Below are 56301 nucleotides of genomic sequence, written 5' to 3' on the forward strand. Positions count from 1 at the left end.
GCGCTCGCGGCCGTGCTCGCCCCGGCCGTGCTCGCCCCGGCCGTGCTCGCCCCGGCCGTGCTCGCTCCGGCCGTGTCCGGCCCGGCGAGAGCGAGGGCGCCCAGGAGCACCGTCGAGGCGGTGGCGGCGCAGAGACGGCGAGTCCTCATGGGGGTCCAATCGACGCACGTTGCTCGAAGTCGCCTCATGCTGGGTTCGCCCGGTCCGCCTGTAAAGGACCGCCCCCGGGGTGCGGGGGTCCCGTACCGCATGACGCCGGTAGAGGCGCGGGAGCCCGCACCGCGGCCGTGAAAGTTTCAGCGGCGCGCCGAGGTGGCGGACACGCCCCCGGCCGCCGCGTTGACGCCCCCGCCGCAGCTCCCTAGCGTGCGGGCCACCCGGAGCCTGAGGAGGCCGCGCGGCGATGAGGACGACGACGAAGGTCATGGCGGTGCTCATCACCCTCGCGGTGGCGGTCTGCGGCTGGCTCGCCTCCGCGCTCCCCACGTCGGCGGCGGCGCTGACCGAGGTGACCGGCTTCGGGGCGAACCCGACGAACCTCCGCATGTACGAGTACGTCCCGGCGAGCGTCACCGCGCGCCCGGCCGTCCTCGTGGCCGCCCACTACTGCGGCGGCTCCGGCCCGGCGATGCACTCCGGCACCGAGTTCGCGTCGCTGGCCGACCGGTACGGCTTCATCGTCGTGTACCCGTCGGTGACGCGCAGCAGCCTGTGCTTCGACGTCTCGACACCGGGCGCCCTGACCCACAACGGCAACAGCGACCCGGCGGGCATCGTGTCCATGGTCCAGTGGGAGATCCAGCACCGGAACGCCGACGCGGGCCGCGTGTACGCCACGGGCCTGTCGTCGGGCGCGATGATGACGAACGTCCTGCTCGGCGACTACCCGGACGTGTTCAAGGCCGGAGCGGCGTTCGCCGGCGTGCCGTTCGGCTGCTTCGCCACCACCGACGGCTCGATGTGGAACAGCACCTGTTCGAGCGGCAACCTCATCAAGACCCCGCAGCAGTGGGGCGACCTGGTCCGCGCCGCCTACCCCGGCTACACCGGGCCGCGCCCGCGCATGCAGGTCTGGTACGGCACGAACGACACCACACTGAACTACGCCAACTTCGGCGAGCAGCTCAAGCAGTGGACGAACGTGCTCGGCGTCAGCCAGACCCCGGCGCTCACCGACCACCCGCAGCCCGCGTGGACCCGCACCCGCTACGGCGGCACCGGCGTCACGGCCTCGGTCGAGGGGATCAGCGTCGAGGGCGGCACCCACAACATCCTGGTCTCCGGGATGGCCGCGATGGCCCTCGACTTCATGGGCCTCACCACGGGCGGGCCGACCCCCACGCCGACCCCCACGCCCACGCCGACGGTCACCCCCGCCCCGGGCGCGTGCCGCGTGGCCGTCACCACCAACGCCTGGAACACCGGCCTGACCGCGACGCTCACCGTCACCAACACCGGCACCGCGCCCGTCAACGGCTGGTCCCTGACCTTCACCCTCCCCGCCGGCCAGGCCATCACCAGCGGCTGGAACGCCACCTACAACCCCGCCACCGGCAAGGTGACCGCCGCCAACCTGTCCTACAACGCGACCCTGGCGCCCGGCGCCTCGACCAGCATCGGCTTCCAGGCCACCCACACGGGCGACAGCGCCAAGCCCACGGCGTTCACCCTCAACGCCTCTCCTTGCACGGTCGCCTGACGGGCGCGCATGTCAGGCGACCGTCAGCTCGCAAGCCACCTGAAAGCGGTATGACGGACATTGCGGTCAGCTACGAGAGAGAGGAACTCTCCATGAAGATCGCACGCCCCCTGGTGGCCCTGTCCGGTCTCGCCGCAGCACTCATCGCGTTCACCCCCGCCGCCCAGGCCGCCGCGACCACCCCCTGGGGCCCCTCCTACGCGCCGGGCCACGCGGCCAAGGCCCTCGGCACTCTGACCGCCTCCGGAGAGGACCACGCCGACATCCCGGCGGCCGACACCGTCAAGATCACCGGGAAGCTCACGGACTCCACCCGCGCCACCTCCACCTGCGGCTGGGCCGTCTTCCGCATCACGTACCGGGACTCCTCGAACAACCTGCCGTTCAAGCACCACAGCGTCCGCGACTGCTCGTACGGCACCCCGAAGCGGTTCTCCTTCAGCCACCACGACGTCTACCAGGTCGAGCTGAAGGTCTGCGCGCAGCCCAGCGGCGCCACCCGCCCCTCGGACACCTGCCTGTACGCGGGCACCTGGAAGGTCCTGTACCTGTCGAAGTAGGACCGGGTCAGGCCGTCAGGGAGTGGACGGCGCGGACCTCCGTCACGGTGAACTCGTCCACGATGTGCCGGTTCTGCACCAGGAACCCGACCAGGCCCGCCACCGCCTCCACGCCCCGCTCCGCGCGGGCCTGGCCCGTCAGCAGGAAGATCAGCGGAGTGGACGGCTGGTCGATCGCGAAGTGGCGGTTGTGGCGGTGCACATCGTGCAGGGCCCTGATCGGGATCGGTCGGGGGGAGGTGAACCACACCGCCACCTCCCACACCGGCAGCGCCGGATCCGCCTCGGCCTCCACGGCCTCCTGGTAACACGCGACACAGCCCTGCCCCGCGTGCCGGCCGTGGAGGCAGGTCCAGTGCTCGACGTCCGCCGGAAGCTGAGGGCGGGTGCCGAGGATGGCCGTCTCGGTCACGCGGCGCCGTGGCCGGGGTGTTGGGGATGAGGTGAAGTATTCGCTGATGATGCATCCTCGCGCGTCGTTGGCCGTACGGCCACCATACGCCCGGACGGGAGATTCGAGCGGATCTCGGCAGGATGATGACAGGTGTCCGGCCGGAGCCGTCACCCGCCGTGGGGTCGTTCTCCGTCCCCGCCGGCGCGGCGGGCCGTCAGGCGGCCGGGATCCGGCCAGTGCACGCCGTACGCCCAGCCCGCGGCCTCGAACCAGCGAATCAGCCGCGCGCTCGGGTCGAGCTGCCCCTTGAGTACCCCGTGACGCGCGCAGGTGGGCTCCACGTGGTGCCAGTTGTGCCAGCCCTCGCCGAGGGTCAGCATCGCCACCCACCACACGTTCGAGGAGCGGTCCCGGGTACGGAACGGCCGGTCGCCGAAGGTGTGCGCGACCGAGTTCACCGACCACGTGACGTGGTGCACCACGGCGTAGCGGACCAGCCCGCCCCAGAAGAACGCGGTCCACGCGCCCGCCCACGACATCGACCACAGCCCGCCCGCCACGGCCGGCAGCGCGAACGACAACGCCACGACCGCCGGATAGGCGGCGTCGAAGCGCCGCACGTCCGGATCGGCCAGCAGGTCGGGCACCCAGTGCCGGGGGCTGGAGCGCCGGCGCGCGGTCCAGAACCAGCCCACGTGGGCGTGCGCCATGCCACGCAGCAGGGCCAGGCCGTCGTCGCCGTAGCGCCACGGCGAGTGCGGGTCGCCCTCGCGGTCGGCGTACTTGTGGTGACGCCGGTGCTCGGCCGTCCACAGGGTGACCGGGCCCTCGACCGCCATGCCGCCGGCCAGCATGAGCGCGACGCGCAGCGGCCTGCGGCACCTGAACGCCCGGTGGGTGAACAGCCGGTGGTAGCCGATGGCGATCCCGAAGATGCTGACCAGGTACATCACGACCGCGATGACCACGTCCCGCGGCCCGATGCCCCATCCCCAGACGGCGGGCACGGCGAGGCCCAGCAGCAGCACGGGGAGCACCACGAGGACGACCAGGTAGACGGTCCGGCGGCCGGTGGTGACCGTCACCGTCTCCGCCGTGCCCGAGCCCGTGCCCGAGCCCGGCTGCGGGATGGCCGACGAGGTCACGCTACCTCCCATGATCGCTAAGACGGATGCGGCTCCTCATTGAACGGCCGCCTCCCCGGATCCCGGCAATGGCTCCGGAGTGACGTTCCCGTCACTTAGTGGAGTCATAACACTGCACACCGTAGCCATGAGCCGGTGGGCCGTCCCTGTCTAGATTGTGGCTACACAACGTGATGATCTCTGTTCGCTCCGGCTTCAGACGGAAGGGTCCACGCATGGGTGCTGTCGGTCAGACGACCACGGGCGGCTATCTGGAGAGGTACGACGAGGCGCTGGCCCGCGACCCGACGTCCGCGTTCGGCCTGGTCCGCGAGTGGATGCGCACGGACTGGCGCGCCCTGTTCGCCGAGCTCCGCGAGCGGCGGCCGATCTTCGTCACGCCCGCCTTCACGGTCGTGACCCGCTTCGCCGATGTCACCGAGGTGCTCTCCCGCGAGTCGGTCTTCTCGGTGCGCGCCTTCGCCCCGCGCCTCGACGCCGCGCTGGGCGGCCCGTTCATGCTGGGCCGGGACGCCACGGCGATGAACTGGCGCGACAAGGGCCTGATGCGGGTCATGCTCGACCCGGGCGACGTGGACGGCGTGCGTGAGGTGGCCGGGCGCCTGGCCGACGAGGCGCTGGACGCCGCCTGGCCGGACGGCCGCGTCGAGGCGGTCCACTCGCTGTTCCGCCACGTCGCGCTGGGCGTCTGCGCGGAGTACTTCGGCTTCCCCGGCCCCGACGCGCAGACGCTGTCCCGGTGGACCCGGGCCATCGTCACCGACGGCTTCGCCAACTTCCTCGGCGACCCGGACATCCAGTCCGCGTCGGTCCAGGCGGGCGCGGAGATGACGGCGTACCTGCGCGGCCGGCTCGCCGAGCTCAGGGCCGCGCGGCTGGCGGGACACGACCTGCCCGACACCGTCTTCGGCCGGCTCGCCGGCACCACCCTGCCCGCCGGGATCGGCGTGGACGACGAGCGCGTCGTCGTCAACATGGCCGGCCTGCCGCTGGGCTTCGTGGAGAGCGCGCCCGGGGCCATGGCCGAGGCGGTCGAGCAGCTCCTGCTGCGCCCGCCGGTGCTGGCGCGGGCCGTCGAGGCGGCCCGCGATCCCGACCGCTTCGACGGGTACGTCTGGGAGGCGCTGCGGTTCAACCCGTTCTTCAAGCTGCTTCCCCGGCTGTGCGAGCACGACCACGTCCTGGCCGCGGGCACCCCGCGCGCGACGCCGATCCCCGCGGGCACGTTCGTGCTGGCCGCGCCGGCCTCGGCCATGTTCGACGCGGACGTGGTGGCGGAGCCCGACGAGTTCCGCCTCGACCGGCCCGGCCACCAGCAGCTGTTCTTCGGCCACGGCCACCACGCCTGCCTCGGCGTCCATCCCGCCAGGGTCGTCGTCTGCGAGGTCCTGCGCCGCCTGCTGCTGCGCCCCGGTGTGCGCCTGCTGCCACCGCCGGAGGGCCGGGTCACCCGCTCCCACGGGATCTTCCCCGACCGCTTCGTCCTGGGGCTCGGCCCCGAAGGGCAGGAATGATGACGACGGCACGGACCATCGCCACCGACGGGGCCGTCAACCGGCTCAGGTTCCTGGCGCTGACCAACGGCCGGCCGTTCTGGGACCTCGTCCAGGCCGTCCAGCCCCTGCGGCGGCGCCTCAACGCCTCGCTGATCGACCACGCGATCCGCGAGATGCCCCCACGGCCCGAGCCGCTGAGCACCATGGCCGGCTACACGTCCTGGGCCTCGCTGACCGACCGCACCTACAGCGGCAGGCACCTGCCCCCGGCCGCCGCGTCCGAGGACGGCCGGCCCAGCCCCGAGCGGGCCGCCGAGCTGTTCGCCCGCGGCGAGACCATGATCCCCTGCCCGCGCTCCACGGTGCTGTTCGCCTACTTCGCCCAGTGGTTCACCGACGGCTTCCTGCGCGGTGACGTCAACATCCCGCGCGACCCCCGCAAGAACAGCTCCAACCACCACATCGACCTGAACCAGGTGTACGGCCTCCACGAGGACGCGACGGCGGCGCTGCGCGCGTTCGACGGCGGGCTGCTCAAGAGCCGGATCGTCGGCGGCGGGGAGTTCCCGCCCCAGCTGTGCGAGAACGGCAAGATCAAGCCGGAGTTCGCCCCGCTGAGCGTCATCCGCTTCGACGAGCTGACCGACGCCCAGCGCGACACCCTGTTCGCGACGGGCAGCGACCGCGGCAACATCCAGCTCGGCTTCACCATGCTCACGGTGCTGTTCCTGCGCGAGCACAACAGGGTGGCGCGCCTGCTCGCCGAGAGCCACCCGCGCTGGGACGACGAGCGGCTGTTCCAGACGGCCCGCAACGTCCTCATCGTGCTGCTGATCAAGCTGGTGGTCGAGGAGTACATCAACCACATCACGCCCTACCACTTCCGCTTCACCCTCGACCCGCGGCTGTCGTCCGTGCTGGCCCGCGCGCCCTGGCACCGCGAGAACTGGGCCTCGGTGGAGTTCAACCTCGTCTACCGCTGGCACAGCCTGATCCCGTCCCGGCTCTCCGTGGGCGGCCACGAGCTGCCGATGGAGCAGACCCTGCTCGGCGGCGCGCTGATCCCCGAGCACGGCCTCGGCCGGCTCTTCGAGGACGCCTCCCGCCAGCGCGCCGGCCGCCTCGGACTGTTCAACACCGATCCCTTGCTGAGGGAGGTCGACGCGGCCAGCATCGCCGACTCGCGGACCCTCGCGCTGGCCTCCTACAACCGCTACCGCGAGCACTGCCGCTTCCCCCCGGTGCGCCGTTTCGAGCAGGTCTCCGGCGACGAGCGGGTCAGCGGCGCGCTGCGGGAGCTGTATCGGAGCGTGGACGACCTCGACCTGTACGTCGGCCTGTTCGCCGAGGAGCCCGGCGCTCCCGGCGCCATCCTGCCGCCGCTCCTCACCAAGATCATCGCCATCGACGCCTTCTCCCAGGCGCTGACGAACCCCCTGCTGGCCCCGCGGGTGTTCAACGCCGCGACCTTCTCGCCGACCGGCCTGCGGGTCATCGCCACCACGAGATCGCTGTCGGACGTGCTGCACCGCAACGTCCCGGAGGATTCCCGGCCCCGCTTCGTCAGCATGTCGTGGGGCGCGGATCGGTGAGCGGCGAGACCGGCCCGGCGCCGGAGCCGCTGCGAGCCGCGGCCCGCGAGCTGGCCGACATCGGCGTCGTGATCCGGGATGCGGCGGTCCACGCCACGGCCGCGCTCACCGACGGCGCCGCCCTCCGCGCCCTGCCGAGCGCGCCCTCGGCCGGCTGCCGGGCCCATGGCGCGCTGCTGCGCGCGATCACCAACGGCCGTGGTCTCGGCTACGCGCCCGCCGGCGGCAGGCTGGGCGCCCTGGCCGCCTCGCTCGGCACCCTGGCGGGCGCGGAGAGCCTGGCCGTGCGCGTGCTGGCCACCTCGCTGCGGCTGCGGATCGCCGCCGTCGCCGCCGACCACCCCGAGCTGACCGGCGACCCCATGCTCGACCGGCTGATCGAGGCTGCCGCCGCCGACCGGGACCTGGAGGCCGTTCGCGCGCTGCGCGCGCTGCTCAGGGACCGCGGCGCGGTGCGCGTGCTGAGTCAGCTCGCCCCGGTCTTCGGTGAGGTCCTCGCCCTGCGGGCGCTGCTGGACGAGAACCCGCTCAACGACGCGACCGCCTGGCTGATCGCCACCGGAACGGGCTTCGCCACGGCCGACCCGATCACGGGCATGAGCAACCGGGCCGTCGCCGCCCTCGACACGGGGGAGGGGGCCGCGCGCCGGATCGAGCTGGCCGAGGCCGAGTCCGCGCGACTGGCCACGAAGGGATCCCTCCTCGGCTTCCTGCGCAACATCAGCGCGGTCGGCACCACGGGCCGGATGCTGATCCAGAGCGTCGAGGGCCCCGACGGGGTGGTGCGCCACGTCGTCCAGGCGCCCGGCATGCGGGCGGGCCGGCCCGACCACGACTCGCCCCAGGACCTGCTCGGCGCCTTCAGCAGCGCCGTGCTGGCCCGCAGCCCCTACAGCCGTGCCGTGGCGCTGGCCGTCGCCGACTACGGCCTGCCCCAGGGCGCCGAGCTGGCCCTCATCGGGCACAGCGCGGGCGGCGCCGCCGTCATGAACCTCGCGCAGGACGCGGGATTCTGCGCCCGCTACACCGTCACCCACGCCGTCGCGGTCGGCTCTCCCGTCGACTTCAAGCGGCCCGCCGACCCGCGCACCTGGGTCGCCAGCGTCACCAACCAGCACGACATCGTCCCCACCCTCGACGGGCAGGGCGCGGGTGGCTGCTTCGACCTGCACCCCGACTGGTACGTGGTGGACTACGCCGACCCCACGCACCTGTTCCCGCTCTGCCACAGCGTCGAGCGCTACATCGCCAACCTCGCCGACGACCTCCCCGAGGCCCGTGACCGGATCGACGGGCACCTCGCGCCCTACCGGGGGGCGGTGGTGCGCACACAGGCGTACCAGCTGTTCGACCGGGCTCCCCGGCCCGAGGGGTTCCCGTTCCTCGCCGTGCCCACCCACACGGTGCCGGGTCCCGAGGGGCCCGTGGAGCTGCCGATCAGGTGCCAGGACGGCAGCGCCCTCACGGCGTACTTCACCGCGGACGCGGGCGTGGCGGCGGCGCTGCTGAAGGGCACCGGGCTGGGCCCGGCCGTGCGGGTGGCCGGGCGCGCCGTCGTCGCCCTGCACGCCGCCTGGAACCGTCGTACGAGCGTGGGCGCCTACCGTGAGCTGCACCTCGGCGTCGTCGTGCCCGGCCCGTGGCGGTCCCGGCCGGTGCTCGTCTGGCCGGATCTGCCGCGTGGCGCCGACCGGAGGCGCTCGGGTGGCTTCCTGACCGGCTCCGTGGTGGACACCGCCGCCCTCTCCGCGCTGGCGCCGCGGTTGTGGGGTGGGGAGCCGTACCTGGCGCCGCTGGAGTTCGACCTGACCGCGAGGTCGGTGCGCGTCGCCGTCGGCGCTCCCGGGGACCGGCTGCTCACCCTGCGCGGGCGCCTCGGCCCCGGACTGCCCGTGGGCGATCGCGACCTGGTCGGCTACGCGCGGGCGGCGGACACGACGCTGCGCTCGTGCGTGCGCACCCGCGGCGCGGCCCGTCTGCATCCCGTTCCACGGCTGCGGCTGGCCGTCGAGCCGCGCTCGGCCGATCCGCTGGCCCGCCGGTTGCGCGAGCTGGGCCTCGACGGCGCGCGCCCGCTGCTGTGCCTGTCGGCCACCACCCGCCAGACGCTCCGGGACGCCGCCGTCCCGGTGCCGGCCCCCTGACCGGAGGACCGATGCCCGCCGATCCCACGACGCCCGCGGAGAGTCCGGTGCCCGGGAGATCTCCTGTGATCGCCGCCCATGCCGTGGTCCTGGAGTCCGACGCCCGCGCGCTCGCCGAATGCGCCGAGCGCCTGCGCGCGATCGAGGCCGGGCTGAAGGCCGCCGGCGTCGCGCCGCCCTGGCTGTGCCAGGCCGTCGAGGCCCACGTGGCCGCCTGCGCGACGGCCGCGGCCGACCTCGCCACGGCGGCGGCCCGCCTGCGCCGCTACGCCGGGACGGCGCGCCCCTGACGCAGGGGGCGTGCCACGGCCCAGACAAGGGCGCCCACCACGAACCCGTAGACCGCCACCAGCCCGTGCCCGTTGTCCTGCGCGAACCACAGCGCCAGCCCGAGCGCCGGCGCCGCGAGCGCGAGCAGCCTCTCCTTGGGGGCGCGGGCGCACAGCAGCAGGGCGCCGGCCAGGGTCGCGGCGAGGAAGTACGTCGCCCCGGAGCTGCCGGCGAAGTTGCGGGGATCCGGCGACTGCACGGCCCCCTACATGATCATGAGAAACCCGGCACCGGGAGGAGTCGTCCCGATGCCGGGTCACTTGTGCGCTCTGGGGGCGGTCAGAGCAGAGGCGCGTCAGCGGACGCGGGCGCATGTGGCGGGGACGTACCCCTTGTTGACCTCGAAGCCGAATTCGTCGCGCGTGGGCTTGATATTGACCTGGAACCAGTTGCGACCACTTGCTCCGCACTTGGGGGTGTACGAATTGCTGCCGTTGCCGCGGACGAACTGGCAGGAAGTGAGAACGCTTTTAGTCTTGCGCGTCTGCAACACCTGCGCGTTGTTGTGGGCGAACTCTCGGACACCGACGTTGGATCCCGTGATGACGATCTGGCGGCAGGCAGAGGCGGCGGGTGCCTGGCTCTGCGCCTGGGCGCTGGCGGGAACGGTTATGAGAACGAATGCGGCGGCGAGGACCGGCGCGGCGATGGTGGTACGGGTGGTTAACATGGCGCTCCTTGTCTCGGAAAGGAATTGCCTGTGTGGGGATGTACGGGGGGGAGCGTGAGCTGGGTTCAAGGGTTTGTGAGAAATATGAGGAAAGTTCGATTTCGAGAAACCGCTGTTTCCGGAAAGGGCAGTACAGAAAGGGGAGGTTTCCGGAAACGAGAGTTTTCACAGTGACGCGCTGCGTGATGTCGGATTTCCGAAAAGCGCGGTGTCCAGATGGGGAGTCCCCGGCACGGTGGGCCGACTGTCATAGGTCATGGACGGCTTGGGCCGCTGCCGGGCGGGACCGGCCTCCAGGCCGCATGCCCGCCCGGCAGGGCGGCGGCTGTGCCGCCGCCCCCGACCGGGCTCACCGGTCGGTACGCGTCCGTGGACGAGTCCCTGTCGGGCGTGGAGAACCTGGTGCTGCCGAGCCGCCTGGGCCGACGGCCCGATGCTGGTGTCCGCGCTGGTCAGAAGGCTGGACGGGACCGGTGTCACCGCCGACGAGCTGGGCCTGCGCCAGCCGGTCCAGCGCCTCCCGCCTCGGCATCTCCGCGCCCTGGCGGTAGGCCGCCCGGTACGCGTCCTCGCCCAGCCGTCCGGCGAGGCCGGCGACCACCACGCGCAGCTCCGGGTCGCCCTCGTCGAACCAGCCGCGGATGACCGCGCTCATCCCCAGCGCCGTCGCCGCCCCGGCCGGGTCGTCCTCCAGCGCCAGCAGCCATCCCAGCAGCTCGGCGGCCCAGGCCAGGGCGCTCGCCTGGCCATGGGCGAACACCATGCGGACGACACCGGGCAGCAGCTCACGCGCCGGCCCCGCCGCTCCCTCGGCCAGCCGGTTGGCCATCCTGAACCCGGCGACCGCGTCGCCGGGCAGCCCCTCGGACGGCAGCCGCCGGGCCAGCTCCTCCATCCGGTCCAGGGTTCGGTGGGCCCGCTCCACGTCCTTCGCCAGGCGGTACGCGGTGGCCAGGGAGGACAGCATGTTGGCCTCGATGCGCCGGTGACCGCGCTCCTTGGCCTGGAGCAGGGCGGCATGGATGTCCCGCAGGGCGCCGTCCAGGTCGCCGCTGTTCATACGCGCCCGCGCGAGCCTGGACCTGGTCCAGTAGAGGTGCATCTCCGTGCCGAGCTCGGAGCCGATCGCGACGGCTCGCTGCGCGGTGGCGACGGCCTGGTCGTGCTCGGCCCGCAGCGAGTGGTCGCGGCTGACACGGAGCAGGCTCATCACCAGTCCCCACCGGTCGCCGACCTCCTCGAAGCCGCGCAGCGCCTCCTGCCTGCTCCGGGCGCCGGTCGTCAGGTCGCCCCGCTCCACCCGGATGTGGTCCTGCGTCCACAGCACGCTCGCCCGCACCCAGGGGTCCGGAGAGCGCAGCGCCTCCTGGAGCTGGCGTTCCACCAGCTCGGAGCCGTCGGGGACGGACGCCAGCTGCGCCATCCGCAGCATCGGCAGCGCGGGATGGAACGCCGCCACCGCCGCCGGGTCCGCGTCCGGCACCTGCTCGCCGCCGAAGAGGGGGCCGGCGGCGCCCCGCATCACGCCGAAGGCGTCGCGGACGTGGGCGGGCAGCGCGTCGCCGAGCTTGAGCACCTCCTCCACGGACGTCGCGCACTGGCTGGTCATCCCCCTGAGCCCCCAGTACCAGAACAACGACCTGACGAAGCCGGACGCCATGAGCGTGTCCCGGGCGTCCAGGGCCGTCCGCAGCCCGAAGGCCAGGTTGTCGTACTCGGCGTCGAAGACAGCGATCGCGCGGAGCTGGTCCCCGGTGCGCAGCAGCGGCTCGTGCTCCTCGGCCAGCGCCAGGAAGTGGCCGGCGAACCGGGCGGACACGTCATCACCGGACGCGGCCAGCCGGGACGCGGCGTACGCCCTGATCGTCTCCAGCATGCGGTAACGGTCGCCGGCCTGCTGGACGATGGACTTCTCGACCAGGGAGCCGACCACGTACAGCACGTCCTCCGCCGGCAGCGATTCGTCCGGGCAGACCGCCTCCAGCGTGGCCAGGCTCGCACCGCCGGGGAACGCCGACAGCCTGCGCGCCAGCACCCGCTCGGGCTCGTCCAGCAGGTCCCAGCTCCACTCGACCAGGGCCAGCAGCGTGCGCTGGCGTGGCAGCGCGGCCCTGCTGCCCGACGTCAGCAACCGGAACCGGTCGTCCAGCCGGCGGGCGATCTGCTCCACGCCCATCGAACGCAGCTTCGCCGCCGCCAGCTCCAGGGCCAGCGGCATCCCGTCGAGCCGGCGGCAGATCTCCACCACGGCGTCCACCGTGGACGCGTCGAGCGCGAACCCCGGCCGCACACTCGCGGCCCGGTCGACGAACAGGCGCACCGCCGCCGCCCCGGCCGCCTCCTCAGGCTCCGGCTCTCCCGAGGGCACGTCCAGCGGGCCCAGGTGGCACAGCGACTCCCCGGTGATCGCCAGCGGCTCCCTGCTGGTGGCCAGGATCCTCAGCTGCGGCAACCGCTCCAGCAGCCGATCGGCCAGCGCCGCCACCTCCTCGACCAGGTGCTCGCAGTTGTCCAGCAGCAGTACGGCGTCGCCGACGTCGAGCCGCTCGACCATCCGGTCCGCCGGATCGGCCTGCCGCGGCTGCCCGCTGCCGTACAGGCCGCCGAGCGCGCCGAGCACCGCGTCGGCCAGCTGGTCCGGCTGCCCCACACCGGCCAGGGGCACGAACCACACCCGGCCGCTCCCGCAGGCCCGGTCACGGGACACCGCCTCCAGCGACAGCCTCGTCTTGCCGGCCCCTCCGGGCCCGACGATCGTCACCAGCCGGGAGGCGGCCATCAGCTCAGCGAGCCGGTCGAGCTCGTCCTCCCTGCCGACGAAGCTGGTGAGCTGCGCCGGCAGCCGGCTCGCCGCCGCCTCGGGCCGCACCACCGGCCGGTCCAGCTCGCCGCGCAGCAACGCCAGATGGACCTCCTGCAGCTCGGGCGACGGATCGACGCCTAGCTCCTCGCCCAGCCTGCCGCGGATCTCCTCGTACACCGCCAGGGCGTCCGACTGACGTCCCGCCGCTGACAGGGCCCGCATCCGCAGCTCCGCCGTACGCTCGCGCAGAGGGTGGGCGGCGGCCACCGCGCCGAGGTCCGCCGCCACCTCGGCGTGCCGGCCCAGCCGCACCTCCGCGTCGCAGCGGTCCTCCAGGGCCGCGACCCGCAGCTCGTCCAGCCGCGTGGCGGCGTTGCGGGCGAACGGGGCCTCCAGCACATCCGCCAGCGCCGCGCCCCGCCACAGGTCCAGGGCGGCGCCGGACAGGGCGGCGGCCTCCTGGAACCGGCCCGCGGCCAGCTCCCTCCGGCCCTGCCCGGCCAGCTCCTCGAACCGGTGCGCGTCCACGTCCTCGGCCCGTACGGGCAGCCGGTAGCCTCCCGCCACCAGCGCCACCGTCCCCACCCCCACCAGGGCCCTGCGCAGCCGGGACACCAGCCCCTGCAACGCCGCCGGCGCCCCGGCGGGCGCCTCGGCGCCCCACAGATCGTCGATGAGCGAGTCGGCGGACACGGGCCGGCCCGCCTCCAGAGCCAGCCGGGCCAGCAACATGCGCAACCGGGCACCGGCGATCTCGACCGGCTTCGCGTCGTCGCCGTGGACCTGCACCGGGCCGAGCAAGACAATTCGCACGCGGACAGCCTGCCACGCCGGCCGGAGTTGCATCCCGTACCCAGGTACAGGGTTACCGTCGAGCACAGACACGTTCACGGCCACTGGAGGCATCCATGGAATGGGCGCCGGCGGAATGCACCCTGCCGACCGAGGAACGCCCGCTGCGCGTGGCGGAGTTCGACGAGCTGTTCGCGACGGCCCTGCGCGGGCTGGAGCGGATCGGACCTACGCACCTGCGGCTCGCACTGGACGGCGGACCCCAGGTGGAGGAGACCACGCGCGGCCTGACCGCCAGGGAGACGAGCTGCTGCTCCTTCTTCACCTTCTCTCTCACCACCGGCTCTCTCACCACCGGCTGCCTCACCGCTGACGGCGCGCGGCTGATCCTGGACGTGAAGGTGCCCTCCGCCCATGCCGGCGTGCTCGACGGCCTCCAGGCTCGCGCGCTCCGTAGTGCCCCGCGGGTCTCGCCGTGAACGGCGGGTGGCTGCGCACCGGTGAGGTCGCCAGGGCCGTAGGGGTCAACGCGCAGACGTTGCGCTACTACCATCGGCGTGGCCTGCTACGAGAGCCGGGCCGGACCTACGGCGGCCATCGGCTGTATCCGCCGGAGACCGTGGTCGCGCTGCGTGCGATCAAGGCGGCCCAGAAGCTCGGCTTCACCCTGGACGAGATCGCCGACCTCGGCATTTCCGGGCACGGTCTGCTGGTGCGGGCGCCGGCGAAGCTCGCGGAGGTCGAGCGGCGGATCGAGGAACTCCGAGCAGTCCGGGAGACGCTGATCCAGGCGGTGAACACCGGATGCGACGACCTGGTGGCGTGCGCCACGAGCCCGCACTGCCCGCTGCCGTTCGCCGAGCGGGATCGGCTCCCCGGCGGCGATCCCCTACAGTCGGATTCGTGACGGTCGCGCGCTCTCTCCTGCTGTTCGTGCTCGCGGCGCTCGCCGAGATCGGCGGGGCCTGGCTGATCTGGCAGGGAGTCAGAGAGCAGCGCGGGCTGCTGTGGATCGGCGCCGGGGTGATCACTCTCGGCCTGTACGGGTTCGTCGCCACGTTGCAGCCGGACGCCCACTTCGGCCGCATCCTCGCCGCCTACGGAGGCGTGTTCGTGGCGGGCTCCCTGCTGTGGGGCGTGGTGGTGGACAAGTTCCACCCGGACCGCTGGGACCTCATCGGCTCGGCCATCTGTCTCGTCGGCGTCCTGGTGATCATGTACGCCCCCCGCGGCTGAGCCTTTCGAACAGGCACCTGAAGGTCGGCGAAGCCGGCGATCCGCACCAGAAGAGTCGTGCACCTGGCCATGCTGGATCGGCACCTCGAAGAGCGGGCGACCACTCCCTCACCCCGCATCGGCGCTCCCGTCGCCGCCCGAGGCGGACACCAGCTCGGCGATGTAGTCGGAGACCGCGGCGACGGTCGGCTGCCGCCACAGCAGGGTCGTCGGCAGCGAGCATCGGAACCGTTTCTCCAGCCGCCGCCGGACGACCACCGTCAGCACCGAGTCCAGCCCCTGCTCGATCAGCGGTCGATGCGGCGACAGGTCCGTGGGGGCCAGCCGCATCTCCTCGGCGATCTGCGCGCCGACCTCCTCCAGCAGGAACGCGCGCAGCTCCTCAGGCCCCAGGCCGGCGATGGATTCGGCGGGCCGCACGCCGTCGGCGCCGTTCTCGGCGGGGGCCGGCGCGTCGATCACCGGGTACCGCAGTCCCGACAGCCAGCCGACGACGGCGCCGGCGCGGTCGGTCACCCGTACCTGCACCGTGTCGGTGCGCTCGGGGTCGAGCCACACCTCGATGTCCACCATGTCCGGTGGCTCCCCGACCGTGACCAGCCGATCCACGTGCGTCACCATGCGAAGCAGCGGGTCGCCGGGGAACGCGCTCGGCGCCACCGACATCGCCGCGTCCAGGACGGGCGCCCACGTGGCGGCCGGCCCGCACCGTACCCGGGCGCGCAGCGCGCCGTGGCCGCGCAGCAGCTCCTCGACCGTCCAGTCGAACCCGGTTCCGGGTACGCCCACGGCGGCGAGCCGCTGCATGACCAGGTCCGGATCCGCCGGCGGGATCAGCTGCGCCGGCTGAGCCGGCGCCTCTCCCGGCGAGGCGGGCACCGTGGCGGTGGCGATCATCTGCCAGGCGGCGTCCGGTTCGCCCGCGGCACGGGCGGCCAGCCGCAGCCCGGTTCCCTGCCGTACGACCTGGACCTCGCGGCGCTCGGCGGTCAGCAGCGGCGCCGACATCGTCACCTCACCGAGCACCTGACCACCGGCGGCGGCGAAGAAGGTCGCCGCGAGCACCGCGGCCGGCACGATCTCCACGCCCTCGATGGCATGGCTGCCGGGATAGGGCCGGGTCTGGTCGTCCACGCCGGTCCGCCAGAGCCGTATGTCGGTGCCCGCGAGATCGACGCCGTCGCCGAGCAGCGTGTGCGTGTCCGGATCGTGGCCGCGACCGGCCATGTCGGGGGCCGACGGCGTCCGCCAGTGCCTGCGGTGCTGCCAGGGGTAGGACGGGAGCACGACCGGCCCGCCGGACGGTTGCAGCCGATGCCAGTCCACATCGAGGCCGGCGCAGTGTGCTTCGGCCACGCCGGCCAGCAGGGTGGCCCGGGTGGGACGGTTCCGCCGCAACGACGCGCCGACGAAGACGTCGTGCCCGGCCGTGCTCAGCGTGTCCAGCACCGAGTGGGTGACCACCGGGTGGGGGGAGAGCTCGACGAACGAGCGGTATCCGTCGGCGGCGGCCGCCGCGACCGCGTCCGTCAGGCGCACCGGCCGGCGCAGGTTCGCGGCCCAGTACGCGCCGTCGAAGCCAGGGGCCTCCCGTGGATCGTCCAGCGCCGTCGAGTAGACGCGGATGTCGGGGGCGCCGACGGCGAGGTCGGCCGCGGCGGCGGTCAGGTCGGCCAGGAGCGGATCCATCTGCGGCCCGTGGAACGCCACGTCCGAGGTGACCCGGCGGGCCGGGATCCCCTCCTCGATCCAGCCGGCCAGCACCTCGGCCACGGCGTCCGGATCGCCGGAGACGACCGTCGAGCCGGGCGACGACGCGATCGCGGCGACCACGTCGGTACGGTCTCCCAGCAGCCGCGTCGCCTCGGCGAACGGCAGCTGCACCATGGCCATCGCACCACGGCCGGCGACCTGTCGCAGCAGCCGGGACCGGCGGCAGATCAACCGGGCGCCGTCCAGGCGGCTCAGCGCCCCGGCCGTCACGGCGGCGGCGATCTCACCGACCGAATGACCGATGACCGCGTGCGGACGCACCCCGTACTGACGCCACAGCTCGACGAGGCCGAGCTGCATCGCGAAAATCATGGTCTGGACGCGGTCCACCTCGGTCAGCTCGTCCTCGGTGAGGGTCTCCCGTGGCGAGAAGCCGATCTCGGCGGCGAACACCGGCTCCAGCTCGTCGATCACCGCGGCGAACGCCGGCTCGGTGGCCAGCAGCTCGCGGCCCATGCCGGCCCACTGTGAGCCGTGTCCGGAGAACACGAACACCGGGCCGGGACCGGGATCGACGAGCACCTGCCCGGTGGTCACCGCCTTGTGCGCGGCGCCGGTCGACAGGGCGCGCAGCCGGTCGGCCAGCGCGGCCGGGCTCTCCGCCGCCACCACCGCCCGGTGGGACAGGTGGGCTCGGCGCAGCGCGAGCGTGTGCCCGACGTCGGCAGCCGGCAGGTCGCCGACGACGCCGGCGAGGTTGCCGGCGGCCTGCAGCAACGCCGCCCGCGACGCGGCCGACACCGGATACAACCGGCCCGCGGGCCCCCCGGCCGGCGGCCCGGCCGGCGGGGCCTGTTCGAGGACGACGTGGGCGATGGTGCCGCCGTAGCCGAAGGCGGAGACCGCGGCCCGGCGCGGATGCGCGGAGCCCGGCCACGGCGTCGGCTTGTCGACCACGCGCAGCCCGGCGCCCGCCCAGTCGACGGCCGGAGTGGGCGTGTCGTGCCGGCTCGGCGGGAGCTCGCCGCGTTCGAGCGCCAGGACGGCCTTGACCAGGCCGGCGATGCCGGCGGCACCCTCAAGGTGACCGATGTTGGACTTGGCCGAACCGATCAGGCACGGCTGCTCCGCCGGCCTGCCCTTCCCGTACACGGCGCCCAGCGCGCCGGCTTCCAGGGGGTCGCCTATCGCGGTGCCGGTGCCGTGCGCCTCGACGTAACCGACCGTCTCCGGCTCGACGCCCGCCTGCCGCAGCGCGCGGCGCATGACGTGCTCCTGCGCCTGGCCGCACGGCGCCATGATGCCCGCGGTGCGACCGTCCTGGCTGACCGCGCTGCCACGGATGGTGGCGAGGACCCGGTCCCCGTCCCGTACGGCGTCGGCGAGCCGCTTGAGCACCACGACCGCCGCGCCCTCGCCCCGCCCGTACCCGTCGGCGGCCGCGTCGAACGACTTGCTCCGCCCGTCCGGTGCCAGCGTGCCCGCGGCGTCCAGGGTCAGCGTCTCGCCGGGGGACAGGATGAGGTTGACCCCGCCGGCCAGCGCCACGTCGGTCTCGCCGGCTCGCAGGGCCTGCGCGGCCAGATGGACGGCGACCAGCGACGCCGAGCAGGCCGTGTCCACCGCCAGGCTCGGGCCGCGCAGGTCGAGCGCGTACGACACACGGTTGGCCACCGCGCAGGTGGCGGCGCCGATCCCGGTCCACGCCTCGATGTCGGGCAGGTCCTCCAGCAGCCGATGCCCGTAGTCGCCGGTGCAGACGCCCACGTACACGCCCGCGTCCGTGCCGGCCAGTCTGTCCGGCGACACCCCGGCGTGCTCCAGCGCCTCCCACGCGGTCTCCATCACGAGGCGCTGCTGCGGGTCCATCAGCTCCGCCTCGCGCGGCGAGAGCCCGAAGAACTCCGCGTCGAAGTCGGCGGCCCCGTCCAGGAAGCTGCCGTGTGCGAGGGTCCGCCGTACCGCCGCCGCGTACGAGGGGCCGCGATCGGCGTAGTCGCGCCAGCGGTCGACGGGCGCCGGTCCGCCGGCGTCCCTGCCCTCGCACAGCAGGCTCCAGTAGTCGTCCGCCGAACGGACGCCGCCAGGCAGGCGGCAGCCGATCCCGATCAGCGCGATCATTTCGGCCGGTCGATCCATCACACATCGCCTCCCTGGATCCGCGCCCACACGGGCGACTCGAGAAGCGCCACGACGGCGCCCGAGACGGTCACGCACGTGCCGCCGTCGAGGGCGTCTCCCACGCACGCGAGCGGGGAGTTCCACGGATCCCCGCCGACGACCGAGGCCTGTGCATGCGAATACGCCATCAACACCTCTGCTGGGGAAGGAACGAGCCTGCTGGGAGAGCTCTCGCATCGCCGATCTAGAGATCGGCGAGATACTTACGGCGGTCTCGCGACCCGGGTGCTGACAGATGTGTCCGTGCGGTCAGCGCCGATGCTAACCGCATGATCCATTCACGGCTAGAGGTGTCATTCTTCGGATGGACCATGCATAATCTTCGAGCGCCGATGATCAACGCTCGCGCGGCGGGGGCGGGTCGGCGGCGCGTCGCTGATGACCAGGTCGACGCGCCGCCGCGCGGTCACAGACTGATCGCCTCCGGCCCGAACAGCGCCTTGATGTCGGCCGCGAACGACGTCTCGGCGTTGACCGGGAACTCCGGGACGGCGAGCACGGTGGTCTTGCCGCTCGGCCGACGCAGATTGATCCGCAACGGCACGCTGCCCTCGTGCATCTTCAGCACGTTGCGCAGCTCCTCGACCAGCCTGTCGTTGAGACGGTCCTCGCGGATCTGGATGGTCACCGGGTGCCCGGAGTCGCTGGTCACGCTGGAGATGTCGATCGTGGTCAGGTCCTGGGCGAAGATGCTGATCGCGCCGTCGCGGTTGTTGATCTGCCCGCCGACCGACGCGACGAGGTCCTCGCGCAGGTACGGCACGTAGAGCTCGTACGTCTTCGGGAAGAACAGGCACTCCACCGCGGCGTCCATGTCCTCGACCGTGATGATCGCCCACATGTTGCCGGCCTTGTTGACCCGCTTGTCGACCTTGGTGATCAGGCCGCACACCCGGACGTCGCCACGGTCGTCCCGGCCGCTTTCCAGCAGGTCGGCGATCGTGGTGTCGCGGTTGCGCGCGAGCAGCCGCTCGGTGCCGGCCAGCGGATGGTCGGACACGTACAGGCCGAGCATCTCCCGTTCGAAGTCGAGCTGCGTCTTCTTGTCCCACGCCAGGTCCGGGATGGCGATGGTGAAGCTCTCGCCGTCGCCGGTGTCGGTCAGGCCGCCGAACAGCGAGTCCTGGCCGTGCGCCTCGTTCTTCTTGATGTCGATCACCGAGTCGACGGCCTGCTCGTGGATCATGAGCAGGCCCTTGCGCGGGTGGCCGAGCGAGTCGAACGCGCCCGCCTTGATGAGGGACTCGATGACCCGCTTGTTGCACACCACCAGCGGCACCTTGTCGAGGAAGTCGTTGAAGTCGGCGTAGGCGCCCTTCTCCTTGCGGCCCTTGACGATGCCCTCGACCACGTTCTCGCCGACGTTGCGGACGGCGCCGAGCCCGAAGCGGACCTTGTCGTCGCCGACGGCGACGAAGTCGAGCTGGGAGTCGTTGACGTCGGGCGGCAGCACCTGGATGCCCATCTTGCGGCACTCGGCCAGGTAGACGGCGGCCTTGTCCTTGTCGTCGCCGACGCTGGTCAGCAGGGCGGCCATGTACTCGGCCGGGTAGTTGGCCTTCAGGTAGGCGGTCCAGTAGGCGACCAGTCCGTATCCGGCGGTGTGGGACTTGTTGAAGGCGTAGCCGGAGAACGGCAGCATGACGTCCCACAGGGCCTGGATCGCCTCGTCGGAGTAGCCGTTGCCGCGCATGCCGGCCTGGAAGTTGACGAACTCCTTGGCCAGGATCTCGGGCTTCTTCTTACCCATGGCGCGGCGCAGCAGGTCGGCGCCGCCGAGGGTGTAGCCGGCCAGCTCCCGGGCGACGGCCATGATCTGCTCTTGGTAGACCAGCAGGTGGAAGGTCGGGCCGAGGATGGGGTCGAGCGCGTCCTTCAGCTCGGGGTGGATGGGCTCGATGTCCTGGCGGCCGTTCTTGCGGTGCGCGTAGTTGGTGTGCGCGTTGGCCGCCATCGGGCCCGGCCGGTACAGCGCGAGCACGGCGGCGATGTCCTCGAACCGGCTCGGCTCCATCAGCTTGAGGAGCTGCCGCATGGGGCCGCCGTCGAGCTGGAACACGCCCAGGGTGTCGCCGCGGGCCAGCAGCTTGTACGTGGTCTCGTCGTCCAGGGGGAGGGTGAGGGTGTCGAGCTTGACGCCCCGGTTCTGCTCGATGATCTTGATGGCGTGGTCGATGATGCCCAGGTTCCGCAGACCCAGGAAGTCCATCTTGACCAGGCCCATTTCCTCGCATGAGGGATAGTCGAACCCGGTGATGACCACGCCGTCCTTGTCCCGCTTGTGCATGGGGATCAGGTCCAGCAGGGGATGGGAGGAGAGGATCACCGCGGCGGCGTGGACGCCGGTCCCCCGGATCAGGCCCTCGATGCCGAGGCCGGTGTCGATCACCTTCTTGACGTCCGGGTCGTTCTCGTACAGGGCGCGGATCTCCACGCCTTCCACGTAGCGGGGGTGATCCTTGTCGAACAGCTTCGCCAGCGGGACGCCCTTGCCCATGACGTCCGGCGGCATCGCCTTGGTGATCTTGTCGCCCACCACGAAGGGGTACCCGAGGATGCGCGAGGCGTCCTTGACGGCGGCCTTGGCCTTGATCGTGCCGAAGGTGTTGACCTGGGCGGTGTACTCGCTGCCGTACTTCTCGGTGACGTAGGCCACCATGCGGTCGCGCTGGCGGTCGTCGAAGTCGAGGTCGACGTCCGGCGGGTTGATCCGCTCGGGGTTCAGGAACCGCTCGAACAGCAGGCCGTGCTCCAGCGGGTCGAGCTCGGTGATGCGGGTGGCGTAGGCGACGATCGAGCCGGTGGCGGACCCTCGGCCGGGGCCGACCGCGATGCCGTTCTCCCGGGCGTATCGGCAGATGTCGGCCACGACGAGGAAGTAGGACGAGAAGCCCATGGGGCCGATGACCTTCATCTCGGTCTCGTAGCGCTCCAGCACCTCGGCCGGCACCGGCGTGCCGTAGCGCATCTCCAGGCCGCGCTCGACCTCCTTGCGCAGCCACGACTCCTGGGTCTCGCCCTCCGGCACGTCCGGGTAGTCCGGCATCCGGTTCACCTCGGCGAACACGTCGCTGTAGTCGCCGACCATCTCGGCGACCAGCAGCGTGTTGTCACACGCCTGAGGCAGCTCGGAGAACAGCTCCCGCATCTCCGCCGCGCTCTTGAGGTAGTAACCCGAGCCGTTGAACCGGAACCGGTTCGGGTCGTCCTTGTTCTTGCCGACGCCCACGCACAGCAGGCTGTCGTGCGCGTCGGCCTGGTCCTCGGTCACGTAGTGGGAGTCGTTGGTGACCAGCAGCGGGATGTCGAGATCCTTGGCCAGGCGCAGCAGGTCGGCCCGCACCTCACGCTCGATGCTGATCCCGTGGTCCATCAGCTCCAGGAAGTAGCTGTCCTTGCCGAACATGTCCTGGTAGGCGGAGGCGACCTTGACGGCTTCGTCGTACTGGCCGAGCCGCAGCCTGGTCTGCACCGCCCCGGACGGGCAGCCGGTGGTGGCGATGATCCCTGAGGAGTGCTGGGAGATCAGGTCCATGTCCATGCGCGGCTTGCCGTAGTAGCCCTCGAAGGAGGCGAGCGAGGACAACCGGAACAGGTTGCGCAGGCCATCGGCGTTCTTGGCCCACATGGTCATGTGCGTGAAGCGGCCACCGCCGGAGACGTCCTTGCCTCCCTCGCCGTCCGCCACCCCGGTCTCGGCGCGGGCGCCCCAGAACACCTGCTTCTTGTGGAAGCGGTTGTCCGGAGCCACATAGGCTTCGATCCCGATGATGGGCTTGACGCCGCTGCCCTGGGCGACCTTCTGGAACTCGTAGGCGCCGAACATGTTGCCGTGGTCGGACATCGCGATCGCCGGCATCCCGAGCCGCTCGGCCTCGGCGAACAGCGGCCGGATCTTGGCCGCTCCGTCGAGCATGCTGTACTCGGTGTGTACGTGAAGATGCACGAACGAATCGCTCACCTGTTCCCCTTACCTTGCGCCCAGGCCGACTGCACGCATGAGCCTATTCCGTCCTCAGGGGCGGATGGGGCGAGGCGAGCCGGATGGGTGGGCACGGGAGTTCAGCGACCCGGCCGCACTCCACTCGGGGAGCTCCGCACGACTCCAGACGTGCTGCGGGCGCCATCCCCTACTGGCACCAGGACGCCTTGAGCCTGGACACGAAGATCTCGGTGACCTTGGGCTCCAGCTGCAACTGGATGGTCTCCCAGTCGCAGAAGTAGATCTTCTTGCCCGTGCTGACTCTCACGTAGCCCGACCATCCCCCCGCGTACAGGTGATCGCCGTAGGAGTTCAGGCCGAAGGACCCCCATGTGGTGATGGTCTTCACACAAATGCTGGTGCCACATTCGTAGTAGTACTTGAGGTCGCCGGCCGCCCGCTGCGTGGCCGACGCCGCCGTGGGGGCGGCCACGATGCCGGCCGCGATTCCGATCGCACCGATCGTGCTGAGTACCTTTGCCGTGACCTTCATGACAAACTCCTTCGTCTCTTCGGCCCCTTTTGCAGTTCCGGGCGCAAGGTGCCGTGAACACTGAATCAATGGCTCCTGATCGGGGGCCGCGGCAGTAAGGCTGCCCCAGCCGAATTCCGGCCGCAACGCCTTTTAGTCCTGACTAAAAGGGTGACTCGGCCCTGGCTGAACAGGACCGGCCGCGTGACAATCATCGGCATGATGCGTGTGCACTTCTCCGACGCCGACCTTCGCCTGATCACGTTCACCCAGGCACCGAACGCCCTGTGGGAGACGGTGCTGAGCGTGCGCCTGCTCCGTGGCGCGCCGACCGGCAGGAGCTGGTCGCGGCCCGGAGTCCGCCGGCTGCACCGGCAGGTGAGGGGAAGCCTGGTGGAGCGGGCGGGGGTGCTGGCGCCCCTCGTCACCCCGAAGAGTCTCGTGCCCGCGTTTCTGCTCCAGCCGGACGCCGGTGACTTCGCCACCGGTGTGGAGCTGGCCAGTCAGACCCCCAGCTCGTATCTGGCGGTTGATCTGAGCTCGTTGTCGCCCGCCCAGCGGAGCGGGCGGTGGGCGGGGGAGCTGGCTGCCGGCACCGCCGCGGCACGCCAGGCCCTCGCCGGTGACCTGCACCGGTACTTCACCTCATCCGTGGAGTCGCTGTGGCCGCACATCCAGGCCGAGGCCGCCGCCGACCGCGCCCTGCGCGCCGAAACCCTGCTGCGCGGCGGGGTCGACGCCCTGCTGGCCACGCTCCATCCCGACTGCCGCTGGCAGCCGCCGACCCTGCACATCCCGATCGACGGCGACCACGACATCCCCCTGTGCGGACGCGGGCTGCTGCTGATCCCGTCGTACTTCGCACCCCGCCCGATGGTGCTGTACCGTCCGGACGCCGCGACCGTGCTGGTCTATCCGATCGTCGTCACGGACCGGTCCACCGGCCAGGCCGACGTGCTCGGACCCCTGCTCGGCCGTACCCGCGCAGCCGTGCTGGCCACGCTGCGCGACCCGGCCACCACCACGTCCGTGGCCGAACGGGTCGGCATCTCCCTCGGCTCCGCCAGCCAGCACACCGCGATACTGCGCAACGCCGGACTCATCTCGACCACCCGGACGGGCGGCGCCGTCCTCCACACCCTGACCCCTCTCGGCCAGGCCCTCCTCCGCGGCGGCCCGAACGCCGGCCCATGACCCGTGGAGCTTCGCCATGCGCCGTACCCTCCTGTCCCTTGCAGGCGTCACCAGTTGCGGGGAGAATCACGGCGGGGCGTCCTGACGGAGACACGATGACGGACTGGTTGACGCGCTCGTTCCAGCAGTACTCCGTTCTCTGGATCCTGCTCTCGTCCCTCATGGGTGGGATCATCGGCGCAGGAGTGAAGTTCTTCTTCGAGGATTTGCTGCGTCCCTTCTTCGGGGCGAGACGTGCGACAAGCGTCACGGTCCGGAAATATACGACGCCACTGGTCCGCTCCGCCGAGTCGCTGGAGCGCCGCATCAACAACTTCGTTCGGAATATCGGCGAGGATTGGTATGAATCATCGCCGTATTACCGGTCGAGCAGCATATATACTTTCGCGAATTTCTTGGCGTGGGTGCGGAGCATCGAGGAGGAGTTCGGCTTCCTGCCGTACGAGTCCTCCCGCTTCGGGAAACGGTTCAACCGGCGGCTCTACGGTCCCTTCAAGGCGTTGTCCAGCTTTTCCTACTTCGGCTGGTCGAAAGACCCGGCTGCGGTGGATGCCTCGCAGCTTCCCCGGCTGATGCTGTCGGCCATGGGCGAGGTCGCGCTGGACCAGGAAGGGAAGGCGCCTCTCAGCTTCTCCTCGTTCGCCGTGGCGCACGAACGCGACGCCCAGCTCCGCCGCTGGTTCGCCGATCTGGACGCGTTCCTGCAGCACGCCGCCCAGGGGGACCCCTACGTCGTCGACCGTCTCATCGCCGCCGGCGCCAACCTGCGCGCGCTCATCACGTTCCTCGACCCCGGCGGCGCCCTCGTGCCCCGGCGCCGGATCTCCAACCTGGAGCTGGTTCCGCATGCCGAGGTCGCCGACCAGCTCCGCACGGACTTTCCCGAACTCCTACCCAAGGCGGCCCGGAGTGGCATCTCACGATCTGACAGAGCTGGTCCGGTGGATCAGTGACCTCATCGGCGACGCCCCGCTGGGCGCGCCGATGGTGATGGAACGCCCCGGAGGTGTCCAGACCATCCTGATCCAGGGCAGACATGGCCTCTACGAACTCGTTGAGCACCCCGACGGCCCGATCGCGCTGCACATCGACGCAGGCACCCGCCGCCCGCTCGGCACCTACAACTTCGTGGCGTCCGGCCCTGACCAGGCGGCGGCGGGGTTGATCACCCAGATCGTCGAGGGTCTGGAACCGCTCGACTTCCAGGTCGGCTATCTGGTGTTCGACGAGCGGGGCGTCAACTGGAAGAGATACGTCAGCCCTGCCGGCCACGTGCTCTTCAAGTCCAAGCGCGTGCCCGCCGGGTACGTCAAGGCCGAGATCATCCTGGACGGCCTCGTCGTCGGCCTGCGCCACCATGCGGACGGCCGGGTCGACCAGGTCCAGGAGCTCGCCGCGAGCCGGCTTTGAGCTTCACCGTCCGGCTCGAGGACCACACTGCGCGCCAGGTCGGTGAGCTGGTCGCGGAGGTCTGGCCCCGTACGGCGGCGCACGAGGCCGAGCTGCTGCGCCGTGTGAACGTCGGCGGCGAGCCCGGGCGGGTCCTGGACAGTGCGGACGCCTGCGCCCACCTGGCCGGCCTGATCGGAGCCCTCGAACGGGCCGGCACCGAGATCAGCCAGTCGCTCTCGCCGGCGCAGTGGCTGTTCCTGCTGCGTCGCCTGCCGTATGAGTATCTGTCCGGAAGGCACCCCACCACCGGACCGGTACGGCACGCGGCGGCCGAGGTGTTGAGCGCTCGCTCCACCGCCTCGGCGGCTCCTGTGCGGGGGGAGGGCGGTCTGCGCTTCGAGATGACCCCCGCCACGGTCCACGCCCTGACCAGCCTGGTCGTCACGGCCTCCGCCGCGGTCACCTACCAGGCCATGTACCGGGCGTGCGCGAAAGGCGCCACTCTCAGATTGTCGGTCGACGGCCGGCACGTCCTCAGGTACGACGACGCCACCGCCCGCGCGGTCGAGCTCTACGACCGGCGGATCAGCGATCCCGCGGACGACCTGTTCACACCGACGGGAGCACGCCTGGTCGTGCGGGCCGAAGACGTGGCGGAAGCGGGCACCGTCATGGGCGCGGTCAGGATGCGCTCGTCCGCGACGGTGGAGGTCGACGCGGACCTGCTGCGCCCGGTCCTCGATCTGCCGCCGATCGTCGACACGGTCTCCATCGACACCGCGTACGGCGTCGCCTGCTTCCAGCAGGGCACCCTGCGCGCGTTCCAGGAGCTCACCCCCGCCGGCGAGCCCTGGTGGGGTGCCGAGCTGTCCGCGGTGCTGGCCTGCATGCGTGCCGCGATGGTCTCGCTCGACAGCCTGGTCTCCGTGCTGCAGCGCGGCTACGCCCTGTACGACCACGAGAGCTTCACCGCCGCCTTCCACGAGGCGGACCCTGACGCCTCCTGGGAGGCGCTGCTCGACCTGCGCGGGTCGTTCTGGCCGCTCATCCCGGGCCCGGTGATCCGCCTGGTTCCGGACGGCCTCTACGTGGACCTGCTCGCAGCCACCGCCCACCTGCGTCACCTGACCACCGTGGCCCGCCGCGGCGGCGGCCGCCTGGTCAATCTGCGCGCCAGTCACTTCGAACGCGACGTCCAGGAGGTCATCGACGCCTCGGCCTGGCGGCCGGGTGATCGTCTGCGCGCGCTCCGCGGGCGGGCGTTGCGCGTCGGCGGGCGTACGGTGACCGACCTGGACGCGGTCGGCGAACGCGACGGCGTGCTGCTGGCGGTGTCGGCCAAGAGCGTTCCCTACAGTCCGGAGTACGACTCCGGCGAGCATGCCGTCATCCGGAACCTGGCCGCCCGCTGCGACTCCTTCGTGGCCGAGTGGGAGTCGCGCCTCGGCACCCTGATCGCCCACCGAAGCGGAGACAACTATGACTTCTCCGGGTATGGCGGAATCCTCGGTCTGGTGTGCCTGCCCTTCGTCCCCTACTGCCACCTCGGCCCGGCCACCGCGGAGGTCAGGCCTGGCCTCCGCGCGGTCTCCTCCGTCGCCGAACTGGCCGGCTGGCTGAACGATGATCTATGACCTGTCGGTTCGGAAAGATCAGCAGGAGACATGGACCGAGCTCGGCTGCTCGGCCACGATGAGGGCATGACGAAGAGCGGATCGGCGCAGCCTTCCAGGGCGGGCGGAGGAGCGGGCTTGCGCCTGGACTGGACGGCAGTGAGCGCTCTGGCCGCTGCGGTCGCCGCCGTGGTCGCGCTCGTCGCCTACCTGATGCCGCCGACCCCGACCCCGACCCCGACCCCGCCTCTGCCGACCCCGCCTTCGTCGACCCGGTCCGACCCGGTGGTCCCCACCCCGGCCGAGCAGTCATCGTCGCCGGATCGGGTCACCACCCGGCCCGCACCGCCGACCCCGAGCCCGTCACCTGAGTCCCGCAGGCCCCGGCGACCAAAGCCGAGCCCCGAGCGAGCGGATCCGGTCTCCCCCACACCGCTGGCAGCGGTCCGTCCCGGCGGCTGCGATGAGGCGGCGGTGGCGCTGACCGCGTACGTGCGCAACGCCGGGACCGTCCGCAGCAGCCAGGCGGCCGCGGCTCAGCAGGCGTACAGCGACCTGATGGGCGCGGTCCTCGACGCGCAGGGAGTGGTGGGGGCGAAGATCAGCCGGTTGGCGGCCGAATTCCGGGAGCTGAACTTCCGCTTGACCGGCATGACCGGCGGCGATCCCAACCAGGTGATCGCGGATATCAATACAGACGTCGCGGAGCTCAACAGGTTGTGCGGATCCACCTGACCTGACGTCGCGTCCCAGCCCGGCTGGCACGCGACGTGGGAACTCGGCGTGCTACGCAGCCCGGACCCCTGATACCTGACGAAAGTCAGGGTGAGGTCCCGCCGATCGTACGCTGTGCGGCGCCCCCGCCGACTTCTAACGTTCGTTTCTCAGCGGACGAAGAGCTCGGGAGAAACTCGATGAGGATACGCAGGATCGCGGCGATTGCCGTACTTACCGGTGTGTCACTGGCGGCAGGGGTGACGGCGGCGAGTGCCTCGATGACTGCGCCGAAGACCGGCGAGCTGAGTGCGAGCACGGTCGATGCCTACATGCGTGACTACGTCACACGGACCCGGCTGCCCGGTGCCCTGGTCGCGGTCACCAAGAATGATCAGGTCGTACATGTCGCGGGTTACGGCCACACGGCCGACGGCGAGGCGATCACCAAGGACACGCCGATGCCGCTCGCCTCGATCTCCAAGTCGTTCACGGCACTGGCGGTGCTGCACCTCGCCGACCAGCGCAAGATCAGGCTGGACGCCCCGGTTAGGACGTACCTGCCGGAATTCACCATGGCCGACGCCCGCGCTGAGAAGATCACTGTGCGGCAGTTGCTCCAGCAGACCTCCGGGATGAGCGATCAGACCTTCCCCGAGCTGACGCTGCCCGCGCCGGACACCCTCAAGGACGCCGTCGCGATGCTGCGCACCGCCCCGCTCGCCACCGATCCGGGCACGAAGATGGCCTACCACAACCCCAACTATGCCGTCGCGGCCCGGCTGGTCGAGGTGGTGGCCGGCGTGCCGTTCGCCGACTACATGGCCGCCACCGTGTTCCGTCCGCTCGGCATGACGTCCACCAGGACCGTGAACACCACCAGAGACCTTCCCGGCGAGGGCGCCGGTTACATCCGCGCCTACGGCCGCCTCATAGAGCGCTCCCATCCGAAATGGTTCCTCAATGGCTCTTTCGGCGTCGTCAGCACCGCCGGCGATCTGGCTGAATGGCTGATCACGCAGAACGGTGCCGGCGGCGTCTTCCCCGAGAAGACCGTGAAGACCGCCCAGACCGCGTCCGGTGTGGGCGGCAGCACCTATGGCATGGGATGGCAGAGCGGGAGGACCGCCGGTGGAGCGCCGCAACTCCGGCACACCGGCTGGCTGCTCACCCACAACTCCGCGCAGACCCTCCTGCCCGCCACCGGATATGGCATCGCCGTCGTCACCAACACTGGAATGATCTCCGGTGACGACGCGCTCCTCATCACCGACGGCCTGATCGACATCATCGAGGGCCGCCCCGACGCCGGAGCCGCGCCCTTCACCACGGCCGCGGACCCCTGGCTGGGCGGCCTGACCCTGCTCAACCTCGGACTCGGCTTCCTGGGGGCCTACCGTGCCCGCAGTTGGGCCCGCCGCCGAGCGGGCCGCCCCATGTGGCGCCTCGCCGTACGGATGGTCCCCTACGCGCTGCCGATCGCGCTCTTCGTCGGCCTGGCCGACCTGATCGGCCTCTTGATGAACAGGGTGGGCACGCTGGACCAGATCACCTACGTCTGGCTCGCGCTCTACATCTGGGCCGCCACAGCCGCGCTGGCCGCCGCCGCCGTCATCGTTTCCCGTTCGATCCACACTGTCCGCGCCCGTCGCGCTCATGTACGAACCAGCGTAGGAGTCGGCCCGCACTTCAGCGTCCGAGCGTGAACTCAACAAATCCTCAGCGGATTTCCAACAACCCTCATACATCCTTCGTTCATCGACGGAGGCGAAGGAGCGAGAGATGATGCGGGGCTGGATGATCGCGGGTGTGGCGGCCGGGCTGCTGATGGGTCCGTGCCTGCCTGAAGTCCAGCAACCGTTGGACGTGCACCAAGTGGTCCAACATCGCCTAGCCGATCGCGACTGCAGAGGTAGTCGTCGCCCTCACACACTGATACCGAACGATCGCCGATGCGTTGCCCTGCGACGCGAAGATGACCATGATCGTCGTGTCATGTCCGATCACGCTCGGGGAGCGAAAGCGCAATGGTGGGGATCAGGCTCCGTGTTCTCGGTCTGTTGACGGTGTCCGTGCTCGGGCTGACGGCCTGCTCGGGCGGGGGCGAGGACAACGCCGCCACCGGAGCGACCGGTGGGAGCAGCACAGAATCGCAACGTCCGTCACCTGCGCTGCCCTCTTTCAAGGGAAAGACGCTCGACGCCATCAGTGACGAGTTCCGACGCTCCTGGCCTGCCTATACCACCGCGTACCGGGCCCTGCCGGACGGTCATCTGTTCGACGGTGAGTCCTACTCCGGTACCTGGATCGTCTGCACGCAGGTCGAGGACTCGTCGGCGAAGAAGGTGGAGTTCGGTTTCCTGCCCCCGCAGGTGCCCTGCCCGCCCGACGGCCGCGTCACCCGCTGGGCCGTCGTGCCGAACTACGTCGGCAAGACCGGCCACGAGGCGGAACAGGCCGCCTTGCAGCTCGGCTTCCCGTACGTCAGCAGCGAGCCCCTCGTGATCGAGGGATACGACGACAATGCGCACCTCGAACGCACCGTCTGCACCCAGGACCCGCCCGCCGGGCAGAGCATGCGCGAGCACTACGGCACGTCGCTGAGCCTGCGAGTCGCCGACAGCAGGGGGTCCTGCACCCCGTAGTCGCGGGCGTCCCGCCGCGCATCCGCGTCCAGCCCGTGTGCGCTCGACGGGGTGTCGGAGGTCGCCTACTGAGGTGGTCTCAGAGCGTCCAGGGCGGCCCGGCCCTCTTCGGCGCGATGCGGGATCAGCAGGAGGGTATGGGCTCGTTCCAGCCGGGCGCCGATGCCCTCCCACTGGGCGACCGAGGCCGCCAGCGCGTCCTGGTCCGCGTGGAGCCTGCCGCCGGCGCGAGCGAGGCACGCGGAGGCCCAGTAGTTCTCACCGGCTGTCAGGAGCGCGGCCGCAAGCCGTTCCGGGGCGTCGGGCAGCCCGGCGACGACGGCGAGCTCGGCTCCCGCCGCCTGCGCGTACGCCTCATAACGTCCCATGGAGAACGTACCGAAAGCCCGCTCCACCAGGACGGCGGCGTCGCTCAGGTCGCCGGAGTGCAACGCGGCCCGCGCATCGACGAACGCCCCGAAGGAGGTCAGCCGGGCATGCCCGACCCGCGCATGGTCCACCACCACGCCGGCTCTGTGGCGCCAGAGCCGAAAACGGACCCGGTCGTCGAGAAGTCCGTGGGCGAGCGCGACAGCCGACACCGAAGGCAGCAGCCATCCGGCCGGGGGGCGGCCGGCTCGTTCCCAGCCCTCCCACATCCGTTCGCCGTAGCGCAGGGCCGGCCCGAGGTCTCCGGTGAGGACGAGCGCGGGGATCAGCCTGCTGGCCGAGATGTACGGGTGGTCGCCGACGAGGTCGTCGGCCACCATGAGCCGACCGGCAGTGATCGCCGCGGGCAGATCTCCCGCGACGATCGCGTCAGTGCAGGCCACGTGAAGGGTGTCCACGATCTCGATGGCCGAACGCGGGTCGTCGCGGTCCATCTCCGACAGCAGGGCCAGCCGCTCCTCGGTGTACCCCCGGGCTTCGCGATGCCGACCGGCCCGTACGGCCGCGGTCGTCACCGCGTCGAGCCCCGCGCTGATGAGCACGGCGTCGCCCGTCGCCCGCGCGACGGCGAGTGCCCTGGCGGCCAGGGTCGGATCCGGGTCGAAGGCGGCCGGCCGCTCGGTCCAGGCTGCCGCCGCGGCGAGGGCCGCCGCCACGATCGGGTCGCCGGGGTCTCCGGCCTCGGCGGCCTCCGTGAGATGACGGCGAAGCCGCTCGCCGGGAATGCCTTCGGAGAAGGAGGCGAGAAACCTCGCTGCCGTCTCCACCGCACGGGCCAGGGCCACCGCGCGGCCGTTCCTGTCGCCTGCGGCGTGGGCCTGTGCCGCTGAGGCGAGCAGCAGGTCGAACACGTACTGCCCGGAGATGTTGTCCAGGGAGCAGTCGGCCGCGCTACGCAGGTCCTTGGCCGCTTCGGCGGGACCGGGCGCCCGTTCCGCTGCCTGCAGGTAGTGGCCCTGGGCCTCCGCCAGGAACCGGCGGGCGAAGGTGAGGTGACCCAGCGAGCGGGCCAGATGGTGCCCCGCCCCGCCCGGTCCAGGCGGTGCGGCGGCCAGCGCCGCACGGAGATCGTCCGCGACCCCGTCGAACTCCCGCCGCCAGACCTCGATCGGCGCCGCTGCCCTGGCCCCGCACTGTCTGGCGGCGATCAGCCGCTCCTCTATCGCTGTCGCGGTGCCGGCGGCCCACAGCAGATGGAGTTCCCGAGCCTCGTCGTACTCACCGGCGCCACGTAACCGATCCTCGGCGAAGGCCCTGACGGTCTGCAGGAGCCGCCATCGGCTCGCCGTCCCCGGGGCGCGTACGACGAGACTCTTGTCGACGAGTCGCCCCAGCACATCGCTCACGGCGCCGGGCCGGCGGCCGGCGGTGAGCGCCGTCGCGGCGGCCAGGTCGAAGCCGCCGCAGAACATCGACAGTCGCCGGAACAGCGCCTGCTCCTCCTCGTCGAGCAGGTCGTGACTCCATTCGAGCACCGCGCGCAGCGACCGATGCCGCTGGTCGGCTGCCCGTCCCCCGGTGAGCAGCCTCAGAGTGTCGTCGAGCGCGACCAGCAGTCCGGCAAGCCCCAGGGAGGCGCTGCGGGCCGCGGCGAGCTCGATGGCGAGGGGAATGCCGTCGAGCCGGGCGCAGATCTCCGTCAGCAGGGCCGGGTCGGCGTCGAACTCCGGATCGGCCGCGGTGGCACGGTCGAGGAACAGCGCCTCCGCGTCGGAGGACAGAGGCAGCGGGCCGATCGGCACGGTACGTTCGCCGGGCACGCCGAGGCGCTCGCGGCTCGTCACCAGGATCCGGGTGCCCGGACAGGCTGCCAGCATTCGCTCCGCGAAACCGGCTGCGGTGTCCAGCACGTGCTCGCAGTTGTCGAGGACGAGCAGCGCCCGATCGCGGCGAAGCCGTTCCATGACGGCATCCTCCAACGGCTGCCTGGCGCGCTCGCTGACCCCGAGCACCTTGGCCGCCGCCTGCGTCACGAACCCATCCCGTACGGGAACCAGATCCACGAACGCCCCGCCCGCCGGGTACGAGGAGCAGATCTCCGCCGCGAGGCGGCTCTTGCCCGCGCCGCCCGGACCCAGCAGGGTGACCAGCCGGGAGGCGCCGAACGCCGCCAGGATCGCCTCGTGCTCCCGCTCGCGCCCGACGAACGAGGTCATCGGGGTGGGAATCCCCGCCTGCGGCGCGTCCGGGATGTCGCGGTCCACACCCGCCTGCGGCACCTGCCGGGCCAGCTCCTGCCGGTCGGCCACGCCGTACTTGCGCAGCAGCGAGGCGACGTGGCTCTCGACCGTGCGGACGGAGATGTGCAGCCTGTTCGCGATCTGCGCGTTCGACAGCCGCTCCGCGACCGCCGCCAGCACCTCGGCCTCGCGCTGGGACACCTTTGCGATCATGCGGACATCATCACGTACGTGCGGGCGCGATGGATCTCTCAGTGGTGAATCGGTGGAGAGCACGGATGCGGGACCAGGGCCGCGGGGAGCACTCTGATCATGTAACCGACAAGCACGAACACGAGGGAGCCGACATGAACAAGGTCATCTCGCAGGACGGCACGGCGATCGCCTACGACCGGATCGGGCAGGGCCCGGCGGTGATCCTCATCGGCGCCGGTCCCAATGACCGGTCGGCGACCGCGCCCCTGGCCGAACTGCTGGCCAAGGACCTGACCGTCTACAACTACGACCGGCGCGGCCGTGGCGACAGCGGCGACACCGCCCCCTACGCGGTGGACCGCGAGTTCGAGGACATCGAGGCGATCATCACCGCGGCGGGCGGTTCGGCACACCTGTACGGCACCTCCGGCGGCGCAATCATCGCCCTGGAGGCCGCCGCCCGCGGGCTCGCCGTCGACAGGCTGGCGGTGTGGGAGGTCCCCTACATCCTGCCCGGCACCCGTACGCCGGTGCCGGCCGACTACCGGGAGCAGCTCGTGGCCCTGCTGGCCGAGGGCCGCAGGGGCGACATGTGCGAGCTGTTCCTCACCGCCGCGGTCGGCATTCCGGCCGAGTACGTGGCCCCGATGCGCGACTTCCCGGGCTGGCCGGCGATGGAGGCCGTGGCCCACACGCTCATCTACGACGCCACCATCACCGGCGACTTCTCCCTGCCCGCCGACCGGCTGACCGGCGTCACGGCGCCCACTCTGGTGATCGACGGCGAGACGATCCCGTGGATCAGCAGCACGGCGCAGGCCGTGGCCGATCTGCTGCCGGACGTACGGCGAGCCACCCTCACCGGTCAGCCCCACAACGTGGACCCCGAGGCCATCGCCCCCGTGCTCGCCGCGTTCTTCACCGAGGCCACGGCATGACCACGATCGTCGAGCAGCCGTTCGCGTCGGCGTTCGGCGCACCTCAGGCCGGCAGCGATGGCTGAACTGATCGATCTCGTGTACACCACCGCCGGCGGCATCGTGGGCGCCTCGGTGACCACGTACCGGTCGCGTAACCATGAGCGGCGCCACCTGCGCGCCGACGTGCAGCAGCGGCTCCAACGCGTCGCCGCGGTACGGGCCGGTGTCCGCGACATCGCACCGAGGGGGGCCAGGGACGGGCGACGGATCCGGTACGTGGCCGGCGAACGCCTGCCGGCCTCGGAGCACTTCAGGCTGTCGGTGCTCCTTGAGGACGGCATGGACGCCGAACGCGCGCTGCGCGAAGCGCTCGATGGCCTCGTCGTGAGCGCGTTGTCCGCCGGTGTGCCGCGCAGAGTCCTGGATTTCGCGGGCGGCGGTGAGGAACAGGCGCTCCAGTGCGAGGTCTTACGCCTCATCGACTTCCGCCTCGGCGGCGTCCTGGATGAGGCGGACCTCGACGCGCTCACCGCTGCCGGCGATGACTACCGGGAGGTGACCACCCAGCTCCTCCTCCAGGCGCTCTGGCACCCGTGGCGGAGCCGGCTGCGCATGCGTGCCCGTCTCCGCGCCCTCCGCGCACAGGCCAAGGCCCTGCACCGACGTCAACAGGCTGCCCTGACCATCCTGGCCAGGCCCGAACACACGCTCGCTCTCGACCAGGCTCTCGCCCTCGACCCTGGTCAGGCTTGAGTCGCGTGAGGGCGGGGACCCCTTCGCCGTGCCGGCTTCGCGGGAATGACGGCCCTCGTGACCCCGGTGGGCGGCCACGGGGCATCAGGGCGCTTCGGGCGTCACCTCCGAGGGTGATCGGGTCCCGTCGCGGTCTGCCTCATGATCTTCCGGTGGTGGCAGGTAGGGACGGAAGTGGTCGGCGACGAGGTCGGCGACAGCGGTGGCGTCGCGGGTCCCATCGACCTCGATCACGCGGATGCCCAGGCGCCGGGCGGTGCGGACGGCGTCGTCGGCGATGAGGCGGTCTCGTTCGAGCCGGTTGCGTTGGGCCCGGGCGGGGTCGCTGACGTTGTGCCCGAGGGTCGCGGCCCGGGTGAGGGTGCGTAGTTGCCGGTCACGGAATTCTTCGGTGGGCACCATGACGACCATCTGCCGGGGCGAGCCGGCGACGGGTACGACCAGCTCGGGGCGCAGTCCCCAGCCTTCGGCGACGATGGGGCGTCCGGCGACCAGAGCACGCAGGTCGTCCAGAACCCATGCGAACCGGACGGGGAAGCCGGCCAGCGTTTCGGCGGCCATCTCCTGCGGGGTGGTGTTCACCCAGGTGACATCGGGGTCAGGGTCCTCAGGAGACTGGCCGAGCCGGAGACGGCGAGTGATCCGGCGATCGTTGTGGCCACGGGCGTCGTGGTAGTCGTAGTGATAGGCGGTCAGTCCGTATCGCTGGGCCAGCAGCCGGGCCACGGTGGACTTGCCGGCCCACTGCCCTCCGCCGATCCACAGCACCCGGCCGAGCGTGCCGAACGGATCCCATACTCGAGCCTCACCTGCGGACACAGGCCTCCCTGTCGGCTGCCGACGGCTGATCGCCTGCCGCCATCTTCTCATCAGGAACCCGTCGTCCTGCGGACACTGCTCGTCGCAGACCGTGATCAACACTGATGACCAAGGATCAAGCCGGCAGGCTCTCCAGAGTCAGTGACCAGGGGTAGCCGTCGATGCGCTCGGCCCCGGAGCTCGGCGGGTGCGGCTCGAACTGGCCGGGGCCGAGCAGGACGCGGACGCCTTCGGCGCGGAGTTGGTCGACGCTGCGCTGGAACGGGCTGCGCGATGCCAGTGCGGTGTTGACGAAGGGCAGGATCACCACCGGGATGCCAAGCCCGGGTGCTTCGGAGAGCAGGCCGAGTGCGTAGGTGTCGGCGGTGCCTTGGGCGAACTTGTTGATGGTGTTGTAGGTGGCTGGGGCGACGATGATGGCGTCGGCTCTGGGGGACTTGGGTTCGTGGGGTTTGCGGTACTGACTGCGGACGGGGCGGCCGGTCTGCTTCTCCAGTTCGGCGACGTCGATGAAGTCGAGTGCCGACGGGGTGGCGATGATCTGGACGGTCCAGCCGGCATCTCGGGCGAGGGTGACGAGGCGGCCGACATCGGGGGCGGGGCCGGCGGCGCAGACGATGATGTAGAGGACCTTGCCGGGTTGGGTCACGCGATGACTCCCTGGTTTGCCGCGTACTCGCGGGCCGGGCGGGATGATCAGGCTCCCACCTCACCCACCTACTGATCTGACCGTCCCCCGTCCCGGACGGACGCCGGCCGCACGGGGACAAGCCGATCGGTGGTGGAACGGTTGTCGGCAAGGCTTCGGACGATGTCGGGACCCCATGTGTACTCGACGACGGGTAGTTCGAATCCTGCGGGGAAGCGTTCCATGAACTCTCTGGTCGGCCGGCCGTCGAGGCGCCGGTAGAAGGTGATGGCGGCGACGTTGTCGCGCAACACCTCCAGGTAGACCGTCTTGTCAGGGTGTCGCTCGGCGACCCACCCAAAGGCGTGGTGGACGAGTTGGCGGCCGATGCCGGACTGCTTGCGTTCCGGCTCGACGTGCAGGTTGTCGAGCAGGATGCGCCCGTCGGTTTCGACGGCGAGACAGGCGAACCCCAGGAGGGCGTCGCCGTCGACGGCGACAAGCAGGCAACAGGTGTGATCCTGCTCCGCGGTGACAGTGGCGAGCCGCGTGCTCGAACCCGGAACCTACGGATTGAGGAAGTCGATTCGATCGCAGGTCAGAAGATCTGACCTGCGGTCGCACTGTCCGTAGACGTCCGCGGGATTCCGCCGTCGTTCATCCCCTTGGCCGTGGCTGTACGGCCAGGGCACTGTCAGCTTGGGAAGACTTCCTCGGCAACCTGCGGTCCTCACCGGAGAGTGCTCGTGATCGTGAAGGGTTGGACAGCACCATGGGCGGAGAAGAAGATCTCGGCATGGGAGCCGACATCCACGGATTCATCGAGTGCCGCACATGGACTCCCGGACTCGATGCCGGGGAGACCGCGTGGTGCGCTGCTATCTCGCTAGGGATGTTGGTGGGGAGAGATTACGCTGCCTTTGATTGTCTCTTCGGCGTTCGCAGCTCAGGTCACTGGCGGCCGGTCGCGGCCGATCGCGGACTTCCTCAGGATGCGTCGGAGAGCACCAGAGCGGGGTTGGCGGAATGGGGAGATGCTGCCTTCGGTGTCACGTGGTTGAACGGGGATGAGGTCGCCGCGATCGACTGGGATGAACCAGCCCTCCATCCGACCAATGTGGCCCAGTATCGACGGCTTCCTGATCAGAGCCTCGAACTCGTATACCGTTCGGTATGGAGCCGCAGATTCGCTCGGGTAAGTGGCGTGAACACCTTGGCTGTTGATCCTGATCAGGTCGCTGTGCTGTGGGACGAAGGCACCGAGTGGAAGGACGGAGACACCGTCTTCCGTGTTGAGCGTGCCACGCGCCGCCATGCCGTACCGCCCGACAGCCTGTGGCACGGGGTATGGACAGTCATGCGCACGCTCGCGCACGTCCACGGAGACGATGCTGTCCGCTTGGTGGCCTGGTTCGAGGAGTAGGCGATCCGGCATGCCGGCGTCGATACCGTGCGGGAGATCTCGCTTGCCTGGGTTCATGCGATAGGCAACACTGCAGCGTGCACTCCGAAGAGCGAGCCGAACAGCTGGTAGACGAGTTGTTGGGCCGTATATACACGGCATTGCGTGACGGCGGCCTCGACGCCGAACCCCTCCTCGAACTTGCCTGCTCGCTGGAGGAATGGGGTATGAGTACTGCGGCGACGCAGGAGATCCTCGAACGTCCCGCTGCCCATCTGACCGCGGCCGACCTGACCCGCCTGGGCGAGAGCCTTCTCCGTGACGCCAACTTCGAGCCGAGCTTCGTCCTCGAACCCCGTCTGTGGGCGACGCTGGAGCATGCGCTGGAGGTCGTGAAGCGCGACGTTCGCGCCGGAGGGATCACCCGTCCGCTTCGCTTGGTCACTCACGACTGGGACAGCAGGGGTCGCGCCTGGGTGGAGTTCCTGGGTGGTTATCACGGCAACGGCATCGACCCCATCGCGGGCAGTAGCGCTCAAGGTGCGCTCGGGGAAGTCGCCGATGCTGTCCAGGAAACGTTCATGGGAATGATTGTGAAAGTGTGGCCTGTCTGCGCCACGCACGATCGTGGCCTGCACGCCGGATACGAACATGGGATGGCCGTTTGGCGGTGCACCGGCGATGGGACGCATACCGTCGCGCCAGTTGGTGAACTGCCTTGATCGCGCCAGCGCATGCATGGGGATGGGCGTGGACGTACGGGCGGACGACCATCACCCGGATCGTCGATCGCCCCCGACCAACAACGAAGGCCGGCCCCCACGTGGCGATCGTAGGGCTGTACTTGTGCGGCGGAGTGGCTCTGAGGTCGGCGATGAGGGTGCGGCTGGCGGCGATGGTGGCTCGGGATGTTGTGGTGTGGGGGCTGCCGTCGAGGTCGACCACAACCGCTCCGGCTCGGCGGGCGATGAGGACGCCTGCGGCGGTGTCCCAGGGGTTGTTGCTGAGCATGATGAGGGCGTCGGTCTTGCCGTGGGCGACCCATGCCAGGTCGATGGCGGCGGAGCCGAACATGCGGATGCGTTGTACCCGGGCGGCGAGTTCTTGGGTGAGGGCGAGACGGGGGCGGTTGCGTTCTTCGGCGTTGGTGCCGACGGCGTAGTCGCCGATGGCGACGATGGCGGCGTCCAGGTCGCGGGTGTCGCCGGCGTGGATCGGTGTGCCGTTGGCGCGGGCGCCTGCCCCCTCAGCCGCTGTGTAGCAGGTCGCCAGGAAGGGGAGGTCGATGACGCCCAGGACGGAAGTGTTGTCCTCGATCAGGCCCAGGGAGACGGCGCACAGAGGGAGGCCGTGCAGGAAGTTGGCGGTGCCGTCGACGGGGTCCAGCGCCCAGAGCAGGCCCTTGCCGGCGTGGCTGAGTCCTTCCTCCTCGCCGAGGAACCCGATCTCGGGGGTCTCCCGGGTCAGGAAGTCTCGGACGGCGTCTTCGACGGCGTAGTCCACTTCGGTGGCCATGTCGCGGTCGCCCTTGGCGGTCACCACGCCGGGGCCCTGGTGCGGATGATGTCGGCGGCGATGGTGGTGGCCTGTTCCGCGATGGGCAGCAGGGAGCGGGCGTCGATGCTCATAGGGGTGTGCTCCGCTCCCACATGTCGGTGAAGACCTGGTCGAAGACGGGGCAGCGGAGGCGCGTGCCTGTCTCCAGCAGGCGCTTGAGCCGGTGGTCGAGCTGGCTCTGGCGGATGCCGTTGAGGGACAAGCCTGCGGCGCTGATCTCCTTGGCGGTGTCGAACAGCTCCGCTGGGATAGGAAGAGGAGAAGGCGGCCCGGCTGCTGAACACGAGCTGGTAGGGCGCCCGGGGCTCGAACCCGGAACCTACGGATTAAAAGTCCGCAGCTCTGCCAATTGAGCTAACGCCCCATGCACAGCAAGGGTACAGAGACTACCGGCCGGTACGCGACGCCGTTCTCGCCCCATCACAGTAGCGGATCGTGCGCTTGCCCAGATCGGGAAGAGGCTTCTCAGCGGAAGGCGTCGAGCCCGGTGAGCGCCTTGCCCAAGGTCAGCAGGTGCACCTCCTGGGTGCCCTCGTAGGTGAGCACGCTCTCCAGGTTGTTCATGTGCCGGATGACCGGATATTCCAGGGTGATCCCGTTGCCGCCCAGCACCGACCGTGCCTGGCGTGCGATGTCGAGGGCCGCGCGGACGTTCGCCAGCTTGCCGAAGCTGATCTGGACGGGCTCCAGGCGTCCCGCGTCCTTGAGCTCTCCCAGGTGGAACGCCGTCAGCGACGCCTGCGTCATGCCCACGTACATCCACGCGAGCTTCTCCTGGGTGAGCTGGAACGACCCGATCGGCTTGTCGAACTGCACACGCGTCTTCGCGTACTCGACCGCCGACTCCAGGCACGCGCGGGCCGCTCCCACGACCCCCCACAGGATGCCGAAGCGGGCCTCCGACAGGCACGAGAGCGGGCCCTTCAGGCCCGTCACACCGGGCAGTACGGCGGAGCCGGGCAGGCGTACGTCGTCGAAGTACAGGGACGAGGTGACCGACGCCCTCAGGGACAGCTTGCGGTGGATCTCAGGGGCGGAGAAGCCCGGCGTGGAGGTCGGGACGACGAAGCCCCGGATGCCCTCGTCGGTCTGCGCCCACACCACGGCGACGTCCGCGACCGAGCCGTTGGTGATCCACATCTTGGAGCCGTTGAGGATCCAGTCGGACCCGTCGCGCTTGGCGTACGTCCGCATGCCGGCCGGGTCGGAGCCGTGGTCGGGCTCGGTCAGGCCGAAGCAGCCGATGGCCTCGCCCGCCGCCATCCGGGGCAGCCACTCCTCCTTCTGCTCGTCGGAGCCGTACCGCCAGATGGGGAACATGGCCAGCGAGCCCTGCACCGACACGAACGACCGCAACCCCGAGTCGCCGGCCTCCAGCTCGCGGCAGGCCACGCCGTACGAGACCGCGTCGGTGCCGGCGCAGCCGTAGCCCTCCAGGTGCATGCCGAGCAGCCCCAGCGAGCCGAGCTCGGGCGCGAGCTCGCGCGCGGGGAACACGCCCTCCTCGAACCAGCCCGCCACGTGCGGCAGGACGCGGTCGGACACGAACGATGCGACCGTGTCGCGGATGAGCCTCTGGTCCCCGTTGAGCCGGTCGTCGACGCGCAGCAGGTCGTCCATGGCGATCCTCTCCTCGCACAAGCGCCTTTATGTAAGGGGCTACCAGGGTTTCTACAGGGGAATTCCCGATGTGCCAAAGAGGGCAGCGGGGGCACGCTTGAGACATGAACGAGAACATCAAGCAGTTGCGCAGGACTCACGACGGCAGGATCATCGCGGGCGTCTGCTCCGGTGTCGGGGAGTACCTCGGCATCGACGCCAACCTGGTCCGCATCGCGCTCGCGGTGGCGACGCTCTTCGGCGGGGTGGGGGTCGGCCTGTACGCGATCGGCTGGCTGCTCATGCCCGAGGCGGGCAGGGACACCTCGATCGTCCAGGACCTGCTGAACAAGCAGCAGGCCAAGTCCACCTGGCAGAGCGGCACGACGACCACCCCGGGCACCTGGGACGACGAGCAGAAGCCCCAGCAGTGATCAGGTGGGCGCCGAGGCTCGCACCCGGCGGGACTCGTCGCCGCGGGACTCGGTCCAGACCATGGCCAGCACGGCCGCGCACGTCACTCCCATGACGCCGGACAGTGCGACCACGAGTTCGGGACCGAGTCTCTCGGCGGCCAGACCGCCCACCAGGATCCCGGCGCCCTGCGCGGCCATCAGCCCCGACTGCGCCAGGCCGAACGCCTGCCCACGCCGCTCGGCCGGCACCCGTTGTACGAACGCGGCGTTGGCCGCGAGCTGGTAGGCCCCGCCCACCCCCGACAGGACCCAGGCCGCCAGCACCACGGCCAGAGGCGGCCGCAACGCGCTGACGACCAGCGGCAGACAGCTCAGCGCCGCCATCCAGCCCATCAACCGGAGGCGTCGCGACGGCGACACGAACCTGCTGAAGAGGAACGCCCCCAGCACCGTGCCCGTCGGCATCGCGGCCATCAGCAGCCCGGTGACCACCGGGACGGGCAGCCCCTCGGGGGCGAGGGCCGCCGCGTACGGCGCGGCCAGCCCCTCCGGCAGCACGTAGAACCCGCACAGCCAGGCGAACATCACCAGCGTACGCAGCCGCTTGTCGCCGAAGACCAGGCGCGCCCCGGCCCTGGTCATCGCCCACATGGACGGCCGGTCCCCCTCGGCGGCCGCCGCCGGCCGCCGCCGCACGCCGGAGACCAGGATCAGCGCCGAGCCGAGGAACGTGGCGGCGTCCAGCGCCAGCGCGCGGTACGGGCCGAGCGTGGCGATCACCGCGCCGCCCGCGGCGAAGCCGAGCATCTGCACGCCCTGATTGGTCATGTTCTGCAGCGCCGTGCCCACGACGTACCGGTCGCCCTCCAGCACCTCGGGCAGCAGCGCCGCCCGCGCGGCCGAGAACGGCGCGCTGAGCAGCACCACCAGGAACACCAGCGCGCACAGCACGGAGAACGGCATGCCGGGCAGCGCCATCACGGCCACCAGGGCCGCGCGCAGCAGGTCGCACGCCACCATGACCCCCCGCCGGGCGAACCGGTCGGCTAGGCCGGCCAGCAGCGGGCCGCCGGCGATCGACGGCAGGTAGGTGAGGGCGTAGACGGCGGCGGTCGCGAGGGGCGAGCCGGTGCGGTCGTAGACGAGGACGGCGAGCGCCACCTGGGCGAGCTGGTCGCCGAGGAGTGACAGGCCCTGGCCGTACCACAGTGCCCGGAACTCGCCGATGGCGATGACCTCGCCGTAGGTGGCTTGGTGCTCTTCAGCACGGCGATGCCGCCCCGGCAGCCGTCGCGTCCGCATGGCCCCCATTGGACTCCGCTGTGCCTGACTCTGAGTATTCAGTACGTCACCTAAGGTGCCTGATCAGGCCCCGTACCGCAAGCAGAAGAGGGCAACCGGCGCCCGGGGGCTCACCAGCCGAGCTCGTGCAGGCGGGCGTCGTCGATGCCGAAGTGGTGGCCCACCTCGTGCACCACCGTGATCCGTACCTCTCGTACGACCTGCTCCTCGGAGTCGCAGATCCGGCAGATCGCATTGCGGTAGATCTCGATGCGGTCGGGAAGAACCGCGGAGTACCAGTCGCCACGTTCGGTAAGGGGAATTCCGGTGTACAGGCCCAGAAGGTTGGGTTGGGGCGGATCGTCCACCACCGTGACGACGACGTTGTTCATGACGCGGGTCAGCTCGGCGGGGATGGTGTCCAGCGCCTCGGCGACCAGCTCCTCGAACGTTTCCCGCGAAATATCGATCACATGTGCCATTCTGCCTCGCGCCGGGGGTAGGCAAGTAAACGTATGAACGTCGCTCGCATCCTTCGGACAGTCATCGCGTCGAAGGCGTCGAGGGTCGTGGCCGCCCTCATGGTCGCGGCCGTCGGCGCCTGGCTCGGCATCTTCCTCAGCGGCACCGTACGGGCCCAGATCGGGCCCGTGGAGACGGGCATGTCGCTGCGTCCCGCGTGGGACGGTGAGACGGTCGTGGACGCGAGCCCGCTGGGCACGCTCACGTTCCACACCCACGACGCCCCGCTACGGCTGCGCATCACGTTGGACAACATCGACCAGGAGCGCGCCAAGGCCCTCATCGAGGACCCGCGCCTGACCGACCGGCTGCCCGGCATCATCGAGCGGGACCTGCTCGACGGCGTGCGCGCGCTGGTCATCCGGTCGCTCCTGTGCGCGGGGGCGGGGGCGCTGGTGGCGGTGCTGCTGGTGTTCAGGCGGCCCAAGGTCGCGCTGCTCAGCCTGCTCGCCGCCGCCGTGGGGCTCGCGGGGACGGGCGCGCTCGCCGCGTACACGTTCCGGCCGGACTCGCTGGTCGAGCCGCGGTACTCGGGCCTGATCGCCGCCGCGCCGTCGCTGGTCGGCAGCGCGGAGTCGATCGTGACGAAGTTCGAGTCGTACCGGTCGCAGCTCACCAAGCTGGTCACGAACGTCTCCAAGCTGTACAACACGGTCTCGACCCTGCCGGTGTACGACGGTGACCCGCGTTCCATCCGCGTCCTGCACATCTCGGACATTCATCTCAATCCGATCGCTTGGAACGTCATCCGGTCCCTGAAGGACCAGTTCGCCGTGGACATGATCATCGACACGGGCGACATCTCGGACCACGGCACCAAGCCCGAGAACAAGTTCGTGGAGGAGATCGGCCGCCTCGGCGTCCCCTACGTCTTCATCCGCGGCAACCACGACTCCATGACCACCCAGAAGGCCGTCGCCAAGCAGAAGAACGCCATCGTCCTGGACGACAGGTCGCAGCAAGTCGGGGGCCTGACCATCTACGGGCTCGGCGACCCCCGCTTCACCCCGGACAAGTCGGTGGCCATCGACTCTGACCCGGCGAAGCTGGAGCAATGGGGACGTGACCACCTCCCCGAGGTCGGCAAGCCGGACCTCGTGGCGGTCCACGACGGCATCATCGGCCGCGGCTTCTCCGGCTCCACCCCCATGGTCCTGGCCGGCCACGCCCACGCCCGCTCCACCACCATGCTGCCCACCGGCACGCGCGTGCTCGTCCAGGGCTCCACCGGCGGCGCCGGCCTGCGCGCCCTCGAACACGCCGAGCCCACCCCCGTCCAGGCGTCGGTCCTGTACTTCGACCGCGAGACCAAGCGTCTGCAGGCGTGGGACGACATCACGCTCGGCGGACTGGGGGAGCAGTCGGTCTACATCCAGCGTCACGTGGAGGAGAACCCTGGACGTATGATTTCTCCAGCGCCAACGAACACCCCGACGCCATCGGGGACCGTGACGGGCACGCAGTCGCCGGCCGCCGGCCCGCCACTTTGGCATCAGGGGCAATCGTCCCCTATGCTTCAGAGGTCTCCGACGGAAGGCGACAGGGAATCCTGAGCCCCCATCGTCTAGCGGCCTAGGACACCGCCCTTTCAAGGCGGCGGCACGGGTTCGAATCCCGTTGGGGGCACCGCGAAGCGCCTGGCGCTACCGGGAAACGGATGGTCGAAGGCCACCGAAGAACTGGTAAGCTAAGCGAGTCGCAAGGCAAGAACAGCAAGATACGCAAGACAAGCAAGGTCCTGTAGAGCAGTTTGGAGTGCTCGCCACCCTGTCAAGGTGGAGGTCGCGGGTTCAAGTCCCGTCAGGACCGCTCTGGGTCAGGTAGCTCAGTTGGTACGAGCGTCCGCCTGAAAAGCGGAAGGTCGGCAGTTCGACCCTGCCCCTGACCACCTTTTTGAACAGCCAAGATGCCCCGTAGCGATCACCGCTCCGGGGCGTTTTCGCGTCTGTGACGGCAACGCTGACAGCCACGTCGCCACCTCCAACGCAGGGTCGACCATGGCACGCTGGTGTTCGGGTGGTTACTTCCTTGGCCTGTGGCGAAAGATTCGCACCACGGCACAGTGCTGCCCAGGGCGCTTCGGACGGTTCGTGCTGTCGACACCGCCGCGGCCGGCCGGGCTGGAACACGGGTCGGCGCAGGAGGCCATCAGGGTATTGATGGCCATGGGGTTCATTGAGCTGCGAGCCGGCAGCCACCTCGTGAAGCGCGCGTTGGCTGCGGGGGAAACGGACGCGGCACTGACGCATCTCGAGCACATGCGCATGATCGCGGACGTGTGCCACAACCTTCCGAAGGATTTCTTCCCCAAGAGGCGCAAGACTCGTGAGCGGCACGCCATCGAGAGCCTCCGATTCCACCTGCGGGAGCTTGATTCCGACGATCGTGCTGCTCAGTGGGTCGTGGGGCAGCTAGAACGTCAGGGGTTCGACTATGTTCGGGTGCTCCGAGATCGGACCAAATGGAAGCACGCCCGGTAACGGCCACTGAGCGTGCCGACCCAGCTGTGAAAGCGCTTGGCTATCCGAGGGCATCGCCCAGCTTACGCAGGGCGGTGCGCTTGTCGTCGAGGGAGGCGTGGGCGTAGATCGTCATGGTCACCTCGATGTCGCTGTGGCCGACGATGTCGCGGACGACCTGGGGCGGGACGCCGAGGTTGAGCAGAAGCGTCACGCAGGTGTGGCGGAGGTCGTGAAAGCGCATCTCGCCGAGGCCGGCAGCCTCGCGGATCGCTCCCCAGCTACGCCGTAGGTTGTCCGGTTCCATTGGGGTGCCGCAGCGCGAAGGGAAAACCAGGCCGTGTTCCGTCCACTCCTCCCAGCGGTCCGAGCGTTAGATCGGCACGTCCGGCGAGCCGCCCGTCACCGCCGAAGGACGGCACCTACCCGCCCCTCACGCTCATCTCCGAGGTGAAGCTCCAGGAGGAGTTCGACGTCGCCAGGGTCACCGTGCGCAAGGCATGGAAGCCCTCAGAACCCAAGGCCTGATCACCACCAAGCCCGGCAAGGGCTCCATCGTCACCCGCCTAGCAACGAGGACGCGTGACCCGACTTGTAGTCTTGACCCATGCCCGATGCGATCACGGTCAGCCCTGCGGAACCCGGTGACGGGGACATTCTCGGCGAGATCCACGCCCTGTCCTGGGGCGTCTCGCACGGCCCGTTCTGCACGCCGAAGGTCGCTGCGGCCGGGATCGAGGAGCGGCGCACCAAGTGGCACGGCATTCTGGCCGAGGGCGTGGAGGGGATCCTGCTTGCGCGCTTGAACGAGCGGCCGGGGGCCTTCGCCCGGTTCGGGGCCTCCACTTCCCGCCCCGGCCTGGCGGAGATCCACACCTTCTTTACCCACCCAGACGTCTGGGGCAGCGGCATCTCGATGGTCCTGCTGACGGCCGTCTTGGATCGAGTGCGAGACGCCGGGTACGACGACCTGCATCTGTGGACGCTCCGAGACTCCGCCCAAGCGCGCCGCTTCTACGCCAAGAATGGCTTCGCCGAGACCGGCAGGACCCACGACCACGACTTCGGCGATGGCCCCCCACTGGCCCTGGTCGAGTTAGAACGAGCCGTACCGGATCTCGCGGCCGGCTCTTGCAAGGCTTCCCACTGAGCTGAGTACCGCACCAGTTGGAGCGTCAAGCACGTCCTGAGCACGATGTGTCACGCGGGTCATGAGACCCGACACAGCCATGGTCCTCGTGGATGAGTACTTTCTCAACGTCTTCAAGGCGGCCCGCCTCCGGCGGCCCGCAGCGCGTCCGGGCGGTCTGCTGGCCGCGCTGCGGCTCTCCGGCCGGTCGCGGCCAGCACCGCCCACGCGCCATTCACAGTCGGTCGATCTCACCTCGTACGACTTCGACTTCGTCAAGGCGGCCCAGTCTGGCGAGGGTGACGCTGAGGTTCGTCAGTGAGGAGACGAGGTCGGGTCGATACCGGTCCGGATCGACCTCCGCCAACACCCGATAGATGTGAACGGCTTCCTCGGCTACGGACCGCGCCTCATCTGGGCGCCCAACTTCCGCGAGGACGACACCAAGGTTCGTCAGTGAGGAGGCGAGGTCGGGTCGATACCGGTCCGGATTGACCTCCGCCAACACCCGATAGATATGAACAGCTTCTGTTCCGAGAGAAACTGCTTCACTGGGTCGACCAGTCTTCGAAAGTCGGATACCGAGGTTGGAGAGGGACCGGGCGAGGTCGGGGCGGTATCGGTCAGGGTTGACCTCTGCAAGCTCCCGGTAGATGCGCACAGCCTCCGTTCCGCTGCCTTGGTCGTGTCAGGCAGGGAAGTGGAGGCTTTGCGCTTCCTGCGGCGCCCCTCCTGCAGGAGATGCCTGCCAGCTCATCGGCTAGGGGCCCGTACCGGGTGACCTTGGCGGAGGTGACAGCAGAACGCCAGACGGATGGTCGCCGGCAGGGAGACGACAGGCATGAACCAGGAGGCATCAGGCCCACGATGCACCTGACACGGGTCGTCAGTTCCGCAGGACCGATCCTCGTGGATCAGACAATCTGATCTTATGAAGGTGATGACTGCCACTGAAGCGTCTCGAAGCTTTGCGGCGGTTCTCGATGCGGTCGAGCATGGAGAAACGATCGTGGTAACTCGCGGCGGGAAGCAGATCGCTGTGATCGGCCCCGCGCCGACAGCGCCGGGGCGTACGGTCAAGGCGTTTCTGGCAAGCAGAGCGGGGACGTTGGACGCCGATTTCGAAGCTGACGTAGCAGCGGCCCGCGAGGCGATCGACAACGAGATGAGGGCCACGTGGCCCGACGCCTGATCCTTGAGACCGGTGTGCTCATTGCGGCCGAGCGAGGCAAGGCATCCGTGGACGCGGTGATAGGAGACGCCGATGACCTGGCGATCTCGGCGATCACTGTGGCTGAGTTGCTCGTCGGCGTAGAACTGGCCGATGCGGCACGACAGCCCGATCGGCAGGCCTTTGTGGATCAAGTTCTCGCGTTGATCCCTGTTGAGGAGTACACGACGGACGTCGCCAGAGTCCATGCCCCTCTTCTGGCGCATGTCCGACGAGAGGGCAAGTCGCGAGGCGCCTACGATCTGCTGATCGCGGCTACGGCCGCGGCCACCGCGAGAACGGTGCTGACGATGGATGCGTCTGCCGCATTCGACGATCTCCCTGGCGTGCGCGCTCAGGTAGTTCCTCGCTGAAGTTCTATGCTCGGACGTAACGGGGTCCTTAGAGTCGTCTTGTGATCAAGGTTCTACAAGTGGGAACAGATGGCGAACGCCGTAGCCGGTCGCAGCGCGGACGGGGCCTGCCCGCCCCTCGCGCTCGTCTTCGAGGGCTCCGTCTTGGAGGGCTCCCTCTTCGAGGGCTCCGTCGTCGCCCGTCCCGACCAGCCATGAGCGCCTGATGGGGTTCTCCGCCATCTACCTGTTCGACGGGCGCCAGTGGACCGAGCACCAGGAGGAGCCGGTGCCGCCCGAGGTCGAGCCGTGGCTGAGGGTCGACATCCATGACAGTGACATCGCGACCGTGGTCTACCGGCCGGCGGGGCGTGGGAGCGGCGTCGCCTACCTGGGGTTCACTCCTCGCACGTACTTCGAGGACGAGGACGCCTCGTCGCCGACCGACGTCGTCCGGGAGGCCACGGGCCTCGCCGACTGGTGGATGCTGCGGAGCCATGGGGGTGGCGAGCTGGAGCATGCGGTGAAGGCGAGCGAGTTGCTCGGCTACCTCGCCGAAGACCGCGATCCCTGGGAGCTCGACCTGGACGACGAGGAGGAGGACGTCGACGTACTCGACGACGGGGAGGTCTTCGTCGAGGTCAAGACCGCCCGGTTCCTTGAGGCCCTGGACCTGCCCGTCCCTGCGGACCTCCCGGACTGACCGAACTGGCGCATGGACTGCCCCGTACGAACGGGTCTGGACCGTATTGTCCGGGCTCTGGGCGTGCCTTTATGGAGTTCCGGGCAGCGTCGTCAGTATGAATGGTGGAAAACGGTTCAAGCCCATCATCGGCCTCCTCTTTCTGTTCGCGGCCGGATCCTGCGGGAACGCCCCCATCCAGATCAGTGCCGTCGAGACCGCGCCCGCGGGAGGAGCCGCAGCCGCTCTCAGGTCACCCGGGGACCCCAGCGATGATCCCGCCCAGGGATCCGGCGGCGTCGGAAGCCTCGAAAAGGCGGCCACCGCGGCCACGCACGCCGTCGAGGGCACCCACGTCCTCTCGGTCCAGTCGGAGAACGGCGGCCAGATCTGGGAGGTCCAGCTGGGCCGTCCCGACGGCACCGAGCAGTTGATGGAGGTGGACGCGTCAGGGGACGTCGTCTCGAAGCCCCGGACCAAGGACACCGGCAGAGGCGAGAAAACCAGGGTCATGGGCATCATCAAGGACGCCGAGCTCTCCTTCGACGACGTGGTGAAGAAGGTGTCCTCCGCGGTGCCGCACGGCAAGATCACCCACATCAGCCTGGACAGGTACACCGACAAGGTTCTCGTCTGGGATGTCGACGTCCTCACCCCGGACGGTGCCTGGCACGGCCTCAAGATCGACGCCAGGACCGGCGCCGTCGACAAGACCGGCTAGCGGGTTCGGTCGCCGGGGCCGTCAGCGGAGCGGGTCGAACTCGCGCAGGGCGGTGGGCTGCTTGCCGGTGGTGATCTGTTCCGCCAGGAGGCGTCCCGTGGCGGGGCCGTGGGCCAGGCCCCACATGCCGTGCCCGCCGGCCACGTACACGCACGGGGTCCGGGTGGCGCCGATCAGCGGACGGCCGTCGGGGGTGACCGGTCGCGGGCCGACCCAGACGTCGGTGCGTTCGTCCCAGCGTACCCCGTCCAGCAGGGGGCGGGCGGAGGCGATGATCGCCTCCAGCCGGGCCGGGACGGCCGGGGCGTCGGGGTCGCGGAACTCCATGGTGCCCGCCACACGCAGCCCTCCCTGGTACGGCGTGCATGCCACCCGTACGTCCGGCAGGTAGACCGGTCCCGGGACGGGGCGGTCCACGGGCACGGTGAAGGAGTAGCCGCGCCCGGCGCGCACCCGGGAGCGCACTCCCCAGCGGGAGGCCAGGCGCGGCAGCCAGGCGCCGGTGGCCAGCACCACCGCGTCGGCGGACAGCATCGTGCCGTGGCGGGAGACCACGATGGCCTTCCTGTCGTCGCTGCGCACGTCGGCGACCTCGAAGGCGTACACGGTCGCGCCGCGGGCCATGACGGCCCTGCCGAGGGCGTGGACGAAGCGGCCCGGGTCGACGTACCGCTGACCGTCGATCCGTACCCCGGCCCGCAGGGCGTCCGAGGCGAGCGGGACGTGCTCGGCCACCTGGCCGGCGTCCAGGATGGTGTGGTCGACCTGCTGCCCGGCGTCCGCCAGCCTGCGCAGCTCGCGCAGCAGACCCTGGGCCTGGCGCGGGGTGCGGAAGGCCGCGGTGATCGGTGCCGCCACGGTCGAGACGGCCGGCCCGTCGGCGCCGAGGATCTCGTACGCCTCGATGGACTCCTGGTTGAGCGGCAGGTTGGCGCGCACCGCCCGGCTCCACGACGACCAGCGGCAGTTGGCGGCGAAGCGGGCCAGGAACGCCCACAGTCCCGGGTCGAGGGTCGCGGGGATGTGCAGCGGGGCGGCGGGGTTCAGCAGCGAGCGCAGGCCGTAACGCAGGACGGAAGGCTCGTTCAGCGGGATGGCCAGGCCGGGGGCGATCCATCCGGCGTTGCCCCAGGACGCGCCGGCCGCCACCCCGCCGCGGTCCACCACGTGGACCTCGACGCCGCGTTCCTGCAGGAACCACGCGGTCGACAGGCCCACGATGCCCGCGCCCACCACGATCACCGATCGCGGCCAGTCGCCGATGCGCTCGGTGCCGCCCATGCCCTACCTCCGAACCCCGGAACGAATGCTGCTCTCGACGTCAGCATGGCCCGGAGGCCGCGGCCTGACGTTGTGCGTGGCAGACAATCGGAGCGGCGGCCTTGTGCGACGGGGACAACGCTCAGGACTCCTCGGCGGCGGCCAGACCGATGATCATGGCCAGGCGCTGGCGGGCGTCGCCGAGGTCCAGCGGGGTGACCTCGCTCATCTTGCGCAGCCGGTTGCGGACGGTGTTGCGGTGGACGCCGAGGCGCTCGGCGGCGACGGCGGGATCGCCCTGAGCCTCCAGCCACGCCCGCAGCGTCGCGACGTACTGGGTCGCGTGCAGGGTGTCGTGCCGGCGCAGGGCGCTGACCGGCCCGCGCGCGGGGGTCCGTCCGGTACGTGCCGCGACGCGCAGGCGCTGGAGCAGGATGTCGTCCCAGGACTCGTCGTAGGCCGGCGGCGTGGTGCGGGGATCGCGCGTCTCGTGCAGGGCCAGGCACTCGTCGGCCTCCTGCCTGCCGGCCGGCAGCTCCGCCGCCTCGGCCGCCGCGCCGATCCCGGCGGCGACGCGTACCCGGGCCGGCAGCGCCGCCTGGAGCGCGGACACCCACTCCCGCGCCGCGTCCGGTTGCTCGCCGGGCAGGATCGTGTAGATCGTGTTGCCCAGCAGGGTGCTGCGTCCCGGCCGGGACCAGCCGAAGCCGGTGGTGGCCCGCTCGAAGGCGAGCAGCAGCGCGGCGTGCCGCTCGGTGGCGATGTACGCGCGGACCGCGATGACGCGCATGGCTCCGTGCGGCAGGCCGAGCTGGCTCACCACCGTCGCGGCGTCGGCGCTGCCCTCCAGCAGGCGGATGACCAGGTCCGACTCCACCTGCCGCTCAAGGTCGGCGCTCGCCCGGGAGCGCAGGAGGTGCAGCGCCACCGTGCGGGCGCCGTCCGCCAGGGCGGCGCGCCGGGCCCCGGCCAGGGGAGTCGCGCACATCACCCACACCGAGCCCAGCAGCTCGCGTCCCGCTCGGACCGCCACCACCATCCGCCCGGCCAGGCCGTGCTCCGGGTCCGGCTCGACGAACACCGGCTCGTCCACGGCCGCCAGGTGGGCCGACACCCCCCGGGCGTGGAACAGGTTGCGCAGCCGGTCCGGAACCTGCCGGGCCAGGATGGTCTCCACCCGGGCGGGATCGCCCGCCTGCTGCGAACGCGAGTAGGCCAGCACCCGCGAGAGCCGGTCCTCGATGGTCACCGCGCCGCCGACCGCGTCGGCCAGGCTGTCGGCCAGGGCGAACAGGTCCGTGGGGCCGCGCCCCGACTCGGTCTCCCGCCCCTCCAGCACCAGTCCGTAGACCACGCCGGCCAGCTGGCTCCACGAGACGGCGGGGTCGACCAGCATCACCGCCACGCCCTCGCTCGCGCCGGCCAGGGACGACTCCCGCTCGGCGTCGGCCCCGGCGCGCACCAGCACCACCGCGGCCTGGGCCGCCACCGCCCACCGCACCGCCTCGGTCACCGACGCGGCGCCCACGGCCAGCAGCACATCGCCCGGCACCCGGCTGTCGGTGGCGTCGGGCATCGCCACGCTGCGCAACGGCGCCGAGCGCGAGTCGGGCCGGCCGCACAGCCGCACCCCGTATCCGCCCAGCACGTTGACCAAACGGTCCAGTCTGATCATGAGCTGTTCCCTGTCGGATCGTCGCCCTCCGGGTGCCCCCATCGCAGGAGGGCACCCGGCGCGTGGACGCTAAGCGGCCTCGTAGCGGCGCTGGCACTTGATGCAGTAGCGGGCCAACGGCCGGATCTTGAGCCGTTCGAACGGGATGCCCGCCTCGCAGTGGGCGCAGCGGCCGTAGCTGCCCGCCTCCATCCGGCTGAGGGCCTTGCCGAGCTCGGCGATGGCACGGTCGGCGGTGGTCAGGGAGACCAGCAGCTCCTGGTAGGTGTCGTCGGCGCCGTTGCTGTCCTCCGCCTGGGCCTGCAGGCCGACGAGCTGGCGGGTACGCCGGTCGAGCTGCTCCTGCAGGTCCTGACGGAGCGTCTGCAGCTGCACGGAGCTGAGATGCGGCGTCTCACCGATGGGGGTTTCACCGATGGCGGTTTCACGGATGGGCGTTTCACGGATGGGCGTTTCGTGGAAGTCGGTCATGTGGAGACTCCTGGTGAGAAGACGGGCGAGTTCGGGGCGGCTCAGCGGCCGCGTGCGGTGATGCCGGCCGCGAGAGCCGGTTGCAGGCACAGGCGGGTCAGGCCGCGGATGGTGGCGTGCGCGGGGTGCGGCGCCGCGGTGACCGGCATGCGCAGCGCGGTGTGCAGACGGTGCAGCAACTGCCCCTGCTGGGCGCCGCCGCCGGTGACGAGCAGACCGTTGCCGCGCGCGGTCGCCCGGAGGCAGGCGGGCAGGCGGCGCAGCAGGCCGGCCGTCATCTCGACGACGCCCTCCAGCGCGTACGGGAGCAGGCCGGCGCCGGTCGTGGCACTGAGCTGGAGGGCGGCGGCGTCGGTGATGGCGCCGTCGCGGATGGCGACGATCTCGACGATGCCCGCCCCCACGTCCAGCAGCAGGCACGGCCGGGGATCGGTGACGTCCAGACCGGCGCCGACGGCCGCGGCCAGCGGCTCCTCCACCAGCGTCACCTCGCACGCGGCCGCCTCGGCGACCGCGGCGCGCACCGCCCGGCGGTCACTCGGCGTCGCGGCCACGGGCACGCCCACCATCGCCCGCTCCAGCGGCCGGCCGTCCGGCGGGCGGGCGTCCCGGAGCACCAGGTCGACCAGCCGCAGGCAGGCACCGGGGTCCGCGACCATGCCGTGCCGGATCGGCCGCACCGGACCGGCCGAACCCCATCCGGGAACACCGACCCCGGACGGGAGGGCCGACGGGCGGTCGGCGACGACGCATGCGCTCGCCGACAGCCACCGGGTACGCGCGGTGCCCAGGTCGAGCGCCACATAGCCCCGGCGGGTGGAAGCGGGGGCGGCGGCGTTCATGCCGTCACCTCGTGACGGCGCGCGAGGGCGCATCCCTCGCACGTGCGCCGGTGGGGGCGCCGCCGCAGCTGCTCGAACGCGATGAACGCCCCGCAGCACTGGCAGGTGCCGTAGAGCCCCCGGTCCATGCGCTCCAGCGCGGCCTCGATGGCGGCGACCCTGCGCCGGGCCGTGCGCCGGCGTACGCGGCCGGCTGACGGGCAGGGCTGCGCGACGGCGTGGGCGAGCTGGTCGTACAGCAGCCCGCGCAGCTCCTCCAGCCGCGCCATGTGCTGCTCGTAGTGCTGCAGATGGGTGTGGACTGATCTGACGTCGGCCATGACGATGATCGGCTCCTTGCTCACACGGAAGAAAGCGCTCGCACGGAGGCAGGCGCTCACACGAAAGAAGGTGCTCACACGAAGGGAGGACGGCACGCCCCACGCGGGGGTACCGGTGACCGAGCCGGCGCGACGGCGGGAGTCCGGGCACGCATGGCCGGCCCCACGGCGCGCGAGCAGCCGTAAGACAGCAGACGAAGGAGGGTCGGCTAGATCAGCGGAGGGCTGCGCGACCCCGCGGCGCGGTGCGCCAGCTGCTGGGGATCGCGGATCTGGTGCAGGTCCGGGTGGGACGGGAGCAGCAGCGCGAGATGGGCGGCCGCGTCGTGCCGCTCACGGCGCGGCGGCGGCCACAGCGACAGCACATGGTGCTCGCGGGCGTTGGCGTTCTGCGGCGGCAGGCTCGTCAGCTGGGCGTCCCATGCGCCCAGGCTCCACGCCTGACCGGGAACGGGCGGCGCCCCGTGGCCCGTGCCGCCGCCGTAGCGGGCGTAGCTGCACACGGACAGCAGCAGGGACAGCAGGACCAGGGCCATCACGCTGCCACGCGCGATGGGCCCGCGTGGTGTCGCCCACGGTCCCGTCATACGGCCGACCATAGCCGAGAGGACCCGAAAGACGAAAAGAGTTAGACGTCCGGTTTTTCGCTGATCGACGGGTTGTCCCCGTTGCTGTCCCGGGCGGGGTACGGTGGCCGCCAGACGCCCGGAGACACATCCGGCACCACCCGTCCGGTGAGGAGGAGACGTGCGCGGAAGACTGCCCGCCGTCCTGCTCCTGCTGATGTCGGTGTTCGTGTTCGCCGGTCCCGGAGCTCACGGCGACGCCGATCGGAACGCCCACCAGAACGTACTCCAGTCCGCCTGGTGGAGCGCTCCGGGCATCGCCGGCCACGCGGGGCTGGGTGACCCTGCCCCGCCCGACCTCCACCCGGCACGCGGCACGCCGGTCCTGCCGGTGTGGCTCGCCGTCGCGCCGCCCGTCTGGCAACCGGGCCAGGCCACGCGCCGCGCCTCCTTCACCGCCACGCGGCCCCCCGCTCCACCGCGGCCGGGCCACCGCGTGGCCGGCGCTCGCGCGCCACCCTCCACGACGCGCTGACGTCCTTCTTCCCGACAGCCTGTGGAGGCTTCCATGTCCCGTGCGCCCGTGTGGCGCGCGGTGATCGCGTGTGCCCTCGTGATCACCGCTTTCATCCTCGCTTTCACCATGTCGCCGCGCCTCGGGCTCGACCTGCGCGGCGGCACCCAGCTCGTCTTCGAGACCCGCGACTCGCCCACCGCCAAGGCCGACTCCGACGCCACCGACCGGGCCCTGGACGTGCTCCGGCGCCGCGCCGACGCGCTCGGCGTCGTCGATCCCACCCTGGTCAGGTCGGGCGAGCGGCGGATCATCGTCGAGCTGCCCGGCGTGCTCGACCCGCGCCAGGCGGCCGAGGTCATCGGCAAGACCGCGCAGCTCGCCTTCCACCCGGTCACCGGCCAGGCCGACGCGGGCGACGCCCAAGCCGTGGCCGACGAGTCGGGGCAGCGGCTCTCGCTCGGCGCAGCCGCGATCACCGGCGACGGCGTGACGGACGCCGTCGCCCGCACTGATCCGCAGCAGGGCCCCGGCTGGTTCGTCACGGTCGACTTCCGCGACCCCGCCGCCTGGCAGCGGCTCACCGGCGCCCTCGCCTGCGAGCAGGTCGGCGATCCCAAGCGCCGGCTGG

55 protein-coding genes, 4 tRNA genes and 1 pseudogene (1 of these 60 only partly in view) are annotated in these 56301 nt (G+C 70.7%); 33 read left to right on the forward strand and 27 right to left on the reverse strand.

The genetic code is table 11. The annotated features are described in order from the left end of the window. The first annotated feature begins 403 nt into the window (after positions 1 to 403). Both ABZS51_RS22565 and ABZS51_RS22570 read left to right on the forward strand, forming a co-directional pair. Complete coding sequence (locus ABZS51_RS22565; protein WP_355444212.1) at positions 404 to 1699, forward strand: PHB depolymerase family esterase; 1296 nt, start codon at positions 404 to 406, stop codon at positions 1697 to 1699. A 92-nt stretch (positions 1700 to 1791) separates the two neighbouring features. After that, positions 1792 to 2259: a hypothetical protein gene (locus ABZS51_RS22570; protein WP_355444214.1), complete on the forward strand. Its 468-nt coding sequence runs from the start codon at positions 1792 to 1794 to the stop codon at positions 2257 to 2259. A 7-nt stretch (positions 2260 to 2266) separates the two neighbouring features. On the opposite strand, the gene ABZS51_RS22575 is transcribed toward ABZS51_RS22570, so the two are convergent. Continuing rightward, complete coding sequence (locus ABZS51_RS22575) at positions 2267 to 2671, reverse strand: hypothetical protein (protein WP_310716948.1); 405 nt, start codon at positions 2669 to 2671, stop codon at positions 2267 to 2269. Between the two features lie 149 nt (positions 2672 to 2820). Continuing rightward, a complete protein-coding gene (locus tag ABZS51_RS22580) occupies positions 2821 to 3798 on the reverse strand; it encodes an acyl-CoA desaturase (protein ID WP_355444217.1) in 978 nt (325 codons plus the stop codon). A 215-nt stretch (positions 3799 to 4013) separates the two neighbouring features. Between ABZS51_RS22580 and ABZS51_RS22585 the strand changes: the two genes are divergently transcribed. The 4 genes from ABZS51_RS22585 to ABZS51_RS22600 all read left to right on the forward strand — a co-directional run bounded on the left by ABZS51_RS22585 (position 4014) and on the right by ABZS51_RS22600 (position 9320). Then, positions 4014 to 5312, forward strand: coding sequence for a cytochrome P450 (locus tag ABZS51_RS22585; protein WP_355444220.1), 1299 nt, complete (start codon positions 4014 to 4016; stop codon positions 5310 to 5312). Then, a complete protein-coding gene (locus ABZS51_RS22590; RefSeq protein ID WP_355444222.1) occupies positions 5312 to 6886 on the forward strand; it encodes a peroxidase family protein in 1575 nt (524 codons plus the stop codon). The genes ABZS51_RS22585 and ABZS51_RS22590 overlap by 1 nt, the downstream gene beginning before the upstream one ends. Beyond that, on the forward strand, positions 6883 to 9030 hold the full coding sequence (locus ABZS51_RS22595; protein WP_355444225.1) for a hypothetical protein: 2148 nt from the start codon (positions 6883 to 6885) through the stop codon (positions 9028 to 9030). The genes ABZS51_RS22590 and ABZS51_RS22595 overlap by 4 nt, the downstream gene beginning before the upstream one ends. A 65-nt stretch (positions 9031 to 9095) precedes the next feature. After that, positions 9096 to 9320: a hypothetical protein gene (locus tag ABZS51_RS22600; protein ID WP_310715954.1), complete on the forward strand. Its 225-nt coding sequence runs from the start codon at positions 9096 to 9098 to the stop codon at positions 9318 to 9320. Here the strand turns inward: ABZS51_RS22600 and ABZS51_RS22605 are convergent. From ABZS51_RS22605 to ABZS51_RS22615, 3 genes are all read right to left on the reverse strand, one after another. Continuing rightward, positions 9296 to 9559, reverse strand: coding sequence for a hypothetical protein (locus ABZS51_RS22605; protein WP_355444228.1), 264 nt, complete (start codon positions 9557 to 9559; stop codon positions 9296 to 9298). The two genes, ABZS51_RS22600 and ABZS51_RS22605, sit on opposite strands and share 25 nt — an antisense overlap. A gap of 96 nt (positions 9560 to 9655) precedes the next feature. Continuing rightward, positions 9656 to 10030: a hypothetical protein gene (locus ABZS51_RS22610; protein WP_355444231.1), complete on the reverse strand. Its 375-nt coding sequence runs from the start codon at positions 10028 to 10030 to the stop codon at positions 9656 to 9658. A 349-nt stretch (positions 10031 to 10379) separates the two neighbouring features. Continuing rightward, on the reverse strand, positions 10380 to 13646 hold the full coding sequence (locus ABZS51_RS22615; protein WP_355444234.1) for a BTAD domain-containing putative transcriptional regulator: 3267 nt from the start codon (positions 13644 to 13646) through the stop codon (positions 10380 to 10382). 95 nt (positions 13647 to 13741) lie between these two features. On the opposite strand from ABZS51_RS22615, the gene ABZS51_RS22620 reads away from it, so the two are divergent. From ABZS51_RS22620 to ABZS51_RS22630, 3 genes are read left to right on the forward strand one after another with little or no spacing between them, the layout of a single operon-like run. Beyond that, on the forward strand, positions 13742 to 14104 hold the full coding sequence (locus ABZS51_RS22620; RefSeq protein WP_355444237.1) for a hypothetical protein: 363 nt from the start codon (positions 13742 to 13744) through the stop codon (positions 14102 to 14104). Further along, on the forward strand, positions 14101 to 14532 hold the full coding sequence (locus ABZS51_RS22625) for a MerR family transcriptional regulator (RefSeq protein ID WP_355444240.1): 432 nt from the start codon (positions 14101 to 14103) through the stop codon (positions 14530 to 14532). Before ABZS51_RS22620 ends, ABZS51_RS22625 begins: the two co-directional genes overlap by 4 nt. Next, a complete protein-coding gene (locus ABZS51_RS22630) occupies positions 14529 to 14861 on the forward strand; it encodes a YnfA family protein (protein ID WP_355444243.1) in 333 nt (110 codons plus the stop codon). The genes ABZS51_RS22625 and ABZS51_RS22630 overlap by 4 nt, the downstream gene beginning before the upstream one ends. A gap of 108 nt (positions 14862 to 14969) precedes the next feature. Here ABZS51_RS22630 and ABZS51_RS22635 read toward each other — a convergent pair whose 3' ends face one another. From ABZS51_RS22635 to ABZS51_RS22645, 3 genes are all read right to left on the reverse strand, one after another. Further along, positions 14970 to 18713 (reverse strand): acyltransferase domain-containing protein, encoded by a 3744-nt coding sequence (locus tag ABZS51_RS22635; RefSeq protein ID WP_355444246.1) that lies wholly within the window; start codon positions 18711 to 18713, stop codon positions 14970 to 14972. Between the two features lie 448 nt (positions 18714 to 19161). Next, positions 19162 to 22716 carry a DNA polymerase III subunit alpha gene (gene dnaE / locus ABZS51_RS22640; RefSeq protein WP_355444249.1) on the reverse strand — a complete coding sequence of 1185 codons (3555 nt, stop codon included), beginning with the start codon at positions 22714 to 22716 and terminating at the stop codon, positions 19162 to 19164. 169 nt (positions 22717 to 22885) lie between these two features. After that, entirely contained in the window at positions 22886 to 23230 is a 345-nt protein-coding gene (locus tag ABZS51_RS22645; RefSeq protein WP_355444252.1) for a hypothetical protein, read from the reverse strand. A gap of 198 nt (positions 23231 to 23428) precedes the next feature. On the opposite strand from ABZS51_RS22645, the gene ABZS51_RS22650 reads away from it, so the two are divergent. The 7 genes from ABZS51_RS22650 to ABZS51_RS22680 all read left to right on the forward strand — a co-directional run bounded on the left by ABZS51_RS22650 (position 23429) and on the right by ABZS51_RS22680 (position 30767). Continuing rightward, positions 23429 to 24403, forward strand: coding sequence for a winged helix-turn-helix domain-containing protein (locus ABZS51_RS22650; RefSeq protein ID WP_355444255.1), 975 nt, complete (start codon positions 23429 to 23431; stop codon positions 24401 to 24403). 95 nt (positions 24404 to 24498) lie between these two features. Next, positions 24499 to 25356, forward strand: coding sequence for a hypothetical protein (locus ABZS51_RS22655; protein ID WP_355444258.1), 858 nt, complete (start codon positions 24499 to 24501; stop codon positions 25354 to 25356). Next, entirely contained in the window at positions 25313 to 25813 is a 501-nt protein-coding gene (locus tag ABZS51_RS22660; RefSeq protein ID WP_355444261.1) for a hypothetical protein, read from the forward strand. The genes ABZS51_RS22655 and ABZS51_RS22660 overlap by 44 nt, the downstream gene beginning before the upstream one ends. Continuing rightward, positions 25810 to 27429, forward strand: coding sequence for a hypothetical protein (locus ABZS51_RS22665; RefSeq protein WP_355444264.1), 1620 nt, complete (start codon positions 25810 to 25812; stop codon positions 27427 to 27429). Before ABZS51_RS22660 ends, ABZS51_RS22665 begins: the two co-directional genes overlap by 4 nt. 453 nt (positions 27430 to 27882) lie before the next feature. After that, positions 27883 to 28143 (forward strand): hypothetical protein, encoded by a 261-nt coding sequence (locus ABZS51_RS22670; RefSeq protein WP_355444267.1) that lies wholly within the window; start codon positions 27883 to 27885, stop codon positions 28141 to 28143. 260 nt (positions 28144 to 28403) lie between these two features. Beyond that, positions 28404 to 29828, forward strand: coding sequence for a serine hydrolase domain-containing protein (locus ABZS51_RS22675; protein ID WP_355444270.1), 1425 nt, complete (start codon positions 28404 to 28406; stop codon positions 29826 to 29828). Between the two features lie 360 nt (positions 29829 to 30188). After that, positions 30189 to 30767, forward strand: coding sequence for a PASTA domain-containing protein (locus ABZS51_RS22680; protein ID WP_355444375.1), 579 nt, complete (start codon positions 30189 to 30191; stop codon positions 30765 to 30767). Between the two features lie 65 nt (positions 30768 to 30832). Here the strand turns inward: ABZS51_RS22680 and ABZS51_RS22685 are convergent, their stop codons facing one another. Then, positions 30833 to 33589 carry a LuxR C-terminal-related transcriptional regulator gene (locus tag ABZS51_RS22685; protein WP_355444273.1) on the reverse strand — a complete coding sequence of 919 codons (2757 nt, stop codon included), beginning with the start codon at positions 33587 to 33589 and terminating at the stop codon, positions 30833 to 30835. Between the two features lie 134 nt (positions 33590 to 33723). Between ABZS51_RS22685 and ABZS51_RS22690 the strand changes: the two genes are divergently transcribed. Together ABZS51_RS22690 and ABZS51_RS22695 are read left to right on the forward strand one after the other, a co-directional pair. After that, positions 33724 to 34509 (forward strand): alpha/beta hydrolase, encoded by a 786-nt coding sequence (locus ABZS51_RS22690; protein ID WP_355444276.1) that lies wholly within the window; start codon positions 33724 to 33726, stop codon positions 34507 to 34509. Between the two features lie 57 nt (positions 34510 to 34566). Beyond that, positions 34567 to 35244 (forward strand): hypothetical protein, encoded by a 678-nt coding sequence (locus ABZS51_RS22695; protein ID WP_355444279.1) that lies wholly within the window; start codon positions 34567 to 34569, stop codon positions 35242 to 35244. Between the two features lie 84 nt (positions 35245 to 35328). Here the strand turns inward: ABZS51_RS22695 and ABZS51_RS22700 are convergent, their stop codons facing one another. The 3 genes from ABZS51_RS22700 to ABZS51_RS22710 all read right to left on the reverse strand — a co-directional run bounded on the left by ABZS51_RS22700 (position 35329) and on the right by ABZS51_RS22710 (position 37197). Continuing rightward, positions 35329 to 36063: a hypothetical protein gene (locus tag ABZS51_RS22700; RefSeq protein ID WP_355444282.1), complete on the reverse strand. Its 735-nt coding sequence runs from the start codon at positions 36061 to 36063 to the stop codon at positions 35329 to 35331. Positions 36064 to 36178: 115 nt separating this feature from the next. After that, entirely contained in the window at positions 36179 to 36712 is a 534-nt protein-coding gene (locus ABZS51_RS22705; RefSeq protein ID WP_355444285.1) for a flavoprotein, read from the reverse strand. Positions 36713 to 36780: 68 nt separating this feature from the next. Beyond that, positions 36781 to 37197, reverse strand: a complete 417-nt coding sequence (locus ABZS51_RS22710; RefSeq protein WP_355444378.1) for a GNAT family N-acetyltransferase — start codon at positions 37195 to 37197, stop codon at positions 36781 to 36783. 254 nt (positions 37198 to 37451) lie between these two features. Between ABZS51_RS22710 and ABZS51_RS22715 the strand changes: the two genes are divergently transcribed. Beyond that, positions 37452 to 38114 carry a hypothetical protein gene (locus ABZS51_RS22715; protein WP_355444288.1) on the forward strand — a complete coding sequence of 221 codons (663 nt, stop codon included), beginning with the start codon at positions 37452 to 37454 and terminating at the stop codon, positions 38112 to 38114. Between the two features lie 53 nt (positions 38115 to 38167). On the opposite strand, the gene ABZS51_RS22720 is transcribed toward ABZS51_RS22715, so the two are convergent. The 5 genes from ABZS51_RS22720 to ABZS51_RS22740 form a co-directional block, all read right to left on the reverse strand. Beyond that, positions 38168 to 38731 carry a hypothetical protein gene (locus tag ABZS51_RS22720; protein ID WP_355444381.1) on the reverse strand — a complete coding sequence of 188 codons (564 nt, stop codon included), beginning with the start codon at positions 38729 to 38731 and terminating at the stop codon, positions 38168 to 38170. Beyond that, entirely contained in the window at positions 38673 to 39635 is a 963-nt protein-coding gene (locus tag ABZS51_RS22725) for an inositol monophosphatase family protein (RefSeq protein WP_355444291.1), read from the reverse strand. The genes ABZS51_RS22720 and ABZS51_RS22725 overlap by 59 nt, the downstream gene beginning before the upstream one ends. A gap of 82 nt (positions 39636 to 39717) precedes the next feature. Next, positions 39718 to 39852, reverse strand: coding sequence for a hypothetical protein (locus ABZS51_RS22730; protein WP_355444294.1), 135 nt, complete (start codon positions 39850 to 39852; stop codon positions 39718 to 39720). An 86-nt stretch (positions 39853 to 39938) separates the two neighbouring features. Then, positions 39939 to 40014, reverse strand: a tRNA-Lys gene (locus ABZS51_RS22735). A 101-nt stretch (positions 40015 to 40115) separates the two neighbouring features. Continuing rightward, on the reverse strand, positions 40116 to 41270 hold the full coding sequence (locus tag ABZS51_RS22740) for an acyl-CoA dehydrogenase family protein (RefSeq protein WP_355444297.1): 1155 nt from the start codon (positions 41268 to 41270) through the stop codon (positions 40116 to 40118). Between the two features lie 104 nt (positions 41271 to 41374). On the opposite strand from ABZS51_RS22740, the gene ABZS51_RS22745 reads away from it, so the two are divergent. Further along, entirely contained in the window at positions 41375 to 41683 is a 309-nt protein-coding gene (locus tag ABZS51_RS22745) for a PspC domain-containing protein (protein WP_310716010.1), read from the forward strand. Here ABZS51_RS22745 and ABZS51_RS22750 read toward each other — a convergent pair whose 3' ends face one another. Together ABZS51_RS22750 and ABZS51_RS22755 are read right to left on the reverse strand one after the other, a co-directional pair. After that, positions 41684 to 42967 carry an MFS transporter gene (locus ABZS51_RS22750; RefSeq protein WP_355444301.1) on the reverse strand — a complete coding sequence of 428 codons (1284 nt, stop codon included), beginning with the start codon at positions 42965 to 42967 and terminating at the stop codon, positions 41684 to 41686. It abuts the gene before it with no gap. Between the two features lie 110 nt (positions 42968 to 43077). Next, the gene (locus tag ABZS51_RS22755) at positions 43078 to 43419 is read right to left on the reverse strand and encodes a metallopeptidase family protein (RefSeq protein WP_355444304.1); all 342 of its coding nucleotides are present in this window, start codon (positions 43417 to 43419) and stop codon (positions 43078 to 43080) included. Between the two features lie 96 nt (positions 43420 to 43515). Between ABZS51_RS22755 and ABZS51_RS22760 the strand changes: the two genes are divergently transcribed. The 5 genes from ABZS51_RS22760 to ABZS51_RS22780 all read left to right on the forward strand — a co-directional run bounded on the left by ABZS51_RS22760 (position 43516) and on the right by ABZS51_RS22780 (position 45948). After that, entirely contained in the window at positions 43516 to 45021 is a 1506-nt protein-coding gene (locus ABZS51_RS22760; protein WP_355444307.1) for a metallophosphoesterase, read from the forward strand. Next, positions 45022 to 45094 (forward strand) — tRNA-Glu (locus ABZS51_RS22765). It begins immediately after the preceding gene. Between the two features lie 108 nt (positions 45095 to 45202). Then, positions 45203 to 45277, forward strand: a tRNA-Asp gene (locus tag ABZS51_RS22770). Positions 45278 to 45282: 5 nt separating this feature from the next. Beyond that, positions 45283 to 45356: transfer RNA gene (locus ABZS51_RS22775), tRNA-Phe, on the forward strand. 202 nt (positions 45357 to 45558) lie between these two features. Then, positions 45559 to 45948 (forward strand): hypothetical protein, encoded by a 390-nt coding sequence (locus ABZS51_RS22780; protein ID WP_355444310.1) that lies wholly within the window; start codon positions 45559 to 45561, stop codon positions 45946 to 45948. Positions 45949 to 45988: 40 nt separating this feature from the next. Here ABZS51_RS22780 and ABZS51_RS22785 read toward each other — a convergent pair. Further along, positions 45989 to 46282: pseudogene (locus tag ABZS51_RS22785) on the reverse strand (tyrosine-type recombinase/integrase); the annotation flags it as partial. Between the two features lie 252 nt (positions 46283 to 46534). Between ABZS51_RS22785 and ABZS51_RS22790 the strand changes: the two are divergent. After that, complete coding sequence (locus ABZS51_RS22790; RefSeq protein WP_355444313.1) at positions 46535 to 47077, forward strand: GNAT family N-acetyltransferase; 543 nt, start codon at positions 46535 to 46537, stop codon at positions 47075 to 47077. A 214-nt stretch (positions 47078 to 47291) separates the two neighbouring features. On the opposite strand, the gene ABZS51_RS22795 is transcribed toward ABZS51_RS22790, so the two are convergent. Beyond that, positions 47292 to 47717, reverse strand: coding sequence for a tetratricopeptide repeat protein (locus ABZS51_RS22795; protein ID WP_355444316.1), 426 nt, complete (start codon positions 47715 to 47717; stop codon positions 47292 to 47294). A gap of 270 nt (positions 47718 to 47987) precedes the next feature. On the opposite strand from ABZS51_RS22795, the gene ABZS51_RS22800 reads away from it, so the two are divergent. From ABZS51_RS22800 to ABZS51_RS22820, 5 genes are all read left to right on the forward strand, one after another. Continuing rightward, entirely contained in the window at positions 47988 to 48248 is a 261-nt protein-coding gene (locus ABZS51_RS22800; protein ID WP_310716020.1) for a type II toxin-antitoxin system prevent-host-death family antitoxin, read from the forward strand. Beyond that, on the forward strand, positions 48233 to 48640 hold the full coding sequence (locus tag ABZS51_RS22805; protein ID WP_355444319.1) for a PIN domain-containing protein: 408 nt from the start codon (positions 48233 to 48235) through the stop codon (positions 48638 to 48640). Before ABZS51_RS22800 ends, ABZS51_RS22805 begins: the two co-directional genes overlap by 16 nt. A gap of 69 nt (positions 48641 to 48709) precedes the next feature. Then, a complete protein-coding gene (locus ABZS51_RS22810; protein WP_355444322.1) occupies positions 48710 to 48838 on the forward strand; it encodes a hypothetical protein in 129 nt (42 codons plus the stop codon). Positions 48839 to 48845: 7 nt separating this feature from the next. Further along, positions 48846 to 49322 (forward strand): hypothetical protein, encoded by a 477-nt coding sequence (locus tag ABZS51_RS22815; protein WP_355444325.1) that lies wholly within the window; start codon positions 48846 to 48848, stop codon positions 49320 to 49322. Positions 49323 to 49419: 97 nt separating this feature from the next. Beyond that, positions 49420 to 50022 carry a PepSY domain-containing protein gene (locus ABZS51_RS22820; RefSeq protein ID WP_355444327.1) on the forward strand — a complete coding sequence of 201 codons (603 nt, stop codon included), beginning with the start codon at positions 49420 to 49422 and terminating at the stop codon, positions 50020 to 50022. Positions 50023 to 50043: 21 nt separating this feature from the next. Here ABZS51_RS22820 and ABZS51_RS22825 read toward each other — a convergent pair whose 3' ends face one another. From ABZS51_RS22825 to ABZS51_RS22850, 6 genes are all read right to left on the reverse strand, one after another. Beyond that, complete coding sequence (locus ABZS51_RS22825; RefSeq protein ID WP_355444330.1) at positions 50044 to 51303, reverse strand: FAD-dependent oxidoreductase; 1260 nt, start codon at positions 51301 to 51303, stop codon at positions 50044 to 50046. Between the two features lie 121 nt (positions 51304 to 51424). Beyond that, complete coding sequence (locus ABZS51_RS22830; RefSeq protein ID WP_355444333.1) at positions 51425 to 52957, reverse strand: helix-turn-helix domain-containing protein; 1533 nt, start codon at positions 52955 to 52957, stop codon at positions 51425 to 51427. Positions 52958 to 53026: 69 nt separating this feature from the next. Then, entirely contained in the window at positions 53027 to 53428 is a 402-nt protein-coding gene (locus ABZS51_RS22835) for a TraR/DksA C4-type zinc finger protein (RefSeq protein WP_355444336.1), read from the reverse strand. Between the two features lie 41 nt (positions 53429 to 53469). After that, positions 53470 to 54270 carry a rod shape-determining protein gene (locus ABZS51_RS22840; protein ID WP_355444339.1) on the reverse strand — a complete coding sequence of 267 codons (801 nt, stop codon included), beginning with the start codon at positions 54268 to 54270 and terminating at the stop codon, positions 53470 to 53472. Then, complete coding sequence (locus ABZS51_RS22845) at positions 54267 to 54614, reverse strand: TraR/DksA C4-type zinc finger protein (RefSeq protein WP_310716036.1); 348 nt, start codon at positions 54612 to 54614, stop codon at positions 54267 to 54269. The genes ABZS51_RS22840 and ABZS51_RS22845 overlap by 4 nt, the downstream gene beginning before the upstream one ends. A gap of 185 nt (positions 54615 to 54799) precedes the next feature. Beyond that, positions 54800 to 55177: a hypothetical protein gene (locus ABZS51_RS22850; protein ID WP_355444342.1), complete on the reverse strand. Its 378-nt coding sequence runs from the start codon at positions 55175 to 55177 to the stop codon at positions 54800 to 54802. Positions 55178 to 55337: 160 nt separating this feature from the next. On the opposite strand from ABZS51_RS22850, the gene ABZS51_RS22855 reads away from it, so the two are divergent. Both ABZS51_RS22855 and secD read left to right on the forward strand, forming a co-directional pair. Beyond that, positions 55338 to 55691 (forward strand): hypothetical protein, encoded by a 354-nt coding sequence (locus tag ABZS51_RS22855; protein ID WP_355444345.1) that lies wholly within the window; start codon positions 55338 to 55340, stop codon positions 55689 to 55691. 33 nt (positions 55692 to 55724) lie between these two features. Further along, positions 55725 to 56301: the start of a protein translocase subunit SecD gene (gene secD / locus ABZS51_RS22860; RefSeq protein WP_355444348.1), read on the forward strand. Its footprint extends 1691 nt past the window's final position; 577 of the gene's 2268 nt are visible here — the first part of the coding sequence; the start codon lies at positions 55725 to 55727; its stop codon lies beyond the right edge, outside the window.

Source organism: Nonomuraea sp. NPDC005501 (assembly GCF_040605905.1).
GTDB lineage: Bacteria > Actinomycetota > Actinomycetes > Streptosporangiales > Streptosporangiaceae > Nonomuraea.

Excerpts from the sequence above, each read along its gene's own strand:
- ABZS51_RS22565 (WP_355444212.1), top strand. The coding sequence starts at position 404 with ATGAGGACGACGACGAAGGTCATGGCGGTGCTCATCACCCTCGCGGTG.
- ABZS51_RS22570 (WP_355444214.1), top strand. The coding sequence starts at position 1,792 with ATGAAGATCGCACGCCCCCTGGTGGCCCTGTCCGGTCTCGCCGCAGCA.
- ABZS51_RS22585 (WP_355444220.1), top strand. The coding sequence starts at position 4,014 with ATGGGTGCTGTCGGTCAGACGACCACGGGCGGCTATCTGGAGAGGTAC.
- ABZS51_RS22590 (WP_355444222.1), top strand. The coding sequence starts at position 5,312 with ATGACGACGGCACGGACCATCGCCACCGACGGGGCCGTCAACCGGCTC.
- ABZS51_RS22610 (WP_355444231.1), bottom strand. The coding sequence starts at position 10,030 with ATGTTAACCACCCGTACCACCATCGCCGCGCCGGTCCTCGCCGCCGCA.
- ABZS51_RS22620 (WP_355444237.1), top strand. The coding sequence starts at position 13,742 with ATGGAATGGGCGCCGGCGGAATGCACCCTGCCGACCGAGGAACGCCCG.
- ABZS51_RS22635 (WP_355444246.1), bottom strand. The coding sequence starts at position 18,713 with ATGGATCGACCGGCCGAAATGATCGCGCTGATCGGGATCGGCTGCCGC.
- ABZS51_RS22645 (WP_355444252.1), bottom strand. The coding sequence starts at position 23,230 with ATGAAGGTCACGGCAAAGGTACTCAGCACGATCGGTGCGATCGGAATC.
- ABZS51_RS22650 (WP_355444255.1), top strand. The coding sequence starts at position 23,429 with ATGATGCGTGTGCACTTCTCCGACGCCGACCTTCGCCTGATCACGTTC.
- ABZS51_RS22655 (WP_355444258.1), top strand. The coding sequence starts at position 24,499 with ATGACGGACTGGTTGACGCGCTCGTTCCAGCAGTACTCCGTTCTCTGG.
- ABZS51_RS22675 (WP_355444270.1), top strand. The coding sequence starts at position 28,404 with ATGACTGCGCCGAAGACCGGCGAGCTGAGTGCGAGCACGGTCGATGCC.
- ABZS51_RS22685 (WP_355444273.1), bottom strand. The coding sequence starts at position 33,589 with ATGATCGCAAAGGTGTCCCAGCGCGAGGCCGAGGTGCTGGCGGCGGTC.
- ABZS51_RS22690 (WP_355444276.1), top strand. The coding sequence starts at position 33,724 with ATGAACAAGGTCATCTCGCAGGACGGCACGGCGATCGCCTACGACCGG.
- ABZS51_RS22695 (WP_355444279.1), top strand. The coding sequence starts at position 34,567 with ATGGCTGAACTGATCGATCTCGTGTACACCACCGCCGGCGGCATCGTG.
- ABZS51_RS22740 (WP_355444297.1), bottom strand. The coding sequence starts at position 41,270 with ATGGACGACCTGCTGCGCGTCGACGACCGGCTCAACGGGGACCAGAGG.
- ABZS51_RS22745 (WP_310716010.1), top strand. The coding sequence starts at position 41,375 with ATGAACGAGAACATCAAGCAGTTGCGCAGGACTCACGACGGCAGGATC.
- ABZS51_RS22750 (WP_355444301.1), bottom strand. The coding sequence starts at position 42,967 with ATGCGGACGCGACGGCTGCCGGGGCGGCATCGCCGTGCTGAAGAGCAC.
- ABZS51_RS22790 (WP_355444313.1), top strand. The coding sequence starts at position 46,535 with ATGCCCGATGCGATCACGGTCAGCCCTGCGGAACCCGGTGACGGGGAC.
- ABZS51_RS22800 (WP_310716020.1), top strand. The coding sequence starts at position 47,988 with ATGAAGGTGATGACTGCCACTGAAGCGTCTCGAAGCTTTGCGGCGGTT.
- ABZS51_RS22810 (WP_355444322.1), top strand. The coding sequence starts at position 48,710 with ATGGCGAACGCCGTAGCCGGTCGCAGCGCGGACGGGGCCTGCCCGCCC.
- ABZS51_RS22815 (WP_355444325.1), top strand. The coding sequence starts at position 48,846 with ATGGGGTTCTCCGCCATCTACCTGTTCGACGGGCGCCAGTGGACCGAG.
- ABZS51_RS22820 (WP_355444327.1), top strand. The coding sequence starts at position 49,420 with ATGAATGGTGGAAAACGGTTCAAGCCCATCATCGGCCTCCTCTTTCTG.
- ABZS51_RS22825 (WP_355444330.1), bottom strand. The coding sequence starts at position 51,303 with ATGGGCGGCACCGAGCGCATCGGCGACTGGCCGCGATCGGTGATCGTG.
- ABZS51_RS22830 (WP_355444333.1), bottom strand. The coding sequence starts at position 52,957 with ATGATCAGACTGGACCGTTTGGTCAACGTGCTGGGCGGATACGGGGTG.
- ABZS51_RS22835 (WP_355444336.1), bottom strand. The coding sequence starts at position 53,428 with ATGACCGACTTCCACGAAACGCCCATCCGTGAAACGCCCATCCGTGAA.
- ABZS51_RS22840 (WP_355444339.1), bottom strand. The coding sequence starts at position 54,270 with ATGAACGCCGCCGCCCCCGCTTCCACCCGCCGGGGCTATGTGGCGCTC.
- ABZS51_RS22850 (WP_355444342.1), bottom strand. The coding sequence starts at position 55,177 with ATGACGGGACCGTGGGCGACACCACGCGGGCCCATCGCGCGTGGCAGC.